The organism is Roseibium marinum, from assembly GCF_002906165.1.
In the GTDB taxonomy this organism is placed as follows: domain Bacteria; phylum Pseudomonadota; class Alphaproteobacteria; order Rhizobiales; family Stappiaceae; genus Roseibium; species Roseibium marinum.
On the sequence record NZ_PPCN01000012.1, the window covers coordinates 57,011 to 112,892 of the forward strand.

Annotated in this window: 58 protein-coding genes and 1 other RNA gene (2 of these 59 cut by a window edge); 30 read left to right on the top strand and 29 right to left on the bottom strand. The window is 60.9% G+C overall.

The features are described from left to right. Positions 1-191 carry the final stretch of a CYTH domain-containing protein gene (locus CLV41_RS22305; protein WP_103224692.1) on the top strand. Its footprint begins 595 nt before the window's first position, so 191 of the gene's 786 nt are visible here — the last part of the coding sequence; the start codon falls outside the window, past its left edge; its stop codon occupies positions 189-191. Positions 192-227: 36 nt separating this feature from the next. Here the strand turns inward: CLV41_RS22305 and CLV41_RS22310 are convergent, their stop codons facing one another. The 4 genes from CLV41_RS22310 to CLV41_RS22325 all read right to left on the bottom strand — a co-directional run bounded on the left by CLV41_RS22310 (position 228) and on the right by CLV41_RS22325 (position 4,897). Continuing rightward, on the bottom strand, positions 228-1,037 hold the full coding sequence (locus tag CLV41_RS22310) for a siderophore-interacting protein (protein WP_103224693.1): 810 nt from the start codon (positions 1,035-1,037) through the stop codon (positions 228-230). 203 nt (positions 1,038-1,240) lie between these two features. Beyond that, complete coding sequence (locus CLV41_RS22315) at positions 1,241-2,266, bottom strand: substrate-binding domain-containing protein (protein ID WP_235867229.1); 1,026 nt, start codon at positions 2,264-2,266, stop codon at positions 1,241-1,243. Positions 2,267-2,324: 58 nt separating this feature from the next. Continuing rightward, positions 2,325-3,353: an ABC transporter permease gene (locus CLV41_RS22320; RefSeq protein WP_103224695.1), complete on the bottom strand. Its 1,029-nt coding sequence runs from the start codon at positions 3,351-3,353 to the stop codon at positions 2,325-2,327. Continuing rightward, positions 3,350-4,897, bottom strand: coding sequence for a sugar ABC transporter ATP-binding protein (locus tag CLV41_RS22325; RefSeq protein WP_208987674.1), 1,548 nt, complete (start codon positions 4,895-4,897; stop codon positions 3,350-3,352). Before CLV41_RS22325 ends, CLV41_RS22320 begins: the two co-directional genes overlap by 4 nt. Positions 4,898-5,033: 136 nt before the next feature. Between CLV41_RS22325 and mtnK the strand changes: the two genes are divergently transcribed. From mtnK to CLV41_RS22345, 4 genes are read left to right on the top strand one after another with little or no spacing between them, the layout of a single operon-like run. After that, on the top strand, positions 5,034-6,296 hold the full coding sequence (mtnK, locus tag CLV41_RS22330; RefSeq protein WP_103224696.1) for an S-methyl-5-thioribose kinase: 1,263 nt from the start codon (positions 5,034-5,036) through the stop codon (positions 6,294-6,296). Then, positions 6,293-7,402, top strand: a complete 1,110-nt coding sequence (mtnA, locus tag CLV41_RS22335) for an S-methyl-5-thioribose-1-phosphate isomerase (RefSeq protein WP_103224697.1) — start codon at positions 6,293-6,295, stop codon at positions 7,400-7,402. The genes mtnK and mtnA overlap by 4 nt, the downstream gene beginning before the upstream one ends. Further along, a complete protein-coding gene (locus tag CLV41_RS22340) occupies positions 7,399-8,394 on the top strand; it encodes a sugar-binding transcriptional regulator (protein WP_103224698.1) in 996 nt (331 codons plus the stop codon). Before mtnA ends, CLV41_RS22340 begins: the two co-directional genes overlap by 4 nt. Positions 8,395-8,398: 4 nt before the next feature. Then, the gene (locus tag CLV41_RS22345; RefSeq protein ID WP_103224699.1) at positions 8,399-9,064 is read left to right on the top strand and encodes a class II aldolase/adducin family protein; all 666 of its coding nucleotides are present in this window, start codon (positions 8,399-8,401) and stop codon (positions 9,062-9,064) included. 151 nt (positions 9,065-9,215) lie between these two features. Here CLV41_RS22345 and CLV41_RS22350 read toward each other — a convergent pair whose 3' ends face one another. Then, positions 9,216-9,710 carry a YHS domain-containing (seleno)protein gene (locus CLV41_RS22350; RefSeq protein ID WP_103224700.1) on the bottom strand — a complete coding sequence of 165 codons (495 nt, stop codon included), beginning with the start codon at positions 9,708-9,710 and terminating at the stop codon, positions 9,216-9,218. Positions 9,711-9,879: 169 nt separating this feature from the next. Continuing rightward, a complete protein-coding gene (locus CLV41_RS22355) occupies positions 9,880-10,494 on the bottom strand; it encodes a TetR/AcrR family transcriptional regulator (RefSeq protein ID WP_103224701.1) in 615 nt (204 codons plus the stop codon). Positions 10,495-10,659: 165 nt separating this feature from the next. Between CLV41_RS22355 and gatC the strand changes: the two genes are divergently transcribed. The 5 genes from gatC (at position 10,660) to CLV41_RS22380 (ending at position 15,970) form a co-directional block, all read left to right on the top strand. After that, positions 10,660-10,947 (top strand): Asp-tRNA(Asn)/Glu-tRNA(Gln) amidotransferase subunit GatC, encoded by a 288-nt coding sequence (gene gatC / locus CLV41_RS22360; RefSeq protein WP_103224787.1) that lies wholly within the window; start codon positions 10,660-10,662, stop codon positions 10,945-10,947. A gap of 16 nt (positions 10,948-10,963) precedes the next feature. Then, entirely contained in the window at positions 10,964-11,440 is a 477-nt protein-coding gene (locus CLV41_RS22365; RefSeq protein ID WP_103224702.1) for a GNAT family N-acetyltransferase, read from the top strand. Between the two features lie 12 nt (positions 11,441-11,452). Further along, a complete protein-coding gene (gene gatA, locus CLV41_RS22370) occupies positions 11,453-12,937 on the top strand; it encodes an Asp-tRNA(Asn)/Glu-tRNA(Gln) amidotransferase subunit GatA (protein ID WP_103224703.1) in 1,485 nt (494 codons plus the stop codon). A 130-nt stretch (positions 12,938-13,067) separates the two neighbouring features. Continuing rightward, positions 13,068-14,162, top strand: coding sequence for an NAD(P)/FAD-dependent oxidoreductase (locus CLV41_RS22375; RefSeq protein ID WP_103224704.1), 1,095 nt, complete (start codon positions 13,068-13,070; stop codon positions 14,160-14,162). 236 nt (positions 14,163-14,398) lie between these two features. Further along, complete coding sequence (locus tag CLV41_RS22380) at positions 14,399-15,970, top strand: glucan biosynthesis protein (RefSeq protein ID WP_235867223.1); 1,572 nt, start codon at positions 14,399-14,401, stop codon at positions 15,968-15,970. Here CLV41_RS22380 and CLV41_RS28020 read toward each other — a convergent pair. Further along, positions 15,949-16,236: a hypothetical protein gene (locus CLV41_RS28020; RefSeq protein ID WP_208987675.1), complete on the bottom strand. Its 288-nt coding sequence runs from the start codon at positions 16,234-16,236 to the stop codon at positions 15,949-15,951. The genes CLV41_RS22380 and CLV41_RS28020 overlap by 22 nt on opposite strands. Before the next feature lie 118 nt (positions 16,237-16,354). Between CLV41_RS28020 and mdoH the strand changes: the two genes are divergently transcribed. Next, positions 16,355-18,154, top strand: a complete 1,800-nt coding sequence (gene mdoH / locus CLV41_RS22390; protein ID WP_103224706.1) for a glucans biosynthesis glucosyltransferase MdoH — start codon at positions 16,355-16,357, stop codon at positions 18,152-18,154. A 13-nt stretch (positions 18,155-18,167) separates the two neighbouring features. Here mdoH and CLV41_RS22395 read toward each other — a convergent pair whose 3' ends face one another. The 5 genes from CLV41_RS22395 to CLV41_RS27630 form a co-directional block, all read right to left on the bottom strand. Then, on the bottom strand, positions 18,168-18,518 hold the full coding sequence (locus CLV41_RS22395; protein ID WP_103224707.1) for a ribbon-helix-helix domain-containing protein: 351 nt from the start codon (positions 18,516-18,518) through the stop codon (positions 18,168-18,170). Between the two features lie 151 nt (positions 18,519-18,669). Beyond that, a complete protein-coding gene (locus tag CLV41_RS22400) occupies positions 18,670-19,260 on the bottom strand; it encodes a DJ-1/PfpI family protein (RefSeq protein WP_170107289.1) in 591 nt (196 codons plus the stop codon). Positions 19,261-19,378: 118 nt separating this feature from the next. Beyond that, on the bottom strand, positions 19,379-19,819 hold the full coding sequence (locus tag CLV41_RS22405) for a L,D-transpeptidase (protein ID WP_103224708.1): 441 nt from the start codon (positions 19,817-19,819) through the stop codon (positions 19,379-19,381). Between the two features lie 200 nt (positions 19,820-20,019). Beyond that, positions 20,020-21,975 (bottom strand): putative bifunctional diguanylate cyclase/phosphodiesterase, encoded by a 1,956-nt coding sequence (locus CLV41_RS22410; protein ID WP_170107290.1) that lies wholly within the window; start codon positions 21,973-21,975, stop codon positions 20,020-20,022. Positions 21,976-22,153: 178 nt separating this feature from the next. Next, a complete protein-coding gene (locus tag CLV41_RS27630; RefSeq protein WP_146048626.1) occupies positions 22,154-22,339 on the bottom strand; it encodes a hypothetical protein in 186 nt (61 codons plus the stop codon). Between the two features lie 79 nt (positions 22,340-22,418). Between CLV41_RS27630 and CLV41_RS22415 the strand changes: the two genes are divergently transcribed. Both CLV41_RS22415 and ilvC read left to right on the top strand, forming a co-directional pair. Further along, positions 22,419-23,069, top strand: coding sequence for a TetR/AcrR family transcriptional regulator (locus tag CLV41_RS22415; protein WP_103224710.1), 651 nt, complete (start codon positions 22,419-22,421; stop codon positions 23,067-23,069). Positions 23,070-23,154: 85 nt separating this feature from the next. Next, a complete protein-coding gene (ilvC, locus tag CLV41_RS22420; RefSeq protein WP_103224711.1) occupies positions 23,155-24,174 on the top strand; it encodes a ketol-acid reductoisomerase in 1,020 nt (339 codons plus the stop codon). 56 nt (positions 24,175-24,230) lie between these two features. On the opposite strand, the gene CLV41_RS22425 is transcribed toward ilvC, so the two are convergent. Genes CLV41_RS22425 through CLV41_RS22440 form a run of 4 tightly spaced genes read right to left on the bottom strand, consistent with a single transcriptional unit; the run spans position 24,231 to position 27,342 of the window. Continuing rightward, positions 24,231-25,118, bottom strand: coding sequence for a D-alanyl-D-alanine carboxypeptidase family protein (locus CLV41_RS22425; RefSeq protein WP_103224790.1), 888 nt, complete (start codon positions 25,116-25,118; stop codon positions 24,231-24,233). A 31-nt stretch (positions 25,119-25,149) separates the two neighbouring features. After that, entirely contained in the window at positions 25,150-25,911 is a 762-nt protein-coding gene (locus CLV41_RS22430) for an ABC transporter permease (RefSeq protein ID WP_103224712.1), read from the bottom strand. A 13-nt stretch (positions 25,912-25,924) separates the two neighbouring features. After that, a complete protein-coding gene (locus tag CLV41_RS22435; protein WP_170107291.1) occupies positions 25,925-26,410 on the bottom strand; it encodes a GNAT family N-acetyltransferase in 486 nt (161 codons plus the stop codon). An 8-nt stretch (positions 26,411-26,418) separates the two neighbouring features. Beyond that, complete coding sequence (locus CLV41_RS22440; RefSeq protein ID WP_103224714.1) at positions 26,419-27,342, bottom strand: ABC transporter ATP-binding protein; 924 nt, start codon at positions 27,340-27,342, stop codon at positions 26,419-26,421. 248 nt (positions 27,343-27,590) lie between these two features. On the opposite strand from CLV41_RS22440, the gene CLV41_RS22445 reads away from it, so the two are divergent. The 5 genes from CLV41_RS22445 to CLV41_RS22460 all read left to right on the top strand — a co-directional run bounded on the left by CLV41_RS22445 (position 27,591) and on the right by CLV41_RS22460 (position 31,510). Beyond that, positions 27,591-28,493, top strand: a complete 903-nt coding sequence (locus CLV41_RS22445) for a pirin family protein (RefSeq protein WP_103224791.1) — start codon at positions 27,591-27,593, stop codon at positions 28,491-28,493. Between the two features lie 30 nt (positions 28,494-28,523). Then, positions 28,524-28,982 (top strand): GIY-YIG nuclease family protein, encoded by a 459-nt coding sequence (locus CLV41_RS28350; RefSeq protein WP_328590053.1) that lies wholly within the window; start codon positions 28,524-28,526, stop codon positions 28,980-28,982. A gap of 299 nt (positions 28,983-29,281) precedes the next feature. After that, complete coding sequence (locus tag CLV41_RS28025) at positions 29,282-29,722, top strand: GNAT family N-acetyltransferase (RefSeq protein WP_208987676.1); 441 nt, start codon at positions 29,282-29,284, stop codon at positions 29,720-29,722. Continuing rightward, entirely contained in the window at positions 29,722-30,444 is a 723-nt protein-coding gene (locus CLV41_RS28030) for an NUDIX hydrolase (RefSeq protein WP_208987677.1), read from the top strand. The genes CLV41_RS28025 and CLV41_RS28030 overlap by 1 nt, the downstream gene beginning before the upstream one ends. A gap of 154 nt (positions 30,445-30,598) precedes the next feature. Then, positions 30,599-31,510: a PhzF family phenazine biosynthesis protein gene (locus CLV41_RS22460; protein ID WP_103224715.1), complete on the top strand. Its 912-nt coding sequence runs from the start codon at positions 30,599-30,601 to the stop codon at positions 31,508-31,510. An 82-nt stretch (positions 31,511-31,592) separates the two neighbouring features. Here the strand turns inward: CLV41_RS22460 and CLV41_RS22465 are convergent, their stop codons facing one another. Continuing rightward, on the bottom strand, positions 31,593-32,243 hold the full coding sequence (locus tag CLV41_RS22465) for a glutathione S-transferase family protein (protein ID WP_103224716.1): 651 nt from the start codon (positions 32,241-32,243) through the stop codon (positions 31,593-31,595). 161 nt (positions 32,244-32,404) lie between these two features. Between CLV41_RS22465 and CLV41_RS22470 the strand changes: the two genes are divergently transcribed. The 4 genes from CLV41_RS22470 (at position 32,405) to CLV41_RS22485 (ending at position 36,049) form a co-directional block, all read left to right on the top strand. Continuing rightward, complete coding sequence (locus CLV41_RS22470; protein ID WP_103224793.1) at positions 32,405-32,728, top strand: ArsR/SmtB family transcription factor; 324 nt, start codon at positions 32,405-32,407, stop codon at positions 32,726-32,728. Beyond that, entirely contained in the window at positions 32,725-33,222 is a 498-nt protein-coding gene (locus tag CLV41_RS22475; protein WP_103224717.1) for an SRPBCC family protein, read from the top strand. Before CLV41_RS22470 ends, CLV41_RS22475 begins: the two co-directional genes overlap by 4 nt. A gap of 24 nt (positions 33,223-33,246) precedes the next feature. Continuing rightward, a complete protein-coding gene (locus CLV41_RS22480) occupies positions 33,247-33,948 on the top strand; it encodes a DUF899 domain-containing protein (protein ID WP_103224718.1) in 702 nt (233 codons plus the stop codon). A gap of 544 nt (positions 33,949-34,492) precedes the next feature. Further along, a complete protein-coding gene (locus CLV41_RS22485) occupies positions 34,493-36,049 on the top strand; it encodes a 2-isopropylmalate synthase (RefSeq protein WP_103224794.1) in 1,557 nt (518 codons plus the stop codon). A gap of 50 nt (positions 36,050-36,099) precedes the next feature. Here the strand turns inward: CLV41_RS22485 and CLV41_RS22490 are convergent, their stop codons facing one another. The 3 genes from CLV41_RS22490 to miaA all read right to left on the bottom strand — a co-directional run bounded on the left by CLV41_RS22490 (position 36,100) and on the right by miaA (position 38,506). Next, positions 36,100-36,663, bottom strand: a complete 564-nt coding sequence (locus CLV41_RS22490) for a GNAT family N-acetyltransferase (protein WP_170107292.1) — start codon at positions 36,661-36,663, stop codon at positions 36,100-36,102. 123 nt (positions 36,664-36,786) lie between these two features. After that, on the bottom strand, positions 36,787-37,326 hold the full coding sequence (locus tag CLV41_RS22495) for a GNAT family N-acetyltransferase (RefSeq protein WP_208987678.1): 540 nt from the start codon (positions 37,324-37,326) through the stop codon (positions 36,787-36,789). 214 nt (positions 37,327-37,540) lie between these two features. Next, positions 37,541-38,506, bottom strand: coding sequence for a tRNA (adenosine(37)-N6)-dimethylallyltransferase MiaA (miaA, locus tag CLV41_RS22500; RefSeq protein ID WP_328590054.1), 966 nt, complete (start codon positions 38,504-38,506; stop codon positions 37,541-37,543). Between miaA and serB the strand changes: the two genes are divergently transcribed. Further along, entirely contained in the window at positions 38,490-39,380 is an 891-nt protein-coding gene (gene serB, locus CLV41_RS22505; protein WP_103224722.1) for a phosphoserine phosphatase SerB, read from the top strand. The genes miaA and serB overlap by 17 nt on opposite strands. A 199-nt stretch (positions 39,381-39,579) precedes the next feature. Here the strand turns inward: serB and CLV41_RS22510 are convergent, their stop codons facing one another. From CLV41_RS22510 to CLV41_RS22535, 6 genes are all read right to left on the bottom strand, one after another. Continuing rightward, positions 39,580-41,067, bottom strand: a complete 1,488-nt coding sequence (locus CLV41_RS22510) for a Do family serine endopeptidase (RefSeq protein WP_103224723.1) — start codon at positions 41,065-41,067, stop codon at positions 39,580-39,582. A gap of 286 nt (positions 41,068-41,353) precedes the next feature. Further along, the gene (locus tag CLV41_RS22515) at positions 41,354-41,527 is read right to left on the bottom strand and encodes a DUF2065 domain-containing protein (protein ID WP_328590055.1); all 174 of its coding nucleotides are present in this window, start codon (positions 41,525-41,527) and stop codon (positions 41,354-41,356) included. A gap of 8 nt (positions 41,528-41,535) precedes the next feature. After that, positions 41,536-42,465: a protease modulator HflC gene (gene hflC / locus CLV41_RS22520; protein ID WP_103224725.1), complete on the bottom strand. Its 930-nt coding sequence runs from the start codon at positions 42,463-42,465 to the stop codon at positions 41,536-41,538. Between the two features lie 2 nt (positions 42,466-42,467). Then, positions 42,468-43,652 carry an FtsH protease activity modulator HflK gene (hflK, locus tag CLV41_RS22525; protein ID WP_103224726.1) on the bottom strand — a complete coding sequence of 395 codons (1,185 nt, stop codon included), beginning with the start codon at positions 43,650-43,652 and terminating at the stop codon, positions 42,468-42,470. A 222-nt stretch (positions 43,653-43,874) separates the two neighbouring features. Then, on the bottom strand, positions 43,875-44,339 hold the full coding sequence (locus CLV41_RS22530) for a GNAT family N-acetyltransferase (RefSeq protein ID WP_208987680.1): 465 nt from the start codon (positions 44,337-44,339) through the stop codon (positions 43,875-43,877). Between the two features lie 21 nt (positions 44,340-44,360). Continuing rightward, a complete protein-coding gene (locus CLV41_RS22535; protein WP_103224728.1) occupies positions 44,361-44,921 on the bottom strand; it encodes a dihydrofolate reductase in 561 nt (186 codons plus the stop codon). Between the two features lie 113 nt (positions 44,922-45,034). On the opposite strand from CLV41_RS22535, the gene CLV41_RS22540 reads away from it, so the two are divergent. After that, positions 45,035-45,409, top strand: coding sequence for a TfoX/Sxy family protein (locus CLV41_RS22540; protein WP_103224729.1), 375 nt, complete (start codon positions 45,035-45,037; stop codon positions 45,407-45,409). A 145-nt stretch (positions 45,410-45,554) separates the two neighbouring features. Beyond that, entirely contained in the window at positions 45,555-46,913 is a 1,359-nt protein-coding gene (locus CLV41_RS22545; protein ID WP_103224730.1) for a GH1 family beta-glucosidase, read from the top strand. 55 nt (positions 46,914-46,968) lie between these two features. On the opposite strand, the gene CLV41_RS22550 is transcribed toward CLV41_RS22545, so the two are convergent. After that, on the bottom strand, positions 46,969-48,039 hold the full coding sequence (locus CLV41_RS22550; RefSeq protein WP_103224731.1) for a serine hydrolase domain-containing protein: 1,071 nt from the start codon (positions 48,037-48,039) through the stop codon (positions 46,969-46,971). A 176-nt stretch (positions 48,040-48,215) separates the two neighbouring features. Between CLV41_RS22550 and CLV41_RS22555 the strand changes: the two genes are divergently transcribed. Continuing rightward, complete coding sequence (locus CLV41_RS22555) at positions 48,216-49,595, top strand: multicopper oxidase family protein (protein ID WP_208987681.1); 1,380 nt, start codon at positions 48,216-48,218, stop codon at positions 49,593-49,595. A 12-nt stretch (positions 49,596-49,607) separates the two neighbouring features. Here the strand turns inward: CLV41_RS22555 and CLV41_RS22560 are convergent, their stop codons facing one another. Then, the gene (locus tag CLV41_RS22560; protein WP_103224732.1) at positions 49,608-50,402 is read right to left on the bottom strand and encodes a thymidylate synthase; all 795 of its coding nucleotides are present in this window, start codon (positions 50,400-50,402) and stop codon (positions 49,608-49,610) included. 167 nt (positions 50,403-50,569) lie between these two features. Here CLV41_RS22560 and ssrA point away from each other — a divergent pair. From ssrA to CLV41_RS22580, 4 genes are all read left to right on the top strand, one after another. Next, positions 50,570-50,938: a transfer-messenger RNA gene (gene ssrA, locus CLV41_RS22565) on the top strand. Positions 50,939-51,113: 175 nt separating this feature from the next. Continuing rightward, positions 51,114-51,698, top strand: coding sequence for an SspB family protein (locus CLV41_RS22570; RefSeq protein ID WP_103224796.1), 585 nt, complete (start codon positions 51,114-51,116; stop codon positions 51,696-51,698). 20 nt (positions 51,699-51,718) lie between these two features. Beyond that, entirely contained in the window at positions 51,719-51,931 is a 213-nt protein-coding gene (locus CLV41_RS22575) for a DUF4169 family protein (RefSeq protein WP_103224733.1), read from the top strand. Between the two features lie 6 nt (positions 51,932-51,937). Continuing rightward, complete coding sequence (locus CLV41_RS22580; protein WP_103224734.1) at positions 51,938-52,144, top strand: ribbon-helix-helix domain-containing protein; 207 nt, start codon at positions 51,938-51,940, stop codon at positions 52,142-52,144. Between the two features lie 4 nt (positions 52,145-52,148). Here the strand turns inward: CLV41_RS22580 and CLV41_RS22585 are convergent, their stop codons facing one another. Then, positions 52,149-55,882 carry the 3' portion of an AsmA family protein gene (locus CLV41_RS22585; RefSeq protein ID WP_103224735.1) on the bottom strand. Its footprint extends 58 nt past the window's final position, so 3,734 of the gene's 3,792 nt are visible here — the last part of the coding sequence; its start codon lies off the right edge, out of view; the stop codon is at positions 52,149-52,151.

Sequence of the window (55,882 nt, forward strand, 5' to 3'; positions counted from 1 at the left end):
GCAACACGGATTACTGGCCCCTGATCGCCGAATGCGCCTTCGATTTCGAATGGGACCCGGCCAGGGAACGGTTCGACCTCGACCAGGTCCGACGCGCCAACGAACTCTTCCGCGTGCTCCAGAAGCAGCCGGGCTGGTTCGACGCCGAAGCCACAACCAAGACCCGCTACGCCTATGAAGGGCTTTTCTGACGCAGAGATCAGGGTACATACTCTAGCGTCCGTACCCTAAGCCTGGACCGCAGCCGCTTCCTCGCGTTTCATCTGCTGGTGCTGGTCCTCGACCATCCCGATCTTCCAGTAACCGGAAATATAGGTGTCGTTCTTCGGCACATTCAGTTCATTATGCAGGTAGTCGCGCAGCGCGCGAATGACCGAGCTTTCGCCGGCAATGCAGGTCTGAACCGTCCCGGACGGCCATTGCAGCGCTTTCACAAAATCAAATTGAGCCGTCGACGGCCTGGAAACATCGGCCTGCACAAGCCAGTGCAGCTCTATTCCGGCAGGTGCGGCTATCTCGCGGATGTCATCAGCCGAGGGCACCTCGAAGACGGTGACCCCACATGCTTCCGCAGGCATCGCCTCGAGCGTCGCTTCCACCACAGGCATGGCGGAAAGATCTGCTGCCAACAGGTACCAGTCGGCGTGGAAGTCGGTGATTTTCGGTTGGCTTGGGCCCAAAAAGCCGAGAAAAGACCCCGGACCCGCGCGCTGTGCCCAGCGCGTCGCCGGGCCGTTGTCCCCATGCGCGACAAAGTCGATATCGAGTTCGAGGCTTTCGGCGCGGAAGGCGCGCACGGTGTAGGTCCGCACCGGATGGATCTTTTCCTCCGGCCCGTCGGGTTCGAAGTAGGCTTCGAAATCCTGCCGGGTTTCTCCGTCGCGTGGCAACACCAGCTTGCAGTTGGCACCTTCATGACCGGAGGGAAAACCTTCCAGTTCCGGGCCCGCGAAAGTGACCCGGATCAGGTTCGGGCTGAGGTAGTGTGTCGACTTGACGCTCAGAAAGCGTGGTCGGCGTTTCGGACGGCTGGCCAATGGGCACCTCTTAAAGCTGAATATATTATTCAGGATTTAGCATTTGCGAGGACGCATTTAAAGACCTGCATCGCAGAGAATTTGAAGACAGTCCGTCACCACTCTTCTTTTCCTACCTCCTGAACCGCAAAAGCCCGGCATCTCTGCCGGGCTTTCGAAGGTTCTTTGCTCATCCGCTTCCGCCGTTCACGGCTGCGGGCGGGTTAGCGCTTGGGCAGCGGGATCCATTCGGCGGTGGAGACATCCGCATGCTGGAACTGCGGCATTTTCTCGCCGAGGTCCGACATGTTCTTCACGTCCTGTTCGTTCAGGAAGTCCTGCGTGATCAGGGTCGGCGGAACGATGACCTGTTTGCCAGGGTCTTCACCTGCCAGCATCAGGGCGAGCGTGCGAACGCTCACCTCGCCGACAACGGCGGGGTTGGTCGCGACCGTCGCGGCCCAGGCGCTGTCCGGTTCGCGCATGGCGGAAATATCCGCGGTCGAAACATCGGCGGAGTAGATCTTGATGTCCTGGCTGAGACCGGCTTCGTCGACGGCGATCTTCACGCCCTTGGCAAATTCGTCATAGGGGGCGAAGACGACGGTGATGGTCGGGTTGGCCTGCAGCACGGATCGGGCCTGATTGGCCACCGAATTGGCGATCGGGTTGTCGAGCGTGCCGAACATGGCCGCTTCCTTGATGCCGACATTCGCTTCCTTGACTTCCTTCCAGGCAACGTCGCGCCGGTCGAGCGGAGCAATGCCCGGCACATAGACATACCCTGCGGTGAAGCTGTCGCCATTGTCCTTGATGGCCTGCTCAAGGGCCAGCTTGCCGAGAAGGTAATCGGACTGCTCGACCTGGGGAATGGCATCGTTTTCGACGTTGACGTCGAAGGCGACGACCTTGATTCCGGCCTCGACCGCACGCTGGGCGGCGGGTTTCATGGATTCCGTCAGCCCATGCTGGATGATGATGCCGTCAACGCCCAGCGCGATCGCCTGATCGACCATATCGGCCTGAAGGGCGGCATCCTGCCTGCTGTCCAGCACGCGCAGGTCCACGCCGAGCGCTTCTGCCTGTTTTTCGACGCCTGAAAGATACGACTGGAAGAAGTCACCGGTGGACAGGTAGCGCACCAGCGCGATCTTCACATCCTCGGGCTTGTCGAACGGAGCCGGCATGTCGGCGGCGAGCGCGGCGCCGCTGCCGGACAGTCCCAGCCCGGCGGCAACCGCGAGCTTCATGAATTCACGTCTCAACATTGTGTATCCTCCCATTTTTCGAACGGGCGCCTTTGCGGCGTCACGCTGTTCTCCTGCCGCCGCGACGCGAGGACAGGTAGAACGTAAAGACAAGGGCGGCGACAAGCACGGCGCCCTTGACGAAGTCCTGCATGTAATAAGGGGCGTTCATCATGGTGAGCCCCTGGAGAAGAATGCCGACGAAAAGGGCGCCCGCCGCCGTTCCGAAGGCGTTCGGACGCGCCGCGCCCAGAACCGCGAAACCGATCAGGGCAGCGGCCACACTATCGAGCAGAAGATTGTTGCCCGACGCGATGTCGCCCCGGCCGAGCCGGGCCGCAAGCAGGATGCCGCCCACCGAGGCAAGCATGCCGGAGATCATGTAGGCGACGATCTTGTAGCGATGCACATTTGTGCCGACCAGGCCGGCGGCCCGCTCGTTGGAGCCGATGGCATACATCAGCCGGCCATGGCGCGTGTAGCCGAGAAACAGCCAGATGATCAGGGCGATCAGCAGGAAGACGACCACGGGCACCGGCAGCAGGCGATCCAGAAAGAGGTCGAACCGGTGCCGCCCCAGCCACAGGAAGGCCGCGGAAAACGTGCCTTCGGCAACCGACCCGTCCGGCAGGTTCATGCCGGTGGCGATGGAATTGCCCTGGGTCGGAATGCGCTGCAGGCCGATCAGAAGGAACATCATCCCCAGGGTGGCCAGAAGGTCGGGAACGCGCATCTTCACGATCAGCAGCCCGTTGATCAGCCCGACAAGGGCGCCCATGGCAAGACACACGACAACCGCCACGAACGCCGACTGTTCCAGGATCACCATCGTATAGGCGGACAGCATGAGCGCGGAGGTCGCGACCGAGCCGATCGACAGGTCGAAGCCGCCGACAACCAGCGTGCAGGTCACGCCAAGAGCCAGAATGCCGGTGATGGCCACCGACTGGAAAATAAACACCGCCGACCGGGCGCTGGCAAAGCCGCTGGCGTAGATGCTGAAGAAAATGGCAAGCCCGCACAGCAGCACGATAAAGCCGTAGCGGATGGCGAGCTCGAGTGCGGACCTGGAGGTGTCGTTGGAATTCATGCCATTGCCTGGTTTGGGGACGTGGGAAGCGGTTGGCCTGAAGCCTGCATCCGGGCCGGGCCGGACACAGCCGCGACCAGATGGTTCAGGTCCACGTCCCTGTTGACGTATTCACCGGCGATCATTGCTTCGTTCAGAACGATGATCCGGTCCGCGATTTCGAGGGCTTCGTCGATTTCCGCGACGAAGACGAGTGTGGTTCGGCCGGCCGCTGTCTGGCGGATATACTTTCCGATATCCCGCCGGGCCCCGATATCCACGCCCTGGAACGGCTCGTCGAGCAGGAGCACGCGCGCGTCTTCAAGCAGCCAGCGGCCAATCATGACCTTCTGCTGATTGCCGCCCGAAAGCGTGCCGATACCGTCCCGCTCGCTCTGGCATTTGACGCCGATCCTGTCGATCATGTCCCTGCTGGCCCGCCGCTGAGCGCGTTCGCTCAGGAAGGAGAACCGGCTGAAAGCCTTCAGGAAGGGCAGCGTCATGTTGTCGGCGATGTCGAAATCCGCGATCACCGCATTCACGCTGCGGTCCTTCGGCGACATGAATACGCCGCTGGCAACGGCTTCCGTCGCACTCGTCGGACGGTACGCCTTGCCGTCGAGAAGGAGTACGCCCTCCGCCGGTTCGGCAAGTCCGAAAAGAACTTCGGCGAGTTCAGTGGTGCCGCTGCCTAAAAGCCCTGTGAAAGCAATGACCTCACCTTCCCGGGCCGTGAAGTTGATAGACGGGCTGTCCTTGAAAAGCCGCAGCTCCCTGGCATCGAGGACGGACTCGCCACCGGCAACCGGATCGATATCGACTTCGGTCATCTGATGGCCGAGCATGGCGTTGACCGCGCCGGTATAATCGAGCGGCTCCGTGTCGAAGACACCTGAAATGGCGCCGTCGCGCATGGAGACGATCCGGTCCGCCACTCGGCGGATGTCGGACATGCGGTGTGAAATGTACAAGATGGCGACACCGTCGGCTCTGAGCCTGTCGATCAGGTTGAACAGACGGTCCGCCTCCGAAGCGGACAGGGACGATGTCGGCTCGTCGAGGATCAGCAGTTTCGGTGATCTTGCCATCGCCCGGGCGATCGCGATCATCTGACGGTCGGCGACGTCGAGATCCGCGACACGGGTGCGCACGTCCATCGTCAGCCCCATGCTTTCGGCGACCGCGCGGGCCTGGCGGCGGAGCTTTCGATCGTTGACGAACAGGCCGACGCCCGGTTCCGTCAGCCGGTCGAGGGTCAGGTTTGTCGCAACGTCGAGATCGGGAATGACACCGTCGTCGATGGACTGATGCACCGTGACGACGCCCTTGGAGATGGCGTCGGCCGCATCTGCCGGCGCATAGGGCACACCGCCCAGCTCGATCCGGCCCGCATCCGCGAAATGGTAGCCGCACAGGATCTTGACCAGCGTCGACTTGCCGGCGCCGTTCGCTCCCATCAGGGCCGTGACCTCGCCTGCGCGCAATTCCAGATCGATGCCGCGCAGCACGTGATTGCGACCGAAGGATTTCTCCAGACCGTTCAGTTTGCAGGTGACGTCTTTCACCTTTCCTCCCAATTTTTGACGAGCTCCTCTCTCGCTGCAATCGTTACAGCACGTAAAATAGCCATTTGTCAACTGAGTTGACTTTTGTGTAATCTTGACTTTTATTCGGGGAAAATCGGGAGGACAGTACAGCAAGATGGACACACCTGAACTCTATCGCCCCTTGACCCCAGAAGAGCTTGGAACCCGCCTGTCGGCAGTGCCCGTGATTGCCGGGCGCGTCGGATCCGATCCGTCCCGATGGACGGTGAAAGAAGTCGGCGACGGCAACCTGAACCTGGTTTTCATCGTGGAAGGGCCGCAAGGCGCGGTGGTCGTCAAGCAGGCCTTGCCCTATGTGCGCCTGGTCGGAGACAGCTGGCCGCTGCCGCTCTATCGCGCCTATTACGAAAACCACGCACTTGTCCGGCAGGCGGAGCGCGATCCGGGGTCCGTGCCGGAGATCTACCATTTCGACAAAGTGCAGGCGTTGATCGTGATGGAGTATCTTTCACCCCACAAGATCCTGCGCCGCAAGCTGATCGACGGTGAGATGGTCGAGGGCCTCGGCGGCTTCCTGGGGCGCTTCTGCGCCCGCACGGCGTTCCGCGGCTCGGAGCTCTCCATGAAGAGCGCCGACAAGAAGAAGGACGTCGGCCTGTTTTCCGGCAATGTCGAGATCCCGGCTATCACCGAGGCGCTGGTTTTCACAGATCCCTATTACGACGCGAAGATGAACCATCACACGCCGGACCTGGATCCCGTGGTGGCCGAACTGCGCGGGAACCCGAAGCTGAAGGCGCGGGCGCAGCGCATGTTCATGAAGTTCGCTTCCAACACGGAAACGATGCTCCATGGCGATCTGCACAGCGGGTCGATCATGTCGACGGAAACCGAAAGCAAGATCATCGACCCTGAATTCGTTCAATACGGACCCATGGGTTTCGATATCGGCATGCTCGTCGCCAATTTCCTGATGGCTTATTTCAGTCAGCCGGCGCATCGCGACGCCGCCGGGCTGGAGCCGTATCAGGAGTGGATTCTCACGATCATCGACGAGGTGTTCGCCTCCTTCGAGACCGAGTTCAGGACCCTCTGGGAGAACGAACGCACTGGCATGCTCTATCCCGCCGCGTTGTTCGAGGACCAGGGCCAGCCCAGCGGTGGCATCTGCGAGGACCTGCTGGCGGACATCCGCACCGACGCGCTCGGCTTCTGCGGCATCGAGATGCACCGCCGCACGCTGTCGCTCGCCCATAATGCCGATTTCGAGGACATCGAGGACACCCAAGTGAGAAGCCGTCTCGAAGCCCGCAACCTGGCCATGGGCGCGGAGCTCATTCTGCGCGCCGGGGAGTTCGGCTCGACAGCGTCGCTTCTCGATCTCGCCCGCCAATTCAATGCAAAGGACATCCTATGAAGGTCAACGGCACACATTACCGCTCGCTTTGGTGGGATGAGGACCAGTCCGCCCTGCAGATCATCGATCAGCGCTGGCTGCCGCACGATTTCCGCATCCAGCAGGTCGATACTCTGCGGGATTTCGCCGATGCGATTGTGGAAATGCGGGTTCGCGGAGCGCCGCTGATCGGGGCGACCGCCGCTTACGGCATGGCGCTGGCCGCCCGGATCGATCCGTCCGACGCCCATCTGGACGAAGCCTTCGAGTATCTCGACAAGACCCGCCCGACGGCGATCAACCTGCGTTGGGCGCTCAACCGCTGCCGCACCCGGCTGAAGACCCTGCCCGAAGACGAGCGTGCCGCAACCGCCCTGAAGCTGGCGCATGAGATTTCCGACGAGGATGTCGAGATCAACCGAAGGATCGGTCTCAACGGCCTGGAGATCATCCGCAAGATCGCGGCGACCAAGCAGGATGGCGAACCCGTCCGGCTGCTGACCCATTGCAATGCCGGCTGGATCGCCACCGTCGACTGGGGCACGGCGACAAGCCCGATGTATCACGCCCACGATGCCGGCATCCCGATCCATGTCTGGGTTGATGAGACCCGTCCGAGGAACCAGGGAGCGCTCACCTCGTGGGAACTCGGCAGCCACGGTATCCCGCACACCTACATCACCGACAATGCCGGTGGTCATCTGATGCAGCATGGCCTTGTCGACATGGTCATCGTCGGCACGGACCGCACCACCCGCAGAGGCGACGTGTGCAACAAGATCGGCACCTATCTGAAGGCGCTGGCAGCCAGGGCAAACGATGTGCCCTTCTATGTGGCCCTCCCCTCCCCGACCATCGACTGGACGGTGGACAACGGCGTCGTGGAAATCCCCATCGAGGAGCGTAACGAGCGCGAAGTCACGCATATTCAGGGTCTGACGGCGGAGGACACCATCGGCCAGGTTCAGGTGACGCCGCCCGGCACGCCTGGCGGCAATCCGGCCTTCGATGTGACGCCGAACCATCTGGTCACCGGTCTGATCACCGAACGCGGTGTTTGCGAAGCGAGCGCCGAGGGGCTTGCCGGTCTGTTTCCCGATCTCGCCAATCTCGAAAAGAGCGCATGACGCCGGGCCCCGGCAGATCATCCCGGTCGGGCGATGCGAAAACCGTCACCCGCACCCGGTCCCAGGACGAGGCGATCATCGAGGTGACCTGGTGCTACTATCAGGACGGCATGAACCAGAACGAGATCGCCGAACGGCTCGGCATCTCGCGCGCGACGGTGGTCAATTACCTGTCCGAGGCGCGGCGACGGGACTACGTCCGGATCACGCTCGACAGCGACATTTTCCGCGACCAGCAACTGGCCCGTGCCCTCGTGGACCGGTTCGGCCTTCGCGACGCCATTGTCGTGCCTTCCTCCCCGGACGGGGCGGACCAGTCGCTCGACCGGGTGACCCGGGTGGTGTCCGACTGGCTGCCAAGCCTGCTGGAGCCGGGCGACCGCCTCGGGGTGGCATGGGGCGAGACCGTCTACCGGGTCGCGGAAGCAGCCCCCCGTGTCACCATCGATGGGCTGACCGTCGTGCAGCTTGTCGGATCGCGGCCCGCCGCGCTTGGATTCGCCGCCGAAACCTGCTCGGCCACGCTGGCGCGCCGCTACGGTGCCCACTGCGTCAACCTGCATGTGCCGCTGCTGCTCTCGGACAAACAACTCGTCGACCGTCTCAAGCAGGAACCGGTGATCCGCGAGCAGCTCGAGGCCGTCGCCGACTGCAACAAGACCATCTTCGCCTGCGGCACCTGCACCGCCGGCAGCCACGTGGTCCATGCAGGGCTGCTCGACCGGTCCGAAGTGGATGCCTGCGCCGAAAAGGGCGCGATCGGTGTCATTTGCGGCCGGCTGATCGATCACGAAGGCAACCCTGTCATGCGGGAGATCGAAAACCGCATGATCGCCGTCACACTCGACCAGATGAAAAACAAGGACATGGGCCTGCTGGTCGGCTCCGGTCCCGAGCGGGCAAAACCCATGCTGGCCGCCATTCGCGGCGGATACGCCACCCATGTCGCCACCTGCTCGCAAACCGCGGCGGAAATGCTGGAGCTCGCGTAAAACCATGCTGAAACCACCCTACCGGGACACGCCGGACCTCAGGCAAGCCATCATCGACGCCTGTCGGGACATGAACCGCCGGGGGATCAACCAGGGCACATCGGGCAACATCTCGGCTCGTGCGGACGGCAGGATGATCATCACGCCCTCGGGCGTCCCCTATGACCGGATGACGCCCGATATGCTGGTGTCCATGCCGCTTGACGGGCAGGGAGAGCCGGAAGGACCTCTGCCGCCGTCCACCGAATGGCAGTTCCACCTGGCGCTGCTGCGGGCGAAGCCGGACATGAACGCCATCGTTCACGCCCATCCGGTGCATTGCACGGCGCTGTCCATCAACCGGGAGGAAATCCCGGCCTGCCACTACATGATCGCGCTGTTTGGCGGCAACACCGTGCCGCTGGCCGGGTATGCCCTGTTCGGCAGCGAGGATCTCGCCAACAACGTGGTCGCCGCCATGCGCGGACGGCATGGCTGCCTGATGGCAAACCACGGAGCCGTGGTTGCCGGCGAGACCCTTGAAAAGGGACTCTGGCGCCTGGAGGAACTGGAAGTGCTCGCCCGCGCCTATATCCTCAGCCGCAGCATCGGCAAACCGCACATCCTCTCGGAAAGCGAAATCGAAAGCGTGCTGGGAGCGGTTCAGAACTACGGGCTGAAATCAACCTGATGACAAGGTCGTAGCCTCACCATCATTCCGGACAATTGAAGCGTGAGCCGAACGACGATCCGGAACAAAATGTGTTACTCGCAGTTGGCCCCGGCGGTAGTAGCCGGGGCGGCGGAAATCTGGAGCGTTCAGCTCTTCAGGCGGAACGCCATCAGTCGCGGATGATCGGTTCCTTCAGGTCTTCCGGCTTTTTCTCGCGGATGATTTCCCAGTTCAAGGTTGCGTTCTCGATGTGGCCGGGAACGTCCTCTTCGAACCGGTCCTGCACCGTCAGGGAATTGTTGAGATAGAGTTTGCCATCGACGATAGACCAGGCTTCAGGCACCACCGGAACCTTGAAGCCCATTGCCGCGCCAAATGCGCAGAAGCCGCCGAACTGCGGGGCGTATTTCGCCGGGTCCGCAACGAAAGCATCGCGGTTTTCGGCGGAGGCGAATTTCCAGGTCACATCGTCATAGTCCGCGGTGAAGGCATCCGATCCGGCGACCGGCTTGCCTTCGGTGAAATAGGCGACCGGATCCGTGCCGCCGATGGCGGCGCCCGACTTGGTGAACGTGGTGATTTCATCGGCTGAAGCAGTGAACGCGGCAGCGGAAAACAGCGCCGTCAGTCCCAGGAGAACGGATTTGGAGGTGTAGAGCGGCATCGGGATCTCCATCAGTAGTGAATATGAACAGGTTCGGGCGCTGGCTCCGCGCTCCGCAACGAATGGAAGATGTGCCCCCCGGCAAAGGAACGCCAATCACCCTTGATCACAGGGCCGCCAACCGGTCGGGAGAAACCGTGATCGCCAGAGCCCCCAGCTCCCAGGGCGTTCAGATCCCGGGGAGCCCGTCCCGGGGTACCGGGTCGCGCGGCGCGACGAGGCCGAGCACCAGATAAATCGCCGTATCGATATCGTTTTGCGTGATTTTCGCGGTCCCGAACAGCAGGCGGAAATGGACTAGGCCCAGGAGGAGATCGATCCGCGTTTCCATGTCCGCCTCGAAAGGTGTTGCGATGAAGATCTGCCGCAGCACGAGCCGCCGGGCCGTCTCCGCCTCCTCAAGCACCGGCGCGAATTCCGGAACATGGCGATAAGGGACAAGGGCCCTGACGGCTCCGCCGAGAGGTGTCTCCTGCAAGGCGGCCACCATATCCGAAAGGCATTGCCGCAAATCCCCGGCAACGCTGCCGCGCAGGGGAGCCGCGGGACCGGCGACTTGCAGGCCTTGCCCAACGGCGGCCGCTATGAGGCCCGCCTTGCCCTCATAGCGCCGATAGACCGCCTGCTTGCTGGTCCCGGCCCTGGCGGCGATCGCCGCCAGGGTGGTCTGTTCATAGCCGTTTTGCGCAAGTTCGCGGAGGGCTGCGTCCAGAAGCGCCGAGGTGACCCGCAATTCCTGCGGACGTCCTGCCGCGATAGCGTGTGTTTCCAGTGAAGGGCTCATGCAATCAATATTCCGGTTCCAGCCAGTACCGGAATAGGCATATTGGCATTCCAGTGCAAGCAGGAAGGCTTGAATAGAAGGACGCTGGCCCGCTAACACAGGGACAACCGCAATGTCGCCGGTATCTTGCCGGGTCCGGCGCGGATCGAACCCAACGAGGAAAACATGTCAGTAGATACCGACACGGTAAAACGCGTTGCCCATCTCGCCCGGATCAAGGTGAGTGAAGAGGACGCCACCCGCATGACCGGCGAACTGAACGCCATCCTGGGCTTTGTCGAGCAACTGGACGAAGTGAACATCGACGGTGTCGAACCACTCAACTCCGTGGTCGAGCAGACCATGAAGAAACGTCCGGACGGTGTCACCGACGGCAACAAGGCCAGGGACATCATCGCGAACGCCCCGGCCAGTGAAGACAATTTCTTCATCGTGCCGAAAGTCGTCGAATAATCGGGCACAGGCCGGGATGAGCACCTCCTGCCACGCTACCATTGCTGTCGAGAGCCCCTTGAGCGAGGACATGCGCGCCATGATCGGCGAACTGAACGCCATTCTCCGCTCTCTGACGCCGGAAGAGGCCAACTACGCCATGAATGCTGAAGACATGGCCGGACCGGAAACGTCGGTTTTCGTCGCCCGTATCGAGGGACAGGCGGCGGCCTGCGGTGCGCTGCACCGGCACGAGGATGGTATCGGCGAACTCAAGCGCTTCTATGCCCGCCCGCAGTTCCGGGGTCTTGGGCTGGCGCACCGGATCCTCGATCATGTGACAGAGCTCGCGGCCAGGGAGGGCCTCACGGACCTCGTGCTGGAAACCGGACACAACTATGAGGCCGCGCGGCGGCTCTATGAGCAGGCCGGTTTCACCGAGTGCGGCCCGGTGCTCGATTATCCCGAAAATCCCTATTCCGTTTTTTACACACGGCCGCTCAGGGCCGCCTGAAAGATCAAAGTCATGACCGATCTCACCAAACTCACCATTGCCGAGGCCCGCGACGGCCTGAAGAACAAGGACTACACGTCCCTGGAGCTCACCGAGGCATTCATCGGCAACATTGAAGCCGCCAACGCCTCCCTCAACGCCTATGTGACGGTCACCGCCGACAAGGCCCGCGACATGGCAAAAGCCTCCGACGCGAAACTTGCCAAGGGCGACGGCGGGGCGCTGGAAGGTATTCCGCTCGGCATCAAGGACCTGTTCGCCACCAAGGGCGTCCACACCCAGGCCTGCAGCCATATTCTCGACGGCTTCAAACCGCCTTACGACTCCACCGTGACGTCCAACCTGTGGGCGGACGGCGCCGTCATGCTCGGCAAGCTGAACATGGACGAGTTCGCCATGGGTTCCTCCAACGAGACTTCCTATTATGGCCCGGTGGTCAATCCTTGGCGCAAGCAGGGCTCCAACCAGGATCTGGTTCCGGGCGGTTCCTCGGGCGGGTCCGCCACCGCCGTTGCCGCGCGCATGTGCATGGGGGCGACGGCGACCGACACCGGCGGTTCCATCCGCCAGCCGGCCGCATTTACCGGCACCGTCGGCATCAAGCCGACCTATGGCCGCTGCTCGCGCTGGGGCGTCGTCGCCTTCGCCTCCTCTCTCGATCAGGCCGGCCCGATCGCCCACACGGTGCGCGACAGCGCCATCCTTTTGAAGTCCATGGCCTCCGTCGATCCGAAGGACACGACTTCAGTCGATATCGAGGTGCCGGACTATGAGGCCGCCATCGGCAAATCCGTGAAGGGCCTCAAGATTGGCATTCCGGCGGAATACCGCATGGACGGCATGCCCGGCGAAATCGAGGAGCTTTGGCAAAAGGGCATTCAGTGGCTGAAGGATGCGGGGGCCGAAATCGTCGACATCTCCATGCCGCACACCAAATACGCCCTGCCGGCGTATTACATCGTCGCGCCCGCGGAAGCCTCCTCGAATCTTGCCCGCTATGACGGCGTCCGCTACGGTCTGCGCGTGCCGGGCAAGGACATCCTCGAAATGTACGAAAACACCCGCGCCGAGGGTTTCGGCGAGGAAGTCAAGCGCCGCATCCTGATCGGCACATACGTGCTGTCGGCCGGTTACTACGACGCCTATTACCTGAAGGCCCAGAAGGTTCGCACGCTGATCAAGCGCGATTTCGACCTTGCCTGGCAGAACGGTGTCGACGCGATCCTGACCCCGGCAACCCCTTCCGCGGCCTTCGGCGTCGCCGACCAGGAGCTGCATTCCGATCCGGTCAGGATGTACCTGAACGACATCTTCACCGTTACCGTGAACATGGCCGGCCTGCCGGGCATTTCCGTACCCGCCGGCCTCGACAAGGACGGCCTGCCCCTCGGCCTTCAGCTGATCGGCAAGCCCTTCGACGAAAGCACCCTGTTTCAGGTTGGACAGGTCCTTGAGGACGCCGCCGGATCGTTCGAGCCGGAAAAGTGGTGGGGTTGAGCCGCAATCGCCCTGCCGTCCCGGCCTTGAGCCGGGACCTTTACGCAGAGTCTGTCCGCAGGCCCCGGCGCAAGGCCGGGGCGGCGCTCGAAAAGGAATAGCCGGTTCATGACATCTGGAAACCCCGCCCATGCATGACATCGAAACCATCGTGATCGGCGCGGGAGCCGTCGGGCTGGCCTGTGCGCGGGCGCTGGCGCTGTCCGGACGTGAGGTCATAGTGCTGGAGCGGCACGGCCTGATCGGGTCGGAAACCAGTGCCCGGAATTCCGAAGTCATCCATGCCGGCATCTATTACCCCCCCGGCAGCCTGAAGGCGAAACTGTGCCTTCCCGGCAAACAACAGCTCTACCGGTTCTGCGCCGAAAACGGCATCGCACATGAGCGGATCGGCAAGCTGATCGTGGCCGCGGACGAAGCGCAGCTGCCTGAACTGCAGCGCCTGCACAGGCAGGCTATCGACACCGCTCTGGACGATCTGGTCTTCTACGACCGCGACAAGCTTCAGGAGATCGAACCCGAGCTCGATTGCTGCGGCGCGCTCTGGTCCCCCTCGACCGGCATCATCGACAGTCATGGCTTCATGCTCGCCCTTCAGGGCGCTCTGGAGGACCGTGGCGGCCAGGTTGTTCTCAACAGCAATGTCATGCGGATCGAGCCGTATGAGGACGGCTACAGGCTCATGGTCGACACCGGCGACACCGGATCCTATTCCCTGAGCTGCCGGGAACTCATCGTTTCCGCGGGACATGGCGCGCCGGGCCTGATGGAGGACGTCGCTGGCGCCAATGCTCCGAAGGCCTATCTGGCCAAGGGTAACTATTTCAAGCTTCAGGGCAAGGCACCGTTTTCCAGGCTGGTGTATCCGGTGCCGGAACCCGGCGGCTCCGGCGTTCACATCACCCTGGATCTGCAGCATCAGGCCCGCTTCGGCCCCGATGTGGAGTGGGTGGAGGACATCGACTATGAGGTCGACCCCGCGCGCGGCGACAAATTCTACGCGGCCATCCGCAGCTACTGGCCCGGTCTGCCGGACAATTCGCTAATCCCGGATTATTGCGGCTTCCGTCCCAAGATTTCCGGACCCGGCGAACCCGCCGAGGATTTCCGCATCGACGGGCAGCGCGCCCACGGCCGCAATGGTCTCGTTGCCCTCTACGGCATCGAATCTCCGGGCCTGACGTCGGCTCTCGCGATCGGCGATTTTGTGGTCACTCTCTTGTAGCTGCAGACACCACCCAGCTGATTTTTCTGGCCGAACGATGAAACCAATTGACGACTTGAGCGTTTGCGATCAGAAGAGATCGGCACGCGATGCTGCAGCGCACAGAAAGACCATTTTTTGGTCCGTTTTTGTCCATAAAATCGCTCCAGTGCGTGTGCTCATTGAAATCGTGTCCATAAAAGAACGCTTTAGTTTCAAAGAGGTGATCGGTCATTGTGATCAATCGGCGCAAGTTTTTGTCAGCAACGGCCCTGATGGCCGGCTCGCTCGCGGGCGGAGCCATATCCAATATTGCCCGGGCTGAAAATGCCGCACCTGCACAAGGAGGCGCCGGGACTGCTCCCGGAATACCCTTCAGCTTCGAGGCGCTGGTCCGGCGCATGAAGGAGAAAGCCGCCAAAGCCTTCGATGCCGAAACGCCGGAACTGCCTGAAATCCTGAGCGAACTCGACTATGACCGACACAGGGCCATCCGGTTTTCGCCGGACCGTGCGGTCTGGAAAGACACGGCGGGAAACTATCGGCTTCAGGCGTTTCATCCCGGCTGGCTTTACAAGGAGCCGGTGGAACTTTTCGAAATCGCCGGAGACGAAACGCGCCCGATCCGCTTCACCGGCGCCGATTTCGAATACCGCGAGCCGCTCGATCCGGAACAATTCAAGGAGCTGGAACTTCCCGGCATCGCCGGTTTCAGGCTGCATCATCCGCTCAACACCCCGGACGTCTTCGACGAGCTCATCGTGTTTCTCGGAGCGAGCTACTTCCGGGCGCTGGGAAAAGGCAATGTGTACGGGCTGTCCGCACGCGGGCTGGCCATCGATACAGCCATTTCCGGGCCAGAAGAGTTTCCAAGGTTCACAAGGTTCTATCTGGAGCGCCCCACGGAGGGCGCCGCGGAGATGCGGCTTTACGCGGAGCTGGAAAGCAAGAGCGTCGCCGGCGCCTATCAGTTCACCATCAAGCCCGGCGTTAACACCGTGGTTGAGGTCGATGCGCGGATCTTCCTGCGCGAAGATGTCGAACGGCTGGGCATCGCGCCTTTGACCTCCATGTTCCTGTTCGGCGAAAACGACCGCACCGGCTTTGACGACTACCGCCCGGAGGTTCACGACAATGACGGGCTGCTGATCCTGCGGCGCAACGGCCAGCGGCTGTGGCGGCCGATCCGCAACCCGGAAGCGCTGGCGCTCTCCTTCTTCCAGGAGGAAAGTCCGGCAGGCTTCGGCCTGTTGCAGCGCGACCGCGACTTCGACAACTACCAGGACACGGAAGCGAAATACCAGCGCCGGCCTTCCTTGTGGATCGAACCAGTCAACGGCTGGGGCCGCGGGCATGTGATGCTGGCGGAGATTCCGGCGGACAAGGAGATCTACGACAATATCGTCGCCCTCTGGGTGCCGGAAGCCGGCGGTAAAGCGGGCTCGGAACACCGGTTCGCATACCGGATGATCTGGGGCGCCAATCCGGAACCGGGAACCGAACTGGCGCGGATCGTGCGCACCAGCACGGGCCATGGCGGCGCGGCCGCCTCGGACCCCGATTCCAAATTCCGCAAATTCGTGGTGGAGTTCGCGGGCGAGGCGATTTCCGGCCTCGGTGCCGACGCACCTCTGCAACCGCGCCTCACGGTTCAAAACGCCACGGTCAAACACCATTTTGTTCAGCGCCTGGAAGGCGGTTCCTGGCGGGCTGTCGTGGATGTCGAACGCAAGACCGCCGAAACTCCGGTCGAGTTCGCCCTGGCGCTGCAGCTCAACGGAACCGACCAGACGGAAACCTGGATGTATCAGTGGAGTGGGAACTCATGATTTCGCACGATAAAACCGGCATCGAGCCGCTTTTGGATCCGTGCGACAACGGATCCCTTTTCGAGGAAATCCGGCACGTACTCCGGCGTGCGGACCTGTCCGACGACGTTCTGCGGCAAATCCTCGCCGAGCACCGCTTCGGTGCCGAAACCGAGCTGGAGGCCGATGCGTTCCTTGCCGGAAAAGGCCTGGCGGAAGAGCGTGCGGGCGTGATCCGCACCATGATCGTGCCGCCGCCCCTGCACCGCCTCGATATGCCGGCTCATGAGCTTGAGCCGCCTCTTTCCCGGCGGTTCGCGCCCCTCGCCGCCCGCTGGCAGCGGGCGCTGCACATGGTTCGGCCACAGATGAAACGGACGCCGGCGCGCGTAAGGAACCGCTGACATGCAGCCGGACGGGTCAAAGGTCCGCTCTGCCGGCCGCCGCCGGGTTGCCATGGTCCTGGCCGCGGTCTGCCTGACGACCGCGGCGTCCTTCATGTTCGCCACGGTTGTTCAGTCGGACGGCTTCGACCGGCTTGACGTGGTGCGGATCGCCCTGATGGCCGTTGCCGCCTTCTGGCTGGCCTGGGGCGGCTGTATCGCGCTTTTCGGCATTCTCTTTCCTCCGGACGCGGCAACGGCGGCGGACGGGCGTCCCCAGGGCCGCACCGCCATCCTGATGCCGATCTACAATGAAGCCACCGGCCCGGTCTTCGCGCGTCTCGCAGCCATAATGAAATCCGTCGGCACTCTGCCGGAAGCGGACTGTTTCGACTTTTACATCCTGTCCGATACGACGAAATCCGACGTCGCCCTGAAGGAACAGTGCGCCTATCGGCAACTGCTGATCCGGCACCGGGCAGGCGGGCGGCTGTTCTACCGGCGCCGGGAGCAGAACATCGGCCGCAAGGCTGGCAATATTGCCGATTTTCTTGAGACGTCCGGCGGCGCCTATGAATATATGCTGGTGCTGGACGCCGACAGTCTGATGGATGGAGAGACCATCCTGGAGATGGTCCGGCGCATGGAAGCCGACCCGCGCCTCGGGCTGCTGCAATCGCTGCCGCAAATCATCGGCCTGAAAACCCTTTACGGCCGCCTGCTGCAGTTCGCCACGTCCCTTTACGGCCCCTATTTCGCCCGTGGCCTCGCCGCCGTGCAGGGCGAGGAAGGCACATTCTGGGGACACAATGCCCTGATCCGCACCAGGGCCTTCGCGGCGGCCTGCGGCATGGCACCTCTGCAGGGCAAACCGCCCTTCGGCGGACATATCCTCAGCCACGACACGGTGGAAGCCGCGCTATTGGCGCGCGACGGCTGGAAGGTGCGTCTCGACCCGGACCTGACGGGCTCTTATGAAGAAGCTCCGGCCAACATGGTGGATTACGCCAAACGCGACCGGCGCTGGTGCCAGGGCAACCTGCAGCACAGCCGCATTCTGGCCGCCCCGCGTCTGAAGTTCTGGAGCCGGATCTCCATCCTGCAGGGGATCTTCGCCTATCTGGCCTCGCCGATCTGGTTCCTGTTTTTGCTGACCAGCCTGACCGCACCGCTGGTGGCGCCGCCGCCGGTCTATTTCGATGGCTATTCGCCGTTTCCCGTGTTTCCCCATCCGGAAACGGCAACGGCGCTCGCCCTGCTCTTCGGTCTTGTCGCTCTGCTGATCCTGCCGAAACTTCTGCTGGTGATCCGCACCCTTGCGGGCGGCAACGCCAAGGCCTTCGGCGGCCCCGCACGGCTCGTGTTCAGCTTCCTGATCGAGATCCTCCTGACCTCGATCCTCGCGCCCATCCTGATGATGTTTCATTGCCGCTCGGTGATGCAGGTGTTTATCGGGGCCGATTCCGGCTGGCCCACGGCCGACCGCGACGACGGGTCCCTTCCCCTTGGCGCCGCAATCAGCGCCACATGGTGGATGGCCCTCACGGGCGCCGCCGGCGTCACCTTTTCGCACTATTACGTGCCGGAACTGTTCTACTGGCTGCTGCCCGTCGCGCTGCCGCTGGTCTTCGCACCGCTGCTCGTCTGGATGACGTCCTCGGTCATGCTGGGGGAAGTGAGCCGGCGGCTCGGCCTTCTCGCCGTTCCGTTCGATGCGCGGCCGGTCGCGATTGCCGCCGAGATGCACAGCGCCTTGATGGAAAGCGAAACGCAACAGAAGCCATTGGATATGCCCGGCCCGATCGCCGGCGCGGCAGCTTGAACGGCCGGCAAGTTCAGTGCATGCGGCCGGTTTCTGCTTCCAGAATGTCGTCCGCGTCGAGGCCGGAAATCGGCAGACGGGTGTCGGCCGGTACGTCGCCGGAGAGCTGCAGGGCGAGATAGCGGCCGCAGCAGACCCTCAGAAAGCTCGTGAAATTGCCGAGATCATGCCCCGCATCGATGCTCTCGTGATGCAGCCGGGTGATGAGCTGCACGACGTTCATGCCGTCACGCCCGGCGATTTCCTCCAGCACCTTCCAGAAAAAGGATTCGAGGCGCACGGAGGTGACCATTCCGTCGATCCGCAGGGATCTCGTTGTGCTTTCCCAAAGGTTCGGGTCGGCGTCGATGAAGAGTTTGCACATGGCTGTATCCGGTCTGTGGCCAGTAAACCTATTGCTTTTCCCGGCCACTGAAAAGCCCGCCCAAGGACTGCAGGCAGCCTCGGGCAGGAACCGTAGCCTTCCGGCGCCTATTTGTGGGTAGACGGTCGGAAGGTGCGGAAGGTGGTTCTGGTCAGGCCGCGGCCCTGGACGCATCTGCGGACAACACCGCGTTGAACTGCGACAGCCATGCCGGATGGGCGGGCCAGGCCGGGGCGGTGACGAGGTTGCCGTCGGTCACGGCGCCGTCGATGGCGATGTCGGCGTAGGTCGCCCCCGCCTGTTCCACTTCCGGGCGGCAGGCCGGATAAGCGGAGACGGTGCGTCCCTCGATGACTTTCGCGGCGCTCAGGATCTGCGCGCCATGGCAGATCGCGGCGACCGGCTTGCCTTCCTCCATGAAATGCCGGACGGCGGCGATGACATCGGCGTCGAGACGCAGATATTCCGGCGCCCGGCCGCCCGGGATCACCAGCGCATCATACTGCGCGACATCCACGTCGGCGAAGGTGGCGTTCAGCGTGAAATTGTGGCCGCGTTTTTCCGAATAGGTCTGGTCGCCCTCGAAATCGTGGATACAGGTCGCGACTGTCTCTCCGGCCTTCTTGCCGGGGCAGACCGCATCGACTTCGTAACCCATGGCCAGAAGCGTCTGGAACGGCACCATGGTCTCGTAGTCCTCGGTGAAATCACCGGTGATCATCAGAAGTTTCTTCGCACTCATGCTTTTTCCTCCCATAACAGAAAAGCGATGGGAAAAGACTAGCAAGCAACCGGATCGAACGGGTATTAGGCGATTACTACAGGGGAAAATGTTAGATCGGCACGACCTCGGCCGCGTCTCACCGCCTGACGACAATCCGCGTACTGGCCTTCCCCACCTGCTGGACCAGATTGAACAGACGCGCGGCGTGATCGGGGTGAAGCCGGATGCAGCCGTGTGACGCGGGTTGTCCCAGGTGCTTCAGATCGGTGGTGCCGTGGATGGCGTAGCCGCCGAGAAAGAAGATCGAATAGGGCATCGGCGCCCAGTCGTATTTGCGTGAATGCCAGTCGCGTTCCAGCCGGGTCGGCCGGTAGCTGCCCACCGGCGTGCGGTAGCCTTTTCTGGCGGTCGACACGGCCCATTTGTCGCGCAGCCGCCCATCGACATAAAGATAGAGCCTCTGCTCGGAAAGGTCGATCGTGGCGGTTACCTTCTGGGCCGCGTTTGCGCCGGTGATCGTCAGAACAAGGAAGGCCAGCAGCAAGGGTGCAACAACAAATTTCTGAAACTTTAACATTTAAAAGCCACCCGATAATAATCGTCACGTTAATTCTTAAGATAAACCTATATAATCATTATACTTTTTAAACTCAACCTCCTTCGAAAGCAAAGCCCTGTCTCAATTCACCCCAGCCCCGCGAAACCAAAGTTCCGGCGCCATTTTCGCCAGGGAGTCTCCATTGGAGTGCTTGCCTGCCTGAGAGTACCGCCACGGGGCTAGCGGGAAACCCTCTTTTCCGCGCCAGTGACCGGCCGGTCCCCGCGGACTTTTACCTGAGCGAGATTTTCAGCCACGAAGGGCGCCAGGTCGTGAGCCGGCATGGGCACCCCGTAGTAGAAGCCCTGAAAATGATCGCAGGACAGGTGGTCAAGCGCATGAACCTGGTCAGCTGTCTCGATCCCCTCGACCGTCACGGTCATGTCAAGCCGGTGTCCCAGTTCGATGATCGTGTCCAGAACATGGAGCGATTTCCCGTCGATGTCGGTCAGGGATGTAATGAAGGACCTGTCGACCTTGATCTTGTCGAAGGCGTATTTCCACAAATAGCCGAGGCTCGAATAACCCGTACCGAAGTCGTCCATGGCAAGGGAAACGCCCATCTTGCTGAAGGCGCGCAGCTGACCGGTCACCTGTTCCTCCTGCTCGATGAGCGTGTTCTCGGTCACTTCAAGCTCCAGTCGGTTCGCGGGCAGCCCTGCACTTTCCAGAAGCGTTCTCACGTCCTCGACCAGCTTGCCGTCGTCAAACTGTTTTGCCGAGAGGTTCACGGAGACGAAAAGCGGCTCCGGCCAGGTTGCTGCGGTTCTTATGGCTTCCTTGAGAACCCACTTGCCGATCTTGTTGATTTCGCCGGCGTCTTCCGCAACGGGTATGAATTCCGTGGGCGCAATGAAGTCTCCCTTGGCATCCCTGAGCCGCAACAACGCCTCGAAGCCCACGACCTCGGATGAGGAATGTTTGATCAACGGCTGATAATGCACCTCGAACCGCTCCTGCGGGAAACCGGCAATGATGCATTCCTCGACATAGCGCCGCCGGGCGATTTTCTCTTCCAGGTCCGGCGTGAACAGCACCCATGTGTTCCGGCCCGTAAGCTTCGCCTGATAAAGGGCGATATCGGCCTTGTGCATCCGGTCTTTCAGGCTCAGATCATCCAGGGTGTCAAAATGAACCCCCAGACTCAGATGGCCGGTCAGCGCGATACCGTCTGCCCGAACAGGCATGTTGACAGCCTTCCGGAGGCTTTCGATAAGCCTCTTGAGGTCTGCCATGGTGCGGTTTGCGGAAATCAGGATGAATTCGTCTCCACCGAAACGGGCGGCCAGATCGCCGTTCGCCAGGTGGGAGGAGATTGCGTTGCCGACATGGCGCAGGAACGCGTCACCCGCCTTGTGGCCGAAGGTGTCGTTAATGGCTTTGAAATTGTCCAGATCGATGAAGATGATCGCCGCCTTGCGCAGATCAAGCCTGCCGGCCCGGCGGGCATCCTCGACATTCTGAAAAAATGTCGAGCGATTGGGCAATCCGGTGAGCTGGTCGCGCGAGGAGAGCAGCCGGACCTTTGCGTCGGTCCTGACCTGTTGTCGCATCTTGAAGAAATAGGCGAGGAACGGCACACCGAAACTGAAAAGAACGACGAAGCCCAACGCTGTCACGAGAGAGACGAACTTGCTCCGGAACAGGTTGGCGACAGGCGTCTGATCGAGGTAGACTTCGACAACGCCAAGCCGGTCCCCGCTTTCGGAAGTCACCGGAACATAGGCTTCAACATAAAGGTCGGGACGGTTCTCCTTCTGACTGCCATCCTGAACATCGATCTTCGCATGGCCGGTATCCAGAACCATGCGCGCATGGCCGTTGTGATCGGTTTGCGCCCCCGCCTCCAGCGGTTTGCCGAGTTCGTCGGAAATCAAAACCATTTGCGCGGATGCATCGAAAAGCTTGAAACGGAAGACATCCGCAACCTGGACCGCCTTTTCAATGACCGCCTGTTGCTCCGCCGTCGCCTCACCCGTTTTTATCAACACCGGAAGATCCGGCATGGCGGTGGAGAGATAGTGGCTCCAGTTTGTCGCCTTGCGTTCGGCACTGGCTACGATCACGGCATCCACGGACTGCTTGATTGCCAGATTTCCCACACCAAGCATGACTGCAATAAATGCGATCAACATCGCAAAATTCAACCAGCCGCGCATACCATTTGACTTGTTAAACATTTACAATTCCCGAGGCACCAAGAATTAATTACATAACTACAAACAAACTAACATTTTTATAATTTCAAAGAATCCTGACTGCCAAAAAATACCTGAAAGTTCAGATTTATAGCAATAACATCACTGTTATTTATTACGATATTTCCGTATTTAAACTTGAAAAACGGTTGGATGTATTTCTCGATATTTCTGTCCGGTGCGCTTCATCCACGTCATTCGCTCCGGTTTGAGAGCCGATGCGCCAGCGCTCTCGCGCAGGCAACGCGCCAAATTCAAAATTACCTGAAAAGCTCTTGACCTCTTTTTCCGCCGATGCCATAACCTCGACAGAACCGTACGGTACGGTTCACCGTATCAACTATCCTCATGTGTACCCAGTCCTGATCAAGCCCTGAAAAATGTCAGCAGCCGCCTTTGATATCGCCACCTCCCGTCCCGATGCAGCGCCGGAGTTCTCGCCGCGCCAGCAGGTGGTCCTCCAGCACGCGCTGACATTGCTGGTCGAAGGCGGGGAAAAGGCCCTGACGACGGCAGGTCTCGCCCGCACTGCCAGCTGTTCCAAGGAAAGCCTCTACAAATGGTTCGGGGACCGGGACGGTCTGCTGGCGGCGGTCGTCGCCTTTCAGGCCAGCCAGGTGCAGTTTCCCTCCGAAGCAGGGGCGACCGCCGACGCTGAAACCTTTCGCGCCCATGTGGCCGCCTTCGTGGAAGCCCTGCTGGGCGTGCTGTTTTCCGAAACATCGCTGGCGCTCAACCGCCTGTCCATCGGCCAGTCCAACACCAATTCCAACCGTCTCGGACAGCTGCTGCTGGTGCGTGGCAAGCACATGATCTCCGCCCGCGCGCGCGCCATGTTGGAAAGCGGCCGCCGCCACGGGCTGTTGAAATTCGATAAGGCCGAGGACGCCTATCAGGTGCTCTACGGCCTTGCGATCCGGGACGTTCATATCCGCCTGCTTCTCGGTGAGGCCGCAGGTCCCGCCGAAAAGGATCTGAAAGCCCAGGCCCAAACGGCCGTTGACCGCTTTTACCGGCTGTTCGGGGCGTAAGCCCCGCCGGCCAGACGACAACAAAGACCGGCCTGAAATCCGGCTTTTCAAAAAGACAGAATGCAAACGGGAGAAAGGACACCCCATGCGCGTTTACTACGATCGTGACGCCGATCTGAACCTGATCAAATCCAAAAAAGTCGCCATTATCGGCTACGGCTCGCAGGGCCGCGCCCATGCGATGAACCTCAAGGACAGCGGCTGTTCCAATGTTGCCGTTGCCCTGCGCGATGGCTCCACCACCGCGCTCAAGGCCGAAGCCGACGGCTTCAAGGTCATGAATGTTGCCGAGGCTGCCGCCTGGGCCGACCTGATGATGATGGCCGCGCCGGACGAACTGCAGGCCGACATCTACCGCGATCATATCGCCGACAACATCCGTGACGGCGCAGCAATCGCCTTCGCCCACGGCCTGAACGTGCATTTCGGCCTGATCGAGGCAAAATCCACCGTCGACGTTCTGATGGTCGCGCCGAAGGGCCCGGGCCACACCGTGCGTGGCGAATACGAAAAAGGCGGCGGTGTGCCGTGCCTGATCGCCGTCGATCAGGACGCATCGGGCAACGCGCATGACCTTGGCCTCTCCTACGCCTGTGGCGTCGGCGGCGGTCGGTCCGGCATCATCGAGACCACCTTCAAGGAAGAGTGCGAAACCGATCTCTTCGGCGAACAGGCTGTTCTTTGCGGCGGTCTGGTCGAGCTGATCCGCGCCGGTTTCGAAACACTGGTGGAAGCCGGTTACGCACCGGAAATGGCCTATTTCGAGTGCCTGCACGAAGTGAAGCTGATCGTGGACCTGATCTACGAAGGCGGCATCGCCAACATGAACTACTCCATCTCCAACACGGCGGAATGGGGTGAGTATGTCACCGGCCCGCGCATCGTGACCGACGAAACCAAGGCGGAAATGAAGCGCGTCCTGACCGACATCCAGACCGGCAAGTTCACCTCCGACTGGATGCAGGAGTACCGTGCAGGTGCTGCCAAGTTCAAGGCGACCCGCCGTTTGAACGACGCTCACCAGATCGAGGAAGTTGGCGAAAAGCTGCGCGGCATGATGCCGTGGATCAAGTCCAACGCACTGGTCGACAAGTCAAAGAACTGATCTTTCGGGATCGTCAGCAGACATGGGGCTCCGCCGGTTTCGGCGGGGCCTTTTTTCTAGAAATGCGCCTCGATCAGCCGGGTGACTTCCTTGTCCCGCGCGGCCTCGCTCTTGCCGCCGATCACGACGACGATCAACCCTTTGCCGCCGCGGTCCGCGGTGGCGACCAGATTGTAGCCGGACATGCGGATATAGCCGGTCTTCAGGCCGTCGACGCCGGGAACCTTGCCGAGAAGGTTGTTGGTCGCGCGGAACGTTCGGCCCCCGTATGAAAACGATTTGGCGCGGTAGTAGCTTGCATATTGCGGAAAGCGGCGCTTCAGGGCCAGGCCAAGGGTGGCCATGTCGCGCGCCGTTGTCACCTGGGCCGGATCGGGAAGACCGGTCGCATTGACGAAGCGGGTTCTGGAAAGGCCCAGCGCCCTCGCCTGCTGCGTCATCTGCCGGGCGAAAGCAGCTTCGCTTCCGGCAAGATTTTCGGCAATCGTGACGGCAACGTCGTTGGCGGACTTCACCGCCAGCGCCCGCGCAGCCTGTTCCACGGTGATTGTGGAACCGGCCTTCAGCCCGAGCTTCGCCGGAGGCTGCGAGGCGGCAGTTGCCGAGACCGTCAGCGGCGACGACAGCGAATAGCGCCCCTCGGAGACCGCCTCGAACAACAGGTAGAGCGTCATCATCTTGGTGAGGGAAGCCGGATAGCGCGCAGCGTCCGCATCGACCGCATAGAGTTCTTCCCCTGTCGCAGCGTTCACGACCAGGGCCGAATAGCCGCGCTCGACGGCGGCGGCCGGTGCATAGCTGACAACCGGGAGGGAAGCGGTCTGCACCGCAGCGCTCGATGGCGCCTGCGCGGACCCGGAAGGCGGCTGCGCCGTCTGACATGCCGCCAGCAATACGGCCAGCCCGATGGCAGCCGTCATTTTCAGATGTGCGGTCCAGCGCATTCCCGGCCCCATTCCTATCCGGTCTTCCGCATTACGGTTTCAGGCGGTAACCGGTCTTGAAGATACGATGTATGATGGCAAGCGATCCACCGAGGAAGATCATCGTTGCAAGCAGTGAAAGCCATAAGCTCACGTCCGCCTGACCGTAGAAGCTCCAACGGAACCCGGAAATCAGATAGACGACCGGATTGATCAAGGTCACCTTCTGCCAGAATTCCGGCAGCATGTTGATGGAATAAAAGCTCCCGCCCAGAAACGCCAGCGGCGTGACGATCAGAAGCGGAACGAACTGAAGCTTCTCGAAGTTGTCCGCCCAGATGCCGATGATGAAGCCCAGCAGAGCAAAGGTCACCGCAGTCAGCACGAAAAACGCCACCATCCAGACAGGATGCTGGATTTCCAGCGGCACGAAGAAATTCGCCGTGATCAGGATGATCAAGCCGACCAGAACGGATTTGGTCGCCGCCGCGCCCACATAGGCGATGGTGATTTCCAGAAAAGAGACGGGCGCTGAAAGGACTTCGAAAATGGTCCCGGTGAACTTGGGAAAATAGATGCCGAAAGAGGCGTTGGACAGGCTCTGGGTCATGAGCGACAGCATGATCAGGCCCGGCACAATGAAGGCACCGTAGCTCACGCCGTCCACTTCTGTGATGCGCGAGCCTATCGCGGCGCCGAAAACCACGAAATAGAGCACGGTCGAGATCACCGGCGAGATGATACTCTGCATGATCGTGCGCCGGGTGCGGGCCATTTCGGCAAGATAGATGGATTTGATCGCTTCGAAATTCATGAAATGTCCGTCTCTAAACCTGTTCGCTGTCCAGCAGCAGTTCCATCCGCGGCAGCGTGCGGCCGGCAATGGAGCCGGAGGGTGAGCGGCCGATTGTGGTGAAGCCCATGCGGGCGTAAAACGCTTCGGCGAACGGATCGGAGTCCAGCCCGATCCGGGTCACTCCCCGGTTCCTGGCTTCTTCCAGCAGCGGACCGAACAGCCGGCGGCCGACCTGTTTACCCTTCCAGTCCGGATCGACGAAGCAGGTCCCGACCTCCCCCGTTTCGCCGTCGGCCGCAATGCTGAGACGGATACAGCCGACAGGATTGCCGGTTGCCGTCTCGGCCAGCCAGAAGTGATCGTCCGAAATCCAGCTGTCGCGAACCCTCAGTTCTTCCGCGCATTGCGCCATGAACGCCTCGTCGTAGCCGTTCGATCTCTTCGAGCGCATGCACAGGTCTGTCAGAGCGTCCCTGTCGCCTGGTTCCGCCCTGCGAATGGCGAAGTCATTGCCCATGACGGTCATTACCCGCTTTTCACCAGATCGACAAAAATGTCCTCAAGCGAAGACTGGTCGGTCTGCAGATCCTGGAACCGGACACCGGCCGACGACAGATCCGTCAGAAGCGACGTGATGCCCGTCCGCTCCGCGTGCGTATCGTAGGTGTAGACAAGGCTGGTTCCGTCGCTCGCCAGGGTCAGGTCATATTGAGCCAGGCTTGCCGGCAAGGCGCTGAGAGGTTCGCTCAGGTTGAGCGTCAGCAGCTTGCGGCCAAGCTTGCGCATCAGCTCCGCCTTGTCTTCCACGAGGATGATTTCGCCGCCGTTGATCACCCCCACCCTGTCGGCCATTTCCTCGGCTTCTTCGATGTAATGCGTCGTCAGGATGATGGTGACGCCGCGCTCCTTCAGATTGCCGACGATGCGCCACATGTCGTGCCTGAGTTCAACGTCGACACCCGCCGTCGGTTCATCCAGAAAAAGGAGCCGCGGCTCATGGGCAAGGGCCTTGGCAACCAGCAGGCGGCGCTTCATGCCGCCCGACAGCGACATGATCGCATTGTCCCGCTTGTCCCAAAGGGACAGGTCCTTCAGGATACTTTCAACCAGCGCCGGGTCTGGTTTCAGACCGAACAGTCCGCGGCTGAAGGCAACGGTATCGGCAACCATTTCAAACGGTGCAGTCGGCATTTCCTGCGGCACGAGGCCTATGAGCTGACGGGCGGCGCGAAAATCCTTCAGCGCATCAAAACCACCCACATCAATGCTTCCGGATGTCGGCCGCACGAGACCGCAGATCGTGCTGATCAGCGTGGTCTTGCCCGCGCCGTTCGGTCCCAGAAGCGCAAAGACTTCTCCCTCGCTGATATCCAGCGAAACGGACTTGAGAGCCTGGAAACCGCCATCATAGGTCTTTTCCAGGTCGCGAACGGACAATATGGGAGCCATGAAGTTCCAACCGGTTGAGAAAGTCGAATTTGACCGGGCGGCCAAATCGGCGCGCCACACTGGCATGTGGGCCGGAATGCCGCAAGATGCAAGACGTGCGGCCTACCCGGATCTTCCGGCCGGAGACCACCCCGGGCAACCGGGATTGTCCACACCGCGCAAACACTGCGTTTGGTGTGACCCGGCTGGGATTTCGGAAAATTGACGCTATCTTGGGTGATACAATTTTCGATGAAAGCGAGACGCCCATGTCCATCCGCCCGGTGAAACATATCGGAAGCACGCAAACGACCATGGAAGGTGCGGGGGTCAAGCTCGAGCGCGTCTTCGGCTTCCAGGATCCGGAGATGCTCGACCCGTTCCTGCTTCTCGACGATTTCCGCAACGAAAGGCCCCAGGACTTTCTGAAAGGCTTTCCCTGGCATCCCCACCGCGGCATCGAGACCATTACTTATGTGCTCGCCGGAACCGTCGAGCACGGCGACAGCCTGGGCAATACCGGCAATCTGGGTGCGGGTGACGTACAATGGATGACCGCCGGGCGCGGCATCATGCACCAGGAAATGCCCAAGGGTGACGCGAACGGCCGCATGCACGGCTTCCAGCTCTGGGCCAACCTGCCGTCCTCGCTGAAGATGACACAGCCGCGCTACCAGGACGTCACGGGACAGGAGATCCCCGTAGAGGTGGATGACGACGGCACGTCGGCGCGCATCATCTGCGGCGAGTTCTGGGGCAAACGCGGACCGGTCGACGGCATCGCCGCCGAACCGCAATATCTCGACATCCATGTACCTGCGGGAAAGAAGAAACGCTTCAAGGTGGACACCTACAAGCAGACCTTCGCCTATGTCTTTGAAGGCTCTGGCAACTTCGAAGGCGCATCCGACCCCTTCGGTGTGCTGACGGAAAAGGAATTCGGCGGCGAGGAACTCAAGATCCGCGACGAAACCGGCAACCGCTCGCTGGTGATCTTCGGTTCGGGCGACGAGATCGTCGTTCAGGCGGGCGACGAGGGCATTCGCTTCCTGCTTGTCTCCGGCGCCCCGATCCGCGAGCCCGTCGCGTGGCACGGCCCGATCGTCATGAACACCCATGAGGAGCTGAATCAGGCGGTCAAGGAACTGCGCAGCGGCACGTTTATCCGGTAGCGAAGCCCTGAGCCGCCGAAAGGTCACGGCATGGATCGCAGGGTCAAGCCCTGCGATGACCGGGTGATTGGGGGGGCTGAGAACTGGAAACCGGCGTTTTCTGCGTCATCCTTCGCCTCATCCAAATCTGCGGCCACAAACCTATCCTCCGTCATCACAGGGCTTGACCCTGTGATCCATGCCGATTTCTATCGGGTCATGAAACGGTATTGGGTCTACATGCTTGCAAGCCGCAAGAACGGAACGCTTTACACCGGTGTAACCAACGACCTCATGCGCAGGATTCATGAACATCAGACAGGCAGAGGGTCAAAGTTCGCCACCAGATACGGAGCATTGCGACTGGTTTGGTATGACGAACATCCCTCTGCAGGTCTGGCAATTGCCCGTGAAAAAGCGATCAAATCCTGGCCGAGGAAATGGAAGATCGATCTGATCGAAATGTTGAATCCAGACTGGTATGATCTGAAGAGATTTCTGAATTCCTGAAATTATCCGATTACCAGCAATTCGGAAAGGTCACGGCATGGATCGCAGGGTCAAGCCCTGCGATGACGGAGTGAAGGGTTAGGTCGGAGCAAAATCGCTTTTGTTTTGGCCATTCTCTCCCACCTCAACCGCTATCTCCTTGCCAATTCTCTTTCGGTCATCACAGGGCTTGTCCCTGCGATCCATGCCGTTGCCTCGCGATATCCGAGGGAGACTGCTTGCGCGTGGGCAAAGCCGTGCCTTGTCACGTTCACAATCTCTGGCTAGGGATGAGCGGTGTTTGAAATTCCGGATCGTTCATGCCTTTGAAACTTCGCCCAGCCACCCTCGCCGATGCGCCCGCGCTGACGGATATTCTGCATCGGGCGAAGGCCTCCTGGGGATATCCGGAGGACAGGATGGAGGAATTCCGGGCGCAATGGCGGATTTCAGAAGCTACCATCACCTCCCTTGCCGTGACCGTCGCGGAACGCGGTGGACACCCGGTGGCCTTTTCAGGGCTGACCCCGCAGGACGATGAGACGCTCCTCATCGATTTCCTCTTCGTCGCCCCGGAGGCTCAAAGCCAGGGGATCGGCGACCTGCTGCTGACCCGCGCCGAGGATGAGGCCCGTTCGCGGAACCTCACGCGGCTTTTCCTTGAATCGGACACCAATGCAGCGCCTTTTTACGAAAAACGCGGCTTCCGGACGATGGCGACCCGGCCGAGCGAGATGCAGCCGGTGGCGAAATCCCTTTGATGGAAAAGCTGCTGCCGCCCGCTGTCCACAAGGTCTTGTCGATCGATGTTGACCTGTCGCCGGACCCCTGGCCGTTCGAAACGGCGAACGAAGCGGCCATTGCCGCCCATTTCAGCGAAGCTCAAAAACGCATCGCCCTCCTGTGGAACGGGCGCACGCTCAAATTGACCCAATTCCGGTTCGAGGCCGGCGCGTTCAAGGGGACCTGCCTCGAATGTTCCTACGCCGCTTTCCTGGCGTGGCGGGAATGGGGCGCACCCGATGCCTCGGCATACAATCTCTTCGGCTCCGCGGTGCTGAGATCCGCCGAGGGAGCACTTCTTTACGGCGTCATGTCGGAGCGCACGGCAACAGCCGGCCAGATCTATCCGCCCGGAGGCAACCTGGATCCGACCGACCTGACACCGGACGGCAAGGTCGATGTCATTGGCGCGATCTATCGGGAGCTGGCGGAAGAAACCGGGCTTGCCGCCAGGGATGTGCGCCCGGCCGATCTTCTGGTCGCCTTCGACGGCCCGCGCATTTCCATCGCGCAGGTTTTTGATATCGACAGGAAAGCCGAAGACCTGCGCAACAGCATCCTGCGTTTTTCAGAAGCTTCCGAAGACCAGGAACTGGCTGATATCCGCATTGTCCGCAGCCGGGAGGATCTGACAGATCCTGCGATCGTGTCTTATGCCTGCGCCATCGGCGCGTATCTGCTACCTCCGGGTCGACTTTAAAAACAGGAGAATTCGGCTAAGGCGTGGTGTTTCGGATGGCAACAATTTGTTCACCAAGAAAGACTGATAGGCACTGGCGGGACTTGCCTAGAAATGCAAAAGTCCGCTCACCTTACGAGCCGCTGCGGCATCAATCGCCAGGGAGAATGAATAAATGGGCCGTCGCTACGCCATCTTGGATGTCTTCACCAACACCAGCCTTGCCGGCAACCCACTGGCGGTGGTTCTGGACTCCGACGGCTTGAGCGACGAGCAGATGCAGAAGATCGCCGGTGAGTTCAACCTGTCGGAGACGGTGTTCGTGTTCCCCCCCGAACACCCGGGCCAATCCGCCAGCATTCGGATTTTCACACCGAGACTGGAACTGCCCTTCGCAGGCCATCCCACCGTCGGCACCGCCATCCTGATGGCGACGGAACGCTTTGGCGACATCACCGGCGAACAGGATTCCGTGGTGGTGCTGAAACAGAAGATCGGCCCCGTACGCTGCGCCGTCATCCTGCGCGAAAACGCAGCTGCCTTTGCCGAGTTCGATGTGCCGATCCTGCCCGAACCGGCCGGTCCCACCCATAGTGTCGATGTGATTGCCGCCGCGCTCAATCTGGAGCCCTCCGACATCGGCTTCGAAAACCACTCGCCTTCAAGGTTTCGTGTCGGTCCGCCCTTCACGTTCGTTCCGGTCCGCGACCTCGACGCCCTCGCCCGTGCCAAGCCCGTGGCCTCCATGTGGAAGGGTGGGTTCGGCAAGGACGAGCATAACGACGCATATATCTACTGCCGCGAAACCCGGTCTCACGACAGCGCCTTCCACGCCCGCCTGTTCGCGCCCGACATGGGCATTCCGGAAGATCCCGCCACGGGGTCTGCCGCCGCAGCCTTTGCCGGTGTCGTCGACTATTACGACGACCTGCCGAACGGAACCCATCATATCCGCATCGAACAGGGTTTCGAAATGGGCCGTCCCTCGCTGATCGATCTGGAAATCGACATCGAGGCCGGAAAAATGCATGCGGTGCGTATAGGTGGCCAGGCCACTGTTGTCGCGCGCGGCGAACTGTATTTGTAGAAACGCCTTTCGCCGATCCTGATTTTTCGGAGAAAACCCGCGGCGGCAAGGCTATGCGTGCCGCCGAGGCCGTCAATCTTGTTTACTCGGCAGCTTCAGCCATGCTGTCGGGCGCTGTTTTCGCCCAGGACGGCAAGCTTTCCAGCCGCAGATACCAGGCCTTTATATTCGGATAATCCTCAAGCGGGATCCGGGACTGCGGCAGCAGCGCGAGCGCGGAATACGCTCCGACCGCAAAATCGGCAACAGTGACCCTGTCTCCCAGAACAAAGTCGTGTTCCGCCAGCCGGTCGTTCAGCACGGCGGCGAAACGGCGATAATTTTCCATCTCCGTATCGATCTTGTCCTGATCCGGCTCCCCTCCGCCGAACAGCCCTTTGGCGACCGTTTCCCAGAGGATCCCGGCCAGCGCCCGGTTATAGTGCTGAACCTCCCAGGACATCCAGCGCAGGATCTCGAACCGGGTTTTCAGATCCGAGGGACAGAAATCTTCCGCACCGGCCCGGTCGCACAGATAGATCATGGTCGGGTTGGCTTCCCAAAGATTCATGTCCCCCGCGACAAGCGTCGGAACTTTCATGTTGGGATTGGCGGCGCGCACCTCGTCGCTCCTGTGTTCCCCCTCCATCATGTTCGGGCGGCGGATATCGACTTCTTCATAAAGGCCGAGGTGATGCAGGACCGCTTCGACGCGGCGGCAATTCGGCGAAAACTTGCTCGTATAGAGTTTCATGTCGGTCTCTCCAGTCTGAATGGTGTGTGCGGCCGGGGTACTCCCGTTCCGCCTGACGGCTTGAGCCGGTGAGCGCGCTTCACTTTACTCAACCAATTAGTTGACTATAATGGAATTCAATGTTAGTCAACCAAAAGGTTCACTTTATGAATGCAACGGACATGCCCCAACTCGACTCGACCTTCTCTGCCCTCAGCGACAGCACGCGGCGCGCCATCGTCGCGCGTCTCGCCGATGGCGAAACCTCCCTCTCGGATCTTGCCGAACCCTTCGACATGTCGCTCACGGCCGTGTCGAAACATCTGAAGGTTCTGTCCGACGCGGGGCTGGTCGATATCGAAAAGCGCGGCCGCACGCGCCATTGCCGTCTCCAGGGTGCGCCGATCAAGGAAGCCATCGACTGGCTCAGCAAATACGAGGCCTTCTGGATCGACCGGTTCGATGCCCTCGCCCGACATCTTGCCAAAGAGGAAATTGACAAATGACTGTTCAGCAGCAGCAGCAGCACAGGGAATTTCTGAAATCCGAACCCGGAGTCGAGCCGATCCTGGTCGAGGGCCTGTTCCGCGCCTCTCCGGAGCGGATTTTCAGAGCCTTTACCGAACCCGAGGACGTGCATGCCTGGTTCGTGCCGAACTCCGGCAATCTTGTTTCGGCCGAGATCGATCTGAAGGTCGGTGGCAGGTGGCGCTTTGTCATCGAAAAAACCGCGGAAAAGCAGATCCAGTTCGAGGGCGAATATCTGGCGATCGACCCGCCGAACCGGCTCGAATTCAGCTGGCGGCACGTCCAGGAATTCGCCGACGGCCGGCGCGAGGCGACCGACGCGTCCCATGTCACCATTACCTTTACCGAAACCGGCAAGGCGACCGAAGTCCGCCTGCGCCACGCCGCCATCAAATCCGAGGACGCACGCCGGGGCGTCGGTGGCGGCTGGGATGGCTGCTTCGGCCGTCTGGCGGATCTTGTCGCTGCTTGACACGGCAATCGCAGGAGGAAAATCATGACGACACCGCACATCGTGAGCCGGGAAGCTTGGCTCGAGGCTAGAAAGGCATTTCTTGAAAGGGAAAAGGCTTTCACCCGCGAACGCGATGCCCTCGCCGCCGCGCGCCGGGAGCTGCCCGTGGTGATTGTCGAGAGGGACTATCAGTTCGACACCCCTTCGGGCAGAAGATCTCTCGGCGATCTGTTCGGCTCTCACCCGCAGCTCGTGGTCTATCATTTCATGTTAGGCGAAACCTGGGAGGAAGGCTGTCCGAGCTGCTCCTTCTGGGCGGACAGTTTCGAGCGCACCGGCGTTCATCTTGCCGCCCGCGACACGGCCCTGATGTGCATTTCCAACGCGCCGCTTGAAAAGCTGTCGGCCTACAAGAAACGCATGGGCTGGAGCTTCGACTGGGTCTCCACCGCCGGTAACGGCTTCGGCGTCGATTTCGGCGTGACCTTCCCGGACAAGCAGCAGACCGCGGCCGGTGGTTATAACTATTCGCAGAAGATCTTCGGCGAGGAAATGCCCGGTGTCAGCACCTTCCTCAAACTGGCGGACGGGCGCATCGCGCACAGCTACTCCACCTACGGCCGCGGCATCGACATCCTCAACACGGCCTACAACATCCTCGACCTCACCCCCATGGGGCGGCATGAGGAGAACCTCAGCTACCCGATGGCCTGGGTGAGGCGGCGGGACCGGTATGGGGCCTAAGGCAGAGGTCCCGCAGCCTGCTTTTACAGATCCCGACACGCTCCTCAACGCTCCGCCGCCCCGGCCTCCGAGCCGGGGCCACCTCGCAACCTCGCGGGAGGTCCCGGCTCAAGGCCGGGACAGCGAAGGTCTAGAGGCCCCCCATGTTTCAGCAATCAGCATGCCGTCTCCGGCAAAAGCCGGTTGCATCGAAGCCAAACCTGCCTTAAGAACATTTCCCGTTAACAAAGACGTCACGCTTTTGCGCCACGCTTGGCGGACGACCTTTTGAAAAACAACCAAAGGCCAAAGACAGACCCATGATCGCGGCACGCGACATTTCCGGTTCTTCTTGCGACGCGCAGGCCCTGCGCGGCGGCCTCCTCCTACTTGGCGATCTCCTCCTTCTTAGATGCCCCTGAGCGTCGGCTGATCCGCGTGTTATTGCGGAACGGGCACTTAGGGGAGATACTTCGGACAACGCATCACGATATTCGGATCGCGTCGCATGCTTCCTGACGTTTTCATTCAGGAAGGCCCGATCCAAGCCAGGGACGAAACAACCATGACCGCCAATACCACCACGGAGCAGATCCGCATCTTCGACACCACCTTGCGCGACGGCGAGCAATCGCCCGGCGCGTCCATGACGCTGGAAGAAAAGCTGCAGATCGCCGAAATTCTCGACGAGATGGGCGTCGACATCATCGAAGCCGGATTTCCGATTGCCTCCAACGGCGATTTTGAAGCCGTCAGCGAAATCGCCAAACGCTCGAAGAACTCGGTGATCGCAGGTCTCGCCCGCGCCATCCACGCGGATATCGACCGCTGCGGCGAAGCGGTGAAACACGCCGGCAAGGGCCGCATCCACACCTTCGTCTCCACCTCGCCGATCCATCTGAAATTCCAGATGAACAAGACGGAAGACCAGGTTCTGGACATCATCACCGACACGGTGACCCGCTCGCGCAACCTGATCGACGACGTGGAATGGTCGGCCATGGACGCGACCCGCACCCCGATCGACTATCTGTGCCGCTGCGTGGAAGCGGCGATCAAATGCGGGGCGACCACCATCAACCTGCCGGACACGGTCGGCTATGCGACGCCGGACGAATACAAAGCCATGTTCGAACAGATCCGCGAGCGGGTACCGGACAGCGACAAGGCGATCTTTTCCGTTCATTGCCATGACGATCTGGGCCTGGCCGTCGCCAACTCCTTGGCCGGTGTCGCCGGTGGTGCCCGCCAGATCGAGTGCACCATCAACGGCCTCGGTGAGCGCGCCGGCAACGCTGCTCTGGAAGAGATCGTCATGGCGGTCCGCACCCGCAGCGACATCATGCCCTACGTGACGCGGATCGACCCGAAATTCCTGGTGCGTGCTTCCAAGATGGTGTCCGGGGCATCAGGCTTCGCCGTGCAGTACAACAAGGCCATCGTCGGCAAGAACGCCTTTGCGCACGAAAGCGGCATTCATCAGGACGGCATGCTGAAGAACGCCGAGACTTATGAAATCATGCGGCCGGAGGATGTCGGCGTCAAAGCCACTTCGCTGGTCATGGGCAAGCATTCCGGCCGTCATGCGTTCCGCGACAAGCTGAAGGAACTGGGCTTCGATCTGGGCGACAACGCCCTGCAGGACGCGTTTCGCCGCTTCAAGGACCTCGCCGACCGCAAGAAGCATGTCTATGACGAGGACATCGAAGCCCTGGTCGAGGATGAAATCACCATCCTGGGCGAGAGCACCAAGGTGATCGCGCTGACGGTCATTGCCGGCACCGGCGGCCCGCAGAAGGCGATCCTGACCATGGATGTCAACGGCCAGCACATCACCAAGGAATGCACCGGCGACGGCCCCGTCGATGCCACCTTCAACGCGATCAAGTCCATCGTGCCGCATGAGGCAACCCTGTCGCTCTATCAGGTCCATGCGGTGACCGAAGGCACGGACGCGCAGGCCGAAGTCTCCGTGCGGCTGGAGGCCGGCGGCAGGATCGCAACCGGCAAGGGTGCGGACACCGACACCCTCGTCGCCTCCGCCCGCGCCTATGTCTCGGCCATGAACAAACTGGCCCTGCGCCAGCAGACCGGCAATCCGGGTGCATTGCAGGCTGTTTGAGCGGAAAACAAACCACCGACTTGGTAAAAAGGCCGCTCTCGCGGCCTTTTTCAATGCACTAATTCATCCGCAGGTTTCGCCCCGGCAGAGGAAAAACGCTCAAAGTCTTTCCTCTCGATCCGGTAAAAACGGCAAGGAACGCCGTACTTTTTCATCTCGTACCAGTAAAATAGTCCTGCCTTTATCATCACTCTTTGGGAAGCCCCGTGTTCAGAGACGGCATAGGCCATCAAATACGGCTCAGACGTTTTCCGGAAAAACCATGCCACCAGTCCGCACGCAATTTCGGTCGCATAACCGTTGCCCCACGCCTTGCGTTTCAAGCTGTAGCTCAATTCGAACCCATCAGGGTCGTCCAGCCGGGAGAAGCCGGCGCGGCCGGCAAACTCGCCTTCCAATGTTTCCAGCTTCCACTTGCTGATCCCCAAACGCTTGTGATCACCGATATAATCGTTCAGCCTGCGGCACACTTCCACCTCGCTCATCGGTGCCAGTCCTGGCGACAGGTAGCGATTGACTTCCGGGTCTGAATGAAGATCGAAAAGAAGCGGGAAATCGGCTTCCTCAAACGGAACAATCCGAAGCCGCGCGGTTGTCAGAATAGTTTCAGGCAAAGCGAGCGTCTTTCGAAAAAAGGACCGTGTTGAAACGCGGCCCCATGGTTTCTCTGTTGCGCTGGCACTCCACAGTTAAACCTCTGGAGCGTCCGGCGTTCAGCCGAGCGCAGTCAATGTACTCTAGGCGCTCAGAAGATAGGACTGCATGGAGGGGCTGAGCATCTGGAAGACGTCCGCCTGCATACCCTCGATCACCTTGCTTTCCCGGTGATAGAAGCCGCAATTCAGCACCACTTCGCGCATGTCGCGGTTGTCCATTCGCACGACCGCGATCAGATGGGAGAAATAGGTGTTTTCGAAGAACCAGTCGGCCAATGACGAGAACAGGCGTTTCGACAAATCGGGATCGCTTTGCAGCACCTCGTTCGGCAGGCAGTAGTTCACACTGATTTCAGACGTTTCGCTGACCGGTGTGAAGCCGGCCCAGCCGAGAAAGGTTCCGTCTTCCGAGACGGCCTTCCACTTGCCGAAACCAAGATCCTCCTGATGCTGCAGAGCGGAACTCACCAACTCGGCCGCGTCCATCACGGTGCAATTGGTCGAGTATTCCGTGCACCGGTTGCCATAGGCATCAGAATGGAGATCGTCGATAAGTCTGATATCGGCCGCAGAAAACGGAACAAGCCGCACCGAGCCGCATTCGAGAAATATCGTCTGCACCGTATCCTCCCAGTATTGAACTGCGTACAGCAGGCACCAGATTTACAAAAAAAAGCCCCTACCAAAGGCGTAGATCCATGTAACCCTGAATTGTGCCGACCCTGTGGCAACTCGTATTATAAACATAAAATTTTTGAAAATATATACGCATTACCAACAAGTTAGATGGAAAACAAACTGTGCACCGCACACGCAGAGGTTATTGGCACTTCTCTCAGTGAAACAGCTGGAAATCCTGGGTGCTGATTCCGTTTGACGGATCAATCCGTTGCCAATCTCCCATCTGGTTGCGGAACCAGGTCTCCTGACGTTTCGCATATTGCCGCGTTGCAACAGTCAGCCTGTGGACGGTCTCTTGATAATCGCATTCGCCGTTTAGATACGCGCCGATCTCCGCAACACCGATCGCCCGCATGGCGGGAAGCTTGCTGGAGAAGTTCTTTGCAAGGAGAGCGCGGATCTCCTCGCAGCCCTCCTGCGACAACATCATCCGGGCGCGCTGTTCGATCCGTTCGTGCAGCCAGGGCCTCGGCGGCGCAAGGACATATCTTTGACACATCGCTTCGGGCAGCAGCGGCGCGGATTGCGCTTCCCTTTGCCAGACTGAAAGCGGCTTTCCCGTCGCCATCAGCACTTCGAGCGCCCGGGTGAGCCGCTGAGGGTCGTTCAGGCCAAAGGCCGCTTCCCCGTCCCCCATGTCCACAAGGGCCGACCTGAGACCCTCGACACCGCCCGCGTCCGCAAGGTCCCGCGCCTTGTGGCGCACGTCGTCCGCAATGGCCGGCATCTCGGCGAAGCCTTCGGTCAGTCCCTTGAAATAAAGACCGGTTCCGCCAACCAGGATCGGCATCTTGCCGGCCATGCGCGCGGCCTCGATTTCTTCGGTGGCCTGACGCAGCCACTCGCCAGTGGAAAAGGCGGTCGAAGCCGAAAGGACACCATAGAGCCTGTGCGGAACCTCCGTCTCCTCTTCGGCGGAGGGCCTGGCGCTCACCACACGCAAGTCCTCGTAAAGCTGCATGGAATCGGCATTGATGATCACGCCATCAAGTTTTCTGGCCAGTTCCAGCGCCAATGCGGACTTGCCGCTTGCCGTCGGTCCCGCTATCAGAATGACGCGTTCGTCCTCAGTCCGTCTCCGACAGCCTTCCAGGGAAGCCTCCATGTCTTCAGTTGCCACTTTGGTGTCCACTCCCACTGCTCCGGCGGTCGATGCGGATCTGCTGCGCCAGGCCTCGGATGTCCTCGGCGTGACCGGAACCACGACTATACTCAATCCTGGCATTGCAGCCGATATCCGCTTTGACGGGTCAAATGCAAGCACCGCGGACGCCATTCTGCGCGAAGTCGTTGGAAGGTCCCCCGTCGATGTCTTTGTCCAGCCACATGAGGGAAGGCGCAAAAGGCTTTTGATCGCCGACATGGATTCCACCATGATCCGTCAGGAGTGCATCGATGAACTGGCCGCTGAACTCGGCCTGAAGGACAGGATTTCCGAGATTACCGAACGGGCGATGCGCGGCGAGATCGAATTCGAACCCGCGCTCAGGGAACGCGTCGCCCTGCTGGAAGGCCTCTCCCTTTCGGCGGTCGATACGGTCCTGACCAACCGCATCCAGTTGATGCCCGGCGGCCGCACGCTGGTGCAGACCATGAAAGCGAACGGTGCCTATTGCTCCCTCGTCTCCGGCGGCTTCACCCATTTCACCAAGGCGGTCTATCGCATGATCGGCTTTGACGAGCACCAGGCCAACACCCTTCTGACGGAAGACGGACACCTGACCGGAAAGGTTGCCGAGCCCATTCTCGGCCGCGATGCCAAGCGCGCCCGGCTGGAATATCTTGTTGCGGACATGGGCCTTGCCTTCAGCGAAACGCTCGCCGTGGGCGACGGGGCCAACGATCTCGCGATGATCGAGTTGGCTGGCGCCGGTGTCGCCTACAGGGCCAAACCCTCCGTCGCCGCCGCCGCCGACTTCCGTGTCGATCACGGGGACCTTACGGCACTGCTGTATCTGCAGGGCTACGCGGAAAGCGACTTCGTGCTGAGCTGATGGCGGCACAAAGATCGCTCGGCTAAAGCGTGTCGCGTTAAATTGAATTCAGGAAATCGCCCGCACGCATTTGCAATGCAAACGCTGCCTCGGGCGTCCCTCTAAATCCATCAATCCGCTCAAACGCGACACGCTCCAAATCAGAAAAGGCGCCATTTCCGGCGCCTTTTCCTTTTTTCGCGAAGACAGATGCTCCTGCCTACTGATCCTCGATCCGGACCGGCACGAAACGGACATCGCCGGTCGGGTTCGCCAGAAGCAGCAGCGCCGAGCGGCGACCGTCAGCCTTCAGCTTCTTGATTTCCGCCTCGACATCGGCCGGAGTGGAGACCGGTTCCTGGGCGACTTCCTTGATGACGTCGCCGGCCGTCACCCGCTTTTCCTCCGCCGAAGAGCCTGCAATCACTTCGGTGACGACAACACCGGTGATATCTTCATCGATAGAGAACTGCTTGCGAAGGGCATCGTCCAGTTCGGCGAGCATCATGCCGAGAACTTCACTCTTTTCAGCGGGCGTGTCTTCCGGCTGGTCCTCGGTTTCCGCACTCGCTTCCTCGACATCATTCTCTTCAAGGCGCTCAAGCGTCACGCTGATCGTGACTTCCTCGCCCTTGCGCAGAACCACAACCTCGACTTCCTTGCCGATTGCCGTCTCGGCGACCATGCGCGGCAACTCGCGCATCGATTCGACCTCGCTGCCATCGAACTTGACGATGACGTCGCCCGGCTCGACCTTGCCCTTGGCCGCCGGACCGTCCTCTGTGACACCGGCAACCAGCGCGCCCATGGCCTCGTCCATGCCCAGGCTTTCGGCGATCTCGTCGGTGACTTCCTGAATGCGGACGCCCAGCCAGCCGCGGCGGGTCTCTCCGAACTCGCGCAACTGATCGATCACCCGCATGGCGGTCTTGGCCGGAATGGCGAAACCGATGCCGATCGACCCGCCCGACGGGGAAATGATCGCGGTGTTGATGCCGACCACCTTGCCTTCCATGTCGAACAGCGGACCGCCCGAGTTGCCCCGGTTGATGGAGGCGTCGGTCTGGATGAAGTTGTCGTACGGGCCCGAATTGATGTCGCGGTTGCGCGCCGATACGATCCCCACGGTCACCGTGCCGCCGAGACCGAACGGGTTGCCGATCGCCATCACCCAGTCACCGACGCGGATCCCGTCGGAATTACCGAAATTGACGTCCTTCAGCGGCGTTTCCGGCGTCACCTTCAAAACCGCGAGATCGGTCTTCTCGTCGGTACCGAGGATCTCCGCCTTCAGCTTGGTGCCGTCATTGAAATTGGCCGTGACTTCGTCGGCGCCTTCAATGACGTGGTTATTGGTGATGATGATGCCTTCCTTGCCGTCGATGACAAAGCCCGAGCCGAGCGACTGCACCCGGCGCGGCTGGTCATTGTCCCGGTTCTGCCGGTTGAAGAATTCCTCGAAGAATTCCTGAAACGGCGATCCTTCCGGAACTTCCGGCATGGGAACGGACCGCTGCCCCTGCACAGTCTGGGCAGTGGAAATGTTCACAACAGCGTCGGCCAGGTTCTCCGCCAGATCGGCGACGGAGACCGGCCCTTGCGCCCGGGCGGTTTGCACAGGCTGAATTGCGATCATCCCGCCGAGAGCAACGCCTGCGGCCACGAAGGCGATACGGCAGATTTTACGACGAATAAATTCTGGGGCCATGGGGTGTTCTCCTCATCCCAGCCGGCTGGACTGTTCCCTGGATCTGCTGAGAATTAGGCTCCGCCCGCGGCGCGTTTCGAAGGTCCACGCTGCCGGGACCTGAAAAATCGCACCGCCCCCGCGCCTTCGCTTCCTGAACCGGGGCGAATTGCGTCCGGACAAGCGACCGGATCCTAGTTCTCAACAGACCCTGAACAGCAAACAATCGACCGGCTTCATTCAGGTTCTTGACCGGGATTATAGAACGGGCGGGAGATTTTTACCTCTCCCGCCCGAAAACTTTTCGTTATCCGCGTATGATCCACACAAGAAATACGCCAACACCGGCCGCGAGCAGCCCTGCGATGCGTAAAGTCTGGTCCGGCGTCTCCAGCGCGCTGCGCATGACGGCCTTCATGCCGCCTGGCGCAAGCGCGTAAAGCACACCTTCAACCACCAGCACCAGACCCAGTGCGGTCATCAGTTCGCTCATTGCGCGGAGAGCGACGACACGCCTGTGTCCCCTGTGCCGCCATTGTCATTGCCCGCCGTCGGTGCGGCGGTGCCCCTCGGGTCCTTGAAGTACCGGAAGAAGCTGGAATCGGGAGACAGGACAAGGCTGGTGTCGCCCGCCCTGAGACCCTCTTCATAGGCCAGCATCGAGCGGTAGAACGCGAAGAACTCCGGATCCGCGCCGTATGCTTCGGCGAAGATCTTGTTCCGCTCCGCATCGCCGTCACCACGGGTGATTTCCGAATCCCGCTTGGCTTCCGCGACAAGAACGGTTGCATCGCGGTCCGCTCGCGCACGGATACGCCGGGCGAGTTCCTCACCCTGTGCGCGAAGCTCCGTTGCTTCCCGCTGACGCTCCGTCTGCATTCTGGCGTAGATGGCCTGGGAGTTGGCATCCGGCAGATCCGCGCGGCGGATCTTCACGTCAATCACTTCGATACCGAGTTCGGCGGCATTTGCACTGACATCCCGGCGGATATTCTCCATGACACCGGAACGGTCGTCCCGGACAAGGGCAGCGAAGCTGGTGCGACCCAGTTCAGAGCGCAGCGAGGACTGCAGCAGGGTCGACAGGCGCCGGTTGGCCGTCGGAACGTTCTGAACACGCTGGTAGAACAGAACCGGATTGATGATCTTGTAACGCGCGAAGGCATCGACCACCAGCCGCTTCTTGTCCGATGAGATCGGCTCAAGCGGCGGCATGTTCAGGTTGAGTATCCGCTTGTCGATATAGACGACGTTCTGGATGAACGGATATTTGAAATACGGCCCGGCCTCGATCTTGGTGTCGATAATCCGGCCGAGCTGCAGGACGAGCGCCTGCTGGGTCGGATTTACGATGAAGATCGACATGTAACCGAGAACGGCGACGATAACGAGAATGACTGCCAGAATACCGCTGCGCATGATCAGTTCCCTCCTGTCCGTGCGGACGGAGCGGTGGAACCGCGTCCGTTCAGGTCGTTAAGCGGCAGGAACGGCAGCACGCCGGTACCGGATGAGTTGCTGTCGATGATGATTTTGTTGGTAACGCCCAAAACTTTTTCCAGTGTTTCGAGATACATGCGCTCCCGGGTGACATCCGGTGCTTTCTCGTATTGCTCGTAGATCTTGGTGAAACGCTGGGACTCACCGGTCGCTTCGGCGATGGTCTGATCCTTGTAGGCGTTCGCCGCTTCCAGGACACGGGCGGATTCACCGCGTGCTTCCGGAACGATCCGGTTGGCATAGGCTTCCGCCTCGTTGCGGATACGCTCCTGGTCGGCGCGCGCCGCCTGGACATCCCGGAACGCGTCGATAACCTGAGCCGGCGGGTCAACCCGCTGCATCTGCACTTCCGCGATTTCGATGCCGGCACGATAGGAATCCAGCGTCGTCTGCATCAGCGTCACGACATCGTTCTGAATGGCAACCCGGTTCTCTGTAAGGATGGAATCGATATTCGACTCACCGACCACCTCGCGCATGGCGCTTTCGGCAACGGCTTTCACCGTTCCGGCCGGCTCCTGGATGTTGAACAGATAGTCGCTGATACCCTCGCGGGTGCTCTTGATTCTCCAAAGAACCTTGAAGCCAACGTCGACGATGTTTTCGTCGCCGGTCAGCATCAGGCTTTCCTCGGGGATGTCGCGGGCCCGCACGCCGCCGGAGCTGGTGATGCTTTCCTCAACGCCGACTGTCGTTTCGCGCTGCAGTTCGACCTGGGGCTTGTAAACCTCGCCGATCGGATAGGGCCAGTTGTAGTTGAGGCCCGGAGGCGTCTGGTCCGCCACCTTGCCAAGAACCAGTTCGACGCCGACCTCGCGTTCATCGACCACATACAGCCCGGTCAGCAGCCAGCCGATGACACCGATGCCGATGACGATCATGATGCCGGCAAAGCCCAGGCCGCCGCCGCCACCGCCCGGCAGGACGTTTTTCATCCTGTCCTGCGTGCGTTTCAGAAGCTCTTCAAGATCGGGCGGGCTACCGCCACCGCCCCGGTTCTGACCACCTCCCCAAGGGCCGCCATTGTTTCCGCTGCCCCATGGGCCGCCGTTGTTTCCGCCACCCTTCCAGGGGCCACCGCCACCTGTCTGATTGCTCCAAGGCATCAAAACTTCCTTCTGTGAAATCCTGCAGGCATTGCCTCATTTGGGCTTAGCCTCTTCTGACTCACCGTTGGTTATAGGGAGGTTACGGCCCGCTTTCAACGAAAACGGCCGACGACCTCCCTGGTAAATCCGGTACAATTTCCCGTGCCGCAGGTGGGAAAGGATCTCCCGGCATTCAAGAGCGTACGGCAAGAAACATGCAAAGAAATTCAGCAGACCACCTCAATCGCCACGCAACATGTCAATATGGGGGATGCCGTCTTCCAGATAGATCTTCGATACGGTGCGGAAACCGAGGGACTTGTAGAACTTTTCAAGATGGGCCTGGGCCGTGACATGGATCCGGCAGCCGGGTGCGAGCGCCTCCGCCTTGTCGATCCCGGCCAGCATCATTGTCCGGCCAAGACCGGATCCCCTGGATTCGCGGGCGATTACCACCCGGCCGATCCGCGCGTCACCGTTTTCAAGCCCGGTGAACAGCCTGATGGCACCGGCAAGGACGCGTGTCTCCCGGTTCCTGATGAGAAAATGCCACGCGAGCGGGTCCTTTCCGTCGATGTCCGCATAAAGCGACGTCTGCTCCAGCACGAAAATAGCCTGCCGGAGTTGCAGGAGATCGTGAACGTCCCACGGGCTTAGATTTTCAAAGGCCGCCCATTTCGCGGTCATGTTTTCAGGCAGTGTCATGAAAATCGACGCTCGCTCCTGTCAGGCTTTGCGACGATAGGTCACGAAGGTGAAGTCGGCGCTGTCCCTTTCGCCTCGCTCGCCAGGCATGCGGCTGGTCTCCTCCCAGACGGCGGGGTCGATAACGGGAAAACGGGTATCGCCCATGGGCTCGGCATCCACCTCCGTGATTTCAAGACGGTCGGCGATCTCCATGGCCTGTACATAGATCTGGCCGCCGCCGATGATCATGATCTCCTCCACACCGAGTTGGCCCGCCAACGCGCCCGCCCGCTCCAGCGCGTCCTTCAGGGACGTAGCGGCCTCGGCGCCATCCGGGGCGTAGTCGGGATTCCGGGAAATCACGATATGCGGCCGGCCCGGCAACGGTTTCCCACCAAAGGAGAGAAAGGTCTTGCGACCAAGAACAACCGGTTTTCCAAGGGTCAGCTTCTTGAACCGCTTCAGATCGGTCGAGAGCTTCCAGGGCATTTCGTCATCGGCCCCGATGATCCCGTTCCTGGCAACAGCGGCGATCACGACAATGTCAGGCACGCAGCCCCTCCCTATCCGGTTTTCTTTTTCCTGGATGCCTCCTAGCATGAAATTCGAGGCAGTGAGAAACCAACCGCAAATTTCTTTTCAACGGCTTGTCGGTTCAAAGCGCCCCGCCCCGTCCTTGTCGTCGGGACTGTTTGTTCAGGAGAACTTTTACCATGTCCGACCTGATGGAAACCGTTCTGATCGAACGCACCCGGGCCTTGATTCCGGACGAGAACGTCGAGCGGAAGCGGATGTTCGGAGGAACCTGCTTCATGGTCAACGGCAACATGCTGGTCTGCGTTTCCAGACGCGGGCTGATGGCGCGGGTCGGCAAGGATCAGGAAGCCGAAGCCCTGGCGCGGCCGCATGCCTCGCAATGCCGGCCGACAGGACGGCCGATGGCGGGCTTCATCCGGGTCGAGCCGGAAGGCATCGATAGCGACGAGCTTCTGAAAAGCTGGGTCGAGATGGCCCGGGCCTATGTCTGTGCGCTTCCGGCCAACGCGGCCAGGCCAAAAAAGACGAAAGCCGGAAGGGCCGCCCGATGAGCGCCGCCAGTTTTCCCTGTTGACGATCCGGACGGACACGCTCCCCTTCTGGAACTGGTTCATGAGACTACAGGAAAAAGCTTGATCCAAAGCGCTTTGAAATTTATGACCGTCGTGTTTTTCACGAAGATGAAGCAGAGACCCGATGGCACCGAACAAAGAGCTGGCGCAGCGTTTCCCCAAAGACTTCCTGTTCGGCGTTGCGACCGCCGCCTACCAGATCGAAGGGGCGGCAAGCGAGGACGGCCGCAAGCCGAGCATCTGGGATGCCTTTTCCAGGATGCCCGGCCGGGTTTTTCAACAGCATTCCGGCGATGTCGCCTGCGATCATTATCACCTCTGGGAAAGCGATCTCGATATGATCCAGGCCCTTGGTGTCGATGCCTACCGGTTTTCCATCGCCTGGCCGCGTATCCTGCCGGACGGGCGCGGCGCGGTGAATGAAAAGGGACTGGATTTTTATGACAGGCTGATCGACGCAATGGTGGAGCGCGGCCTCAAGGTCTATCCGACGCTCTATCACTGGGATCTGCCGCTGATGCTTGCCGGAGATGGCGGATGGACCGCGCGCAGCACAGCCGAGGCCTTTGCCGACTACGCGGACATTGTCGTCAGGAGGCTGGGCGACCGGATGGACGCACTGGCAACCGTCAACGAGCCATGGTGCATCTGCCACCTGAGCCATCTTTACGGTATTCACGCCCCCGGCGAGAAAAGCACCGAGGCCTTCGCGGCGGCCGTGCACACGCTGAACCTTGCCCACGGGCTTGGTGTTCAGGCAGCCCGCGCGGTCCGGCCCGATCTACCCATGGGCATCGTGATCAATGCCCACTCCGTCTATCCGGCAAGCGAAACGGCGGAAGCCCGTGCGGCCGCCGAGCGCGCTTTCGAATTCAACAACGGCATCTTCTTTTCCCCGGTCTTCCAGGGGACTTATCACCCGGACATCCTGTCGGCCTTTGGCGACAGGATGGACATCCGCGACGGCGATCTGGACACCATAAGCCAGCCGCTCGACTGGTGGGGGCTGAACTACTATACGCCCATGCGCGTCGCGCACGATCCTGAGGCGGCGGACTACCCGCAGGCCCGCACCGTTCCGCCCGAGCCGGGCCCCGATCTCACCGATATCGGCTGGGAGGTCTACGAGACAGGACTTTCGGATCTTATGAAAGACCTTTATGCGCGCTACCGCCTACCTGACTGTTATATCACCGAAAACGGTGCCTGTTACAATGACGGCCCCGAGGACGGCGTCATCGACGATCAGCGCCGCATCGACTATCTCGAGAAGCATTTCGGCGCGATTGCAGATGCCCGGGAAGCAGGTGTCCCCGTAAAGGGCTACTTCCTCTGGAGCCTGATGGACAACTTCGAATGGGCGGAAGGCTACCGGATGCGCTTCGGCATCGTTCATGTCGACTACGACACCCAGGTCCGCACCCTCAAGAACAGCGCGCTCTGGTACCGGGGTCTGCTGGAGGCGCACAAGGAAACGCGATAGCCGCCCTGCCCGGCACCGGGTTATTGAGGTCCGGGTGCTGCCCCCTGGATGGAATTCATGCCTCTCGCAAATTCGCCAGAATGATTTCACTCCACACGCGGGTCGGCGGGATCCAGGCGTTCCAGTTGTTGTAATTTCCCGAAAAGATCACAGCGGCAATGTCCGCCGTGGGGCAGAGCCAGAGCCGCTGCCCACCATTGCCGAAACCCGCGTACCACGGGGTCGGGCCGCCTAGTGCAGGCACCGGCGCCTGGCCGCAGAACCAGAAGTAGCCGTAGTCCGGCCCCTCTCCGGTCGCGATCACGGGTCTCAGTGATGCGGTGATCCAGGCTTCGGGAACAACCCGGTGGTCTTTCCAGATGCCGTTATCCAGAACCAGCCGGCCGATCTTAAGGAGATCCGGCCCGCTCAACCTGAGGCCGGAGGCTGGAGAATGGGTTCCGTCCTCACCCGCGCTCCATTCGAACCGCTGAATGCCAAGCGGCTCGAACAGCACCTGATGCGCGAAATCGGGCAGCTTCCGACCGGTCCCCCGCTGCAGGATCTCGCCGACCAGTGCGGTGGCGCCGCCGCTGTAGATCCAGCGCGCTCCGGGCTCCGCCACAAACGGGCGTTCCAGGATAAAGCGGTAACGGTCCGCAGCGCGCTCCATCGCGATTTCGCTGTTTTCCGGGTCGGTGTAGGGACGGCTCTCATCCCATTCCATGCCAAGCGTCATGGTGAGCGCGTGCTCGACGGTCAGGCTCCTGCGTTTCGGATCGGCGGCAAGATCCTCATGGCCGGGAAACAGCTCCAGGATTGGCGTATCCAGCCGAGGAACGTCGCCGCGTTCGAGCGCAATGCCATAAAGCAGGCTGACTATGCTCTTGGAGACGGAGCGCAGGTCATGCAGCGTCTCCGCACCGAAGTTGATCTCGCCAAGGGGAGCGCCCCAGTTCTCGTCCGCACCTGTGCCGTAGCTTTCCAGAACGGTCTCACCGCCCCGCTCCGCCAACACCGCATGCAGATGCGGCAGGAGCCCGGCTTCCTCCCCCGCGCACAGTTTGCGGCCAATCGCAGCGTCGAAACCGCGCCTTTCGGCTGCGAATACATGGGATGAGAGGGAAAGACCGTTCGTTGACACCATCGTTCTGAAATCCCGTCGTCAATGTCAGCGCCAGAGTGAAGCGTGTCGGCACGGATTGCGAGCGCTTTCTGACATCAGGCGTGAAAGTCTGGAAAGTCGGCCTTGACCTTCCAGCGACTGGAACCACCATCGTTGTAAAGGGGCGGTCTCAACACGCAGTCCGGGAGTTCGATAAAGTGAACCGTAGATCGTTTCTGAAGGCGTCGGTGGCCGGCTGCGCAGCCACACTGATGCCCACATTTTCGCTGGCAAAGTCAGATGACGGCTTCTTTGAACTCACAGCGGGAAAGGGTCAGGCACGGCTTTTCGGCGACGACGGCGGGCTCTCCGACCTGTGGCTCTACAACGGGCGCCTGCCCGGCCCGGAAATCCGGGTGAAGCGGGGTGAGCGGGTCAGGGTCCGCTTCCTCAACAAGCTGGACGAGCCGACCTCCGTGCACTGGCACGGCATCCGCATCGACAACACCATGGACGGTGTTGCCGGGCTGACGCAGCCCGCAGTGAAAGCAGGCGAGAGCTTCGACTACGATTTCGTCGCGCCCGATGCCGGCACCTACTGGTACCATGCCCACACAATGAGCTGGAACCAGGTGCCGCGCGGTCTCGCCGGTCCGCTGATCGTCGAGGACGATGTGCCGGCGTTCGACCCCGCGCTCGACATCACCCTGATGCTCAGCGACTGGCGCCTCGACGACAACGGCGTGATGGAAACCGCCAGTTTCGGTGGCATGCACGATTTCGCCCACGCCGGGCGGCTCGGCAACTGGATGACAATCAACGGCGTGTCCATGCCGGACATCCCCTTGCAGAAGGACCGCTGGCACCGGCTCCGCCTGGTCAACAGCTCATCCGCGCGCGTGCTCGACCTCGCCCCGTCGCGCTTCGGCGCCAGGGTGATCGCCCTCGACGGCCAGCCTTTTGAGACCCCCCGCGACATGGACGGCACGCTTCAGCTCTCCCCGGGGCAACGCATGGACGTGGTGATGCGCCCGGAAGAGACCGGTGCCATCCCCTTCGAAACCATGACCGGCCAGCCGATCACGTTCGCAACCTTCAAGGTCGGTGAAGCCTCCGCTCCTGACCGACCTCTGATGCTGCCCGCGCGGAATGACCTGCCGGAACCTGACCTTGAAAACGCGCGCGAACTGCCTCTCGACATGGCCGGCGGCGCCATGGGCGGCATGCGCGGCATGATGGGCTCGCGCGCGGACATGCAGCGGAGAATGCAGGAGGGCCTGTTTTGGGCCTTCAACGGCAAGGGCGGCATGGATGACACGCCGATGTTCTCGTCAGAACGCGGCGAAACCATCGTCGTTGAGAGCCGCAACGACACCGCCTTCGCCCACGCGATCCACCTGCATGGCCATCATTTCCGGGTTCTTGAACGGAACGGCCGGAAGCTGGTGCATCCGGACTGGCGCGATACCTATACGACCGTGCCCGACGAAACGGTCAAGATCGCCTTCGTCGCCGACAATCCCGGCAAATGGCTGATCCACTGCCACATGCTCGGCCATGCGGCCTCGGGGATGATGGACTGGTTCGAGGTGGGGTGAATTCCCTGAGGTCTACACCGCGATCGGCGCGGAAATATGCGGTAGCGGATCGTAGTTCACCAGTTCGAAATCTTCAAATTTGAAGGCAAACAGGTCGCTGATGTCCGGATTGATCTTCATATCCGGCAACGACCGTGGCGTACGGGTGAGCTGTTCGCGCGCCTGGTCGAAATGGTTGGAATAAAGATGCGCATCGCCGAAGGTGTGGACGAAGTCGCCCGGCTGCAGGCCCGTGACCTGGGCGATCATCATGGTCAGCAGCGCGTAGGAGGCGATGTTGAAGGGCACGCCCAGGAAAACATCCGCCGAGCGCTGGTAGAGCTGACAGGAGAGTTTTCCCTTCGCCACGTAGAACTGAAACAGGGCATGGCAGGGCGGCAGGGCCATCTCGTCGACCAAAGCCGGGTTCCAGGCCGAGACGATCAGCCGGCGGCTTTCCGGATTGGTGCGGATCATTTCCAGCAGATTGGAAATCTGGTCGATGGAGCGGCCATCCGGTGCAGGCCAGGACCTCCACTGGTAGCCGTAGACCGGGCCGAGTTCGCCGTTCTCGTCCGCCCAGTCGTCCCAGATCCTGACACCGTTTTCCTTCAGATAGCCGATATTGGTGTCGCCCGCGAGGAACCAGAGCAGCTCGTGAATGATCGATTTCAGATGCAGCTTCTTGGTGGTGACCAGCGGGAAACCCTTCGAAAGATCGAAACGCATCTGGTGGCCGAAAATCGAACGCGTGCCCGTTCCCGTCCTGTCTCCCCGGTCAACGCCCTCATCGAGGATTTTCTGCAAGAGATCGAGATATTGCTGCACGACGCGGCCCTTGTTAGCGTTTTCAGACAGATTCTGGCGGCTCCAGGCTGAATGATCCTAACTTCGCAGATATTTTCAAAAACGCAGCCCCTCCCCGCGTCTTTCCCCAGATCCCGCCATAAATTGTGGATGAACTTCACCGGCAAAGAAGTTTCTCAACCGGCAAGCCTCTTTCAATTCGGGTCTGAACCCCTTATATCAGGCGTGCTGGTTCGCCAGCTATGGCAATAAATGGACAGTGCAATAAGCCTATCGGACCCGGGGGCGGTACCCGGCGCCTCCACCAAAGCCCACGGGCTTTTCCACGGAATTCCTGTGGGTTTCGGCGGGGGCGAAATAGGATCGACGAGGGTGTAAAGACTGCGCTTTTGCCCGGTATTGTACCACCGTTATCGGGCTTTCTTAATAGTTGCAAATGACAACTATGCTATGGACAACGCTGTCGCTGCGTAATGCAGTGCCGGTAGTCCACTAAGTCCCGTAGGGTAGCACCTTCAGGCGGGGTCCGGAGGCACCTGGCAACAGAAGCCTCCACTCAATTTTCAAGACAGTCGTGAAGACGTGAGTACCTCTGCCCGCCGGAGTGGTATAACCTGCTCAGAACAGATACATTTATTCGGTATCACTTGGAAAAGAGCCTTTTCTTTTTCATCCCGGGCCGTCAATGTGAACGTGATAGATAAGATTCCCATCGAGATACGACAAAAACTGATGTCTGAAGACCTTCTGCGATACGACATATTGATTCAGGACGCGCTGCGTGGCGCGGTCAAAAAGATTCTTGCCGAAGTCGGACGCACCGGCCTTCCCGGAGACCATCATTTCTACATTGCGTTTGATACCAATGCGCCGGGTGTCCGCATTTCCCCGCGCCTCAAAGAGCGCTATCCGCAGGAAATGACGATCGTGCTCCAGCACCAGTTCTGGGATCTCGCGATCGGAGAACATGCCTTCGAAGTCGGCCTTTCCTTCGGCGGCGTGCCCGAAAAACTGCTTGTCCCGTATTCCGCCATCAAGGGGTTCTTCGATCCCTCCGTGCAGTTCGCGCTGGAATTCGACCCTGGCAAGACGGCGGAAGAATTGCCCGAGGAATTGCTGGAAGCCGTCGAGGAGCTCGCCAAGGTGGAGCAGGAACATTCCGACAGCGAAGCCAAGCAGGACGGTGTGGAAGACGGCAAGGAAGTTGCAGCGTCACCCAAGCCGAAGGGCAAGAAGAGCAAACCCGTGGCGGACGCGACCGGAAACGATGGCGGCGGCGAGGTCGTGTCACTGGACGCGTTCCGCAAGAAAACCTGATTTCACCCGGAGTGACCCTCATGAGCGCGGAGATCATCAATCTGCGCATGGTGCGCAAGCAGAAACAGCGTCAGGAAAAGGACCAGGCGGCGGACGACAACCGTCACAAGTTCGGACGCTCCAAGGCTGAACGGGAAGCTGCCCGCCGGCGCCGGGACGATCTGGAAAAACAGGTCGACGGCCATCTCCTGGACACTTCCCGCCCCGCCGCCGACGACGATGGCTCTGCGTAAGACACCATGGCGCTCGTCAAACGCTCCCTTTCCCTGCACGGTCACCGGACCAGCCTGGCGCTGGAAACTGAGTTCTGGGACGTGGTCGACAGATATATTGGCGAGGAAAAACGCTCCCTGGCCAGCCTGATCGTCGAAATTGACGACAGCCGCGACCCGGAAGTCCCGCTTTCATCCGCCGTCAGGGTCTGGGCCCTGAAGCAAGTCAGTTAGGACCCTACCGAGGTGCGCCCGGCAGGACCAGCGGTCCGCCGACATCCCGTGTCAGCAGATCCTCGATGGAAATCGGCGGATCGAGCGGCGGCAGGCTGCCGCCCGGCTTCGCGCCAGGTGCCACCCGGGCTGGTTCAGCATCCTGGATAAGCGCGCGGATGCGTTCCGTCAAAGGCACCGAACCGGTGTGGCCGGATTGCTCCTGTTCCCGGGGCTCCGCACTGCCTTGTCTCGGCAACGCCGTGTTTTCCTTCTCCGAAGCCCCGCCCTGGCTGTCCCCGGAGGGTGTGTCTTCAAGCCGCAGCAGTCGTTCTTCCTCCGCGGCTTTTGCGGCGGCCTGACGCTCCCTGCGCGCCTGCTCTTCCCGCTGATGCTTGAGTTCACGCGCCAGCCGGTCGCGCTCGAGGATTTCAGCCTGCAGCTTTTCCACCTTCTCGACTTGCTGCTCGAAGGCGCGCAGGGTCAGATACGCGGTGAAGGGAGTTATATCGACCCGCCGCACGGGCGCTTCGACAGGACCTTCGAAGAGCAACCCCACCTGGGGCTCCGCACCTGTAACCGCGTCTTCACCCGGATCGACCTTGACCGAAAAATCGGCATCCAGGTCATAGGTTCCCAGATCGACTTCCGCGGATCCAAAGATTTCCGCCTTGCCTGAATCGACCACCACATTACGGGCGCTCAAACGTCCGCCAACAAGCGCCAGCGTGCCGTCCACCCGGTTGAAGGGCAGATTTCCGGCAGCCATGTGGCTGACAAATATCTCGCGGATCTTCTCGTCCTGAAGATCGAGCCCGGAATCGACCGCCCGCGTGACAAGCTGGAAAGCCTGCGGATTTACCCCTCTGAAATCGCCGTTCTCCATCGAGAAGGTTCCGCCGCCGCTGAGACCGGTGACAATCGCTGAAATCGAACGGCCCGCCCCCTCGAATTCAAGAAAAAGATCAAGCGTTCCGGAGGCAACCGCCCGGCTGTCCGGCCGCCAGACGAGCTGGCGCAGATCGGCGCCATCCAGCTTCACCCGGCCGGATGCGGCCGCTTCGGCATCGGAGCGGCGCAGCGACAGGCTGGCCTCCAGCGAGCCGCCCGCGAACACACCATTGAGCCCGTCAAGACGCAGGAGCGTCGGCGTAATCCGTAATTGCGCGCGGGCATTCGCTATTTCCGTCTCGTCATCGACAAGAAGCCGGTCCGCCAGAAAATCGAAGCTCAGATCCACACCGTCCGGAAGCGGCGAGCCGAAGGAAGCGGAGGGCCAGTTGCTGGTGCCGTCGCCAAGGGAGAACCACTGGTCCGGACCCAGAATGAGTTCGCTCAAACTGCGCAGATCCGCCTGGGAAACGCTGAGATCTCCCGAAAAACGCCGGTTGCGTTCTCCCGGAGCCGGTTGAAGGTCGCCTTCCAGACTGCCCTCGAACGAGGTATCCCCGACCTGCCCGGAGGCATTCGTGACCTTTAGGACACTGCCGGCACCTTCCAGATCGACGGTCACCTCGGCTGGAAGTGTTCCCGACATGACGGGAAGAACACGGCCGGCCATCAGGGCAAGAGGAGTGAGGTCCCGCGTTTTCGCGGCCACCGTCATCCGGTACTGCGGCTCGCTCCCCTCTTTCAAGGTGACCGTCCCCTTCGCACCGAGCTCCGACTTGCCGACGGAAGTTTCAATCTCAAGGGCGAGGCCCTCGGCCGGAACGCCCTTGGCGACGACACTGAGCTTGCCGCCATTGTCCGCATCGATGGGAATTACGTTAAAGCCGAGTTGCTGCAGCAGCTTGCCGCCGTCCGGCCCCTGAAGCCCCAGCGCAAGATCGATCCCGGCGCTGCGCCAATCGTCGACACGCCCCTTAAACTCTGCCCTGACGGTAGCATCCGCCCCGCCGGCGGAGCCTTCCAGGCTGAGCGTCATTTCCGTGCCGTCACCGGCAGCCGCGGCTGTCAGGTTCGCATCGAATTTTGCCGGCACAAGGCTCGCAGCGGCTCTTTCCAGACGTTCGACAAAGACGGTCTGCGGGAAAAGCCCGCCCGCCAGCGCGACCAGACCAGACAGGTCCCGGGCATCAAGCGTTCCGGAGACCGCGCCTTCGGGCGCGGAAAACAGGTTTTGGATCGCGCCCCGCACGTCCAGCCGCGCGCCCGCCAGATCTTCGGCAAACAACCGGTCGATCCGGACACCGCCGTCGGAATATTCCGCTTCCAGGGCGAGGCCTTCTCCCTCCACTCCCCTCGCCGTCACCTGCCTGGCGCGCAAACGCACGGACACGTCGAGACCGGTCGGATCTTCAGGGTTTCCGGCAGCGGAACTTTCCGGCCGGATCAGCGCGGCAAGGTTCTCGACCTGGTCCAGATCCAGCCTGTCCGCGTCAAGACTGAGGGAAAACACGGCATTTCCCGAGCGTGGTTTGCGGTAGGAAAGACCGCCGCGCGCTTCCGCGCCGGCCAGCGTCAGGCGAAGATTGTCCAGGGCTGCGCCTTCCGGAAGCAGATTGAGCCGCCCTTCCAGCGAGATCGGGTCCAGAGCCTTGACACCGGTATCCTTCTGCTTCCACCAGCTCAGGAAAGACCCCGGCTGGTCGGAGCTGATCGAGACCGCCCCCCGGTAGGTCAGCGACGGCTCGAGCCCCAGGTCACCCTGAGTGGCGACCGTTGTACGCCCCGGCAAGCGCCCGGCCAGGCGCGCGACCCGCCAGCCGCCAAGCATTGTTTCCAGATCAAGGCGCACATTCTGAATAATTCCGCCGCCCGCCACGACCGCCGGAACATCCATCGAGATCGCACCGTCGATAGGCGGCAGCGGCACGGCCCTGAGCGCGGCGATCAGTTGTTCGCCTGCCGCATCAAGGTCGACAGGTTCCTGAGGGCCGCCCCCGAGCAGCCGGTCGAGGTCAACCTGCTTTGACTGCGCGCGGATTTCGAAACGCTTTTTACCGGCATAGACCAGATCGCCGTTGCCGGTAAGGCTGAGCCGCCGGTCTTCCGGACCATAGCGGAATTCAAATGCCGGTACCGCAACCTCGGCGATATCCGCCGTAAACTGGCCTTGCGCGGTCCAGCCGGGCTCATCGGTCTCCTCCAGGGAGACGGAGGCAATGTTGAAGTCGCCTTCAAAGGTGGGCGCGGCGTCCGATTGGTTCAGCGAGCCGTCGAAGGCAAAATTCACAGGCATGTCGGTTGGCGTGACTTCGCCCTTGATCCGAAGCCCCGTATCGTCCTGTGCCCTGCCCGTCGCCAGGCTGATATTATAGGGCGACCCTTCGATGGAGAGGCTGCCGGCGGCCTTGAACGGCCCGGAGAGCGAGCGGGCACTGACGGAAAGATTGCCGTTGTCGACCCGGTGGATCTCTCCGGAACGCGCGTCGACAATCGACAAGGCGCCGTTGCGTATCGAGACCTTTTCAAAAGCGACATCGTCGGGCGGCAGTTTTGCCAGCGCACCATCCGACGTCATGGCGGTCAGCCAGTCGAGTCGACCGTCTTCATCCAGAGACAGGGAAAGTTGCGGCCGGTCCAGTTCCATGTCGATGACACGGATCTCGCCCTTCAGAAGAGGTGGCAGCTCGATCCGCATGTTGAACTGGGAGACCACCAGAAGCGGGTCCTCGGCTTCTCCGACACGGACATCGGAGAAACTGATGGACGGCGCTGGCAAAAGCCTGAGATCGGCTTCGCCGAGCACCGTCACCCGGTGGCCCAGAACCCGTTCCGCGTAGCTTTCGAATGTCGACCGGTAAACCGTCCAGT

Bases quoted from the DNA above. Each gene is read 5' to 3' on its own strand.
- gatC (WP_103224787.1), top strand. From the start codon at position 10,660: ATGTCAGTAGATACCGACACGGTAAAACGCGTTGCCCATCTCGCCCGG.
- CLV41_RS22415 (WP_103224710.1), top strand. From the start codon at position 22,419: ATGTCAGCAGCCGCCTTTGATATCGCCACCTCCCGTCCCGATGCAGCG.
- mtnK (WP_103224696.1), top strand. From the start codon at position 5,034: ATGGACACACCTGAACTCTATCGCCCCTTGACCCCAGAAGAGCTTGGA.
- hflC (WP_103224725.1), bottom strand. From the start codon at position 42,465: ATGCGCAGCGGTATTCTGGCAGTCATTCTCGTTATCGTCGCCGTTCTC.
- mdoH (WP_103224706.1), top strand. From the start codon at position 16,355: ATGCAGCCGGACGGGTCAAAGGTCCGCTCTGCCGGCCGCCGCCGGGTT.
- CLV41_RS28350 (WP_328590053.1), top strand. From the start codon at position 28,524: ATGGATCGCAGGGTCAAGCCCTGCGATGACCGGGTGATTGGGGGGGCT.
- serB (WP_103224722.1), top strand. From the start codon at position 38,490: ATGTCTTCAGTTGCCACTTTGGTGTCCACTCCCACTGCTCCGGCGGTC.
- ilvC (WP_103224711.1), top strand. From the start codon at position 23,155: ATGCGCGTTTACTACGATCGTGACGCCGATCTGAACCTGATCAAATCC.
- CLV41_RS22545 (WP_103224730.1), top strand. From the start codon at position 45,555: ATGGCACCGAACAAAGAGCTGGCGCAGCGTTTCCCCAAAGACTTCCTG.
- CLV41_RS22315 (WP_235867229.1), bottom strand. From the start codon at position 2,266: ATGAAGCTCGCGGTTGCCGCCGGGCTGGGACTGTCCGGCAGCGGCGCC.
- CLV41_RS22405 (WP_103224708.1), bottom strand. From the start codon at position 19,819: ATGTTAAAGTTTCAGAAATTTGTTGTTGCACCCTTGCTGCTGGCCTTC.
- CLV41_RS22530 (WP_208987680.1), bottom strand. From the start codon at position 44,339: ATGACACTGCCTGAAAACATGACCGCGAAATGGGCGGCCTTTGAAAAT.
- CLV41_RS22575 (WP_103224733.1), top strand. From the start codon at position 51,719: ATGAGCGCGGAGATCATCAATCTGCGCATGGTGCGCAAGCAGAAACAG.
- CLV41_RS22425 (WP_103224790.1), bottom strand. From the start codon at position 25,118: ATGCGCTGGACCGCACATCTGAAAATGACGGCTGCCATCGGGCTGGCC.
- CLV41_RS28030 (WP_208987677.1), top strand. From the start codon at position 29,722: ATGGAAAAGCTGCTGCCGCCCGCTGTCCACAAGGTCTTGTCGATCGAT.
- CLV41_RS28020 (WP_208987675.1), bottom strand. From the start codon at position 16,236: ATGAGCCGGCATATCGAGGCGGTGCAGGGGCGGCGGCACGATCATGGT.
- CLV41_RS22510 (WP_103224723.1), bottom strand. From the start codon at position 41,067: ATGGCCCCAGAATTTATTCGTCGTAAAATCTGCCGTATCGCCTTCGTG.
- CLV41_RS22320 (WP_103224695.1), bottom strand. From the start codon at position 3,353: ATGAATTCCAACGACACCTCCAGGTCCGCACTCGAGCTCGCCATCCGC.
- CLV41_RS27630 (WP_146048626.1), bottom strand. From the start codon at position 22,339: ATGGCATCGGCGGAAAAAGAGGTCAAGAGCTTTTCAGGTAATTTTGAA.
- CLV41_RS22535 (WP_103224728.1), bottom strand. From the start codon at position 44,921: ATGCTAGGAGGCATCCAGGAAAAAGAAAACCGGATAGGGAGGGGCTGC.
- CLV41_RS22400 (WP_170107289.1), bottom strand. From the start codon at position 19,260: ATGAGTGCGAAGAAACTTCTGATGATCACCGGTGATTTCACCGAGGAC.
- CLV41_RS28025 (WP_208987676.1), top strand. From the start codon at position 29,282: ATGCCTTTGAAACTTCGCCCAGCCACCCTCGCCGATGCGCCCGCGCTG.
- CLV41_RS22395 (WP_103224707.1), bottom strand. From the start codon at position 18,518: ATGTGCAAACTCTTCATCGACGCCGACCCGAACCTTTGGGAAAGCACA.
- CLV41_RS22410 (WP_170107290.1), bottom strand. From the start codon at position 21,975: ATGTTGATCGCATTTATTGCAGTCATGCTTGGTGTGGGAAATCTGGCA.
- hflK (WP_103224726.1), bottom strand. From the start codon at position 43,652: ATGCCTTGGAGCAATCAGACAGGTGGCGGTGGCCCCTGGAAGGGTGGC.
- CLV41_RS22430 (WP_103224712.1), bottom strand. From the start codon at position 25,911: ATGAATTTCGAAGCGATCAAATCCATCTATCTTGCCGAAATGGCCCGC.
- CLV41_RS22475 (WP_103224717.1), top strand. From the start codon at position 32,725: ATGACTGTTCAGCAGCAGCAGCAGCACAGGGAATTTCTGAAATCCGAA.
- CLV41_RS22480 (WP_103224718.1), top strand. From the start codon at position 33,247: ATGACGACACCGCACATCGTGAGCCGGGAAGCTTGGCTCGAGGCTAGA.
- CLV41_RS22340 (WP_103224698.1), top strand. From the start codon at position 7,399: ATGACGCCGGGCCCCGGCAGATCATCCCGGTCGGGCGATGCGAAAACC.
- mtnA (WP_103224697.1), top strand. From the start codon at position 6,293: ATGAAGGTCAACGGCACACATTACCGCTCGCTTTGGTGGGATGAGGAC.
- CLV41_RS22550 (WP_103224731.1), bottom strand. From the start codon at position 48,039: ATGGTGTCAACGAACGGTCTTTCCCTCTCATCCCATGTATTCGCAGCC.
- CLV41_RS22460 (WP_103224715.1), top strand. From the start codon at position 30,599: ATGGGCCGTCGCTACGCCATCTTGGATGTCTTCACCAACACCAGCCTT.
- CLV41_RS22440 (WP_103224714.1), bottom strand. From the start codon at position 27,342: ATGGCTCCCATATTGTCCGTTCGCGACCTGGAAAAGACCTATGATGGC.
- CLV41_RS22485 (WP_103224794.1), top strand. From the start codon at position 34,493: ATGACCGCCAATACCACCACGGAGCAGATCCGCATCTTCGACACCACC.
- CLV41_RS22540 (WP_103224729.1), top strand. From the start codon at position 45,035: ATGTCCGACCTGATGGAAACCGTTCTGATCGAACGCACCCGGGCCTTG.
- CLV41_RS22445 (WP_103224791.1), top strand. From the start codon at position 27,591: ATGTCCATCCGCCCGGTGAAACATATCGGAAGCACGCAAACGACCATG.
- CLV41_RS22570 (WP_103224796.1), top strand. From the start codon at position 51,114: ATGTCTGAAGACCTTCTGCGATACGACATATTGATTCAGGACGCGCTG.
- CLV41_RS22465 (WP_103224716.1), bottom strand. From the start codon at position 32,243: ATGAAACTCTATACGAGCAAGTTTTCGCCGAATTGCCGCCGCGTCGAA.
- CLV41_RS22365 (WP_103224702.1), top strand. From the start codon at position 10,964: ATGAGCACCTCCTGCCACGCTACCATTGCTGTCGAGAGCCCCTTGAGC.
- CLV41_RS22470 (WP_103224793.1), top strand. From the start codon at position 32,405: ATGCCCCAACTCGACTCGACCTTCTCTGCCCTCAGCGACAGCACGCGG.
- CLV41_RS22435 (WP_170107291.1), bottom strand. From the start codon at position 26,410: ATGGGCAATGACTTCGCCATTCGCAGGGCGGAACCAGGCGACAGGGAC.
- CLV41_RS22345 (WP_103224699.1), top strand. From the start codon at position 8,399: ATGCTGAAACCACCCTACCGGGACACGCCGGACCTCAGGCAAGCCATC.
- CLV41_RS22375 (WP_103224704.1), top strand. From the start codon at position 13,068: ATGCATGACATCGAAACCATCGTGATCGGCGCGGGAGCCGTCGGGCTG.
- CLV41_RS22350 (WP_103224700.1), bottom strand. From the start codon at position 9,710: ATGCCGCTCTACACCTCCAAATCCGTTCTCCTGGGACTGACGGCGCTG.
- CLV41_RS22580 (WP_103224734.1), top strand. From the start codon at position 51,938: ATGGCGCTCGTCAAACGCTCCCTTTCCCTGCACGGTCACCGGACCAGC.
- gatA (WP_103224703.1), top strand. From the start codon at position 11,453: ATGACCGATCTCACCAAACTCACCATTGCCGAGGCCCGCGACGGCCTG.
- CLV41_RS22355 (WP_103224701.1), bottom strand. From the start codon at position 10,494: ATGAGCCCTTCACTGGAAACACACGCTATCGCGGCAGGACGTCCGCAG.
- CLV41_RS22515 (WP_328590055.1), bottom strand. From the start codon at position 41,527: ATGACCGCACTGGGTCTGGTGCTGGTGGTTGAAGGTGTGCTTTACGCG.